Raw genomic sequence first — 44,623 nt, 5'->3', positions numbered from 1 at the left:
TCCCATTTGGTGTGATTTAGGCTCTCGAATTCGTCCATTGATGGAACTCCATCAGCGTGTGCTTTGGCGGCTCACGCTCCAGAGTTTCATTGATGGGCGAACCGGGGCCTACCCCCGCAAATGTCAAACTGCTGCTGCCTCCCCGGCAGAGCCGGGGGAACTCCCGGTTACGTTAGAAAGCATGCTATATAAAAGCATACTATGAATTCCCCACCGTCCTTGCAGGCCGCGGTTGGCTTCGAAATCCAGGTCACGGCCCGCGCATGGCGCCGGCGCATCGACGCCGCGCTCGCCGATCTTGGGCTGTCGGACGCGGCCGCGTGGACCCTGGTCAACCTGATGCGCGCAGGGGATGGCGTTCGGCTTGTCACGCTCAGCACCATCATGGGCATGGAGGGGCCGTCGATCGGCCGCCTGCTCGACCACCTGTCCGACCTCGGCCTCGTCGATCGGCGTGAGGACACAGCCGATCGGCGGGCCAAGACGCTGCACCTGACCGAGGCCGGCGTGGCGGTGTGCGCGCGGATGGAGACGATCCTCCAGCAGGTGCGCGCGCAGTTGCTGGACGGAATCAGCCCGCAGGACCTGGAAGCCTTCCTGCGGGTTCTCCGCGTCATCCAGGCCCGCGCCGACCGGACGACGGAGCGGGACCGATGATCCTGTTCAGCGCGCGGTCATGGGTGTTTGCCACCAGGACCTTCGTGGCCCTGCTTCTTACGCTCTACGTGGCGTTCAGCCTGAACCTGGAGAAGCCGTACTGGGCGGCGATGACGGTCTATATCGTCTCCCAGCCGCAGACCGGCGGCCTGCGGTCCAAGAGCATCTACCGCTTCATCAGCACCCTCATCGGCGCCGCGGTCAGCGTCGTGCTGGTGCCCACCCTGGTCGATGCGCCGGAACTGCTGGGCCTGATGCTGGCGCTCTGGGTAGGCCTCTGCCTCTACATCTCGCTGCTCGATCGCACGCCACGCTCGTATGTCTTCATGCTGGCCGGCTACACCGCCGCCTTCATCGGGTTTCCGGCGGTCACCGATCCCTCCGGCATCTTTGGGTCCGCCGTATCGCGGGTCGAGGAAATCGGCATCGCCATCGTCATCACCACCATGATTGGCAGCCTGGTGTTCCCGGTCTCGATCGCGCCGCTGCTGAACGGCTGCCTCGACCGCTGGAGCCGCGACACCCATCACTGGACCGAAGCCGCGCTTGGCGGCGACGCCGCGTCGCGGGGCCTGATGGCCGCCGACATCGCCGAAGCCGATCGGCTGGCGGGCAATCTGGTTTATGATCCGTCCGGGCTCAGCCGGGCAGGCCGACAGTTCGGTGACCTGCGCGCGCGCATGCTGCTGTTCTTGCCCACCCTGTCGTCCATCGGTGACCATGTCCGGGAGCTTGGCCGCCTGCCGGGCGGCGTGTCCCCTGCGATGCGGCGGCTGCTCGATAACATGCTGGCGTGGAACCGGACAGGCCATGGGTCAGGCGAGGACGCGCGGCGCCTGCATCGGGAGACGTTCGACCTCATGCCCGTCCTCACCAGCACGCCGGCATGGCGGGACGTTCTGACCAGCGTGTTGCTGCTGCGGCTGCGGGAGGCGATCGAGCTGATGCAGGACTGCCGCGCCCTGCGCCGGTATCTCGCCGGCGGGGCGAGCGGGCCCGTGCCGCATCTGCGCCACGCGGTGACGCGCGCGGGGCGGGCGCAGCATGTCGATCATGGCATGGCCGCGCTGTCCGCGCTGGCGGCAGTCCTCGCCGTCCTCGCGTGCTGCGCCGCGTGGATCGCCCTGGGCTGGCCGGCGGGCGCGATGGCGGTGCAGATGGCAGCGGTGGCGTGCAGCTTCTTCGCCGCCATGGATGACCCGGTGCCGATGATCCGCAACTTCACCTGGCAGGCGATCATCGGCCTGCTGATCGCGATCGCCTATGTCTATGCCATCCTGCCGGCCGCCAGCAGTTTCGAGATGCTCGCGCTGGCGCTGGCGCCGGTCTACCTGCTGGCCGGCCTGATGATGACCTCGCCGCGCTTCTACTTCTGGGGCCTCGGCACCGCGGTCAACACCGCCGTCATGATGGGCCTGCAAGGCCGCTATACGGCCGACATGGCCGCCACGCTGAACAACGGCATTGCGGTCGTGACCGGCATGTCGATAGCCGCGATGCTGACCGCGCTCCTGCGGTCGGTCGGCGCCGGATGGATCGCGCGGCGCATCATGCGCGCCAACCGCACCGACCTGGTCGCGCTCGCGCGGCTGCGCGATATCGGGGCGCGGATGGCCGCGGCGCAGCGCAACCGGCTCGCCGATGCCATGCTGGATCGCCTGGTGCTGCTCGCGCCACGGCTGGTGGCGGTGGGACAGAACCCGCGGCAGGCCGCCGAGCGCGCGCTGGTCGAGTTGCGGCTCGGCCTGAACCTGATCGACGTGCCGCGCTTCCGGCGCGGCTTGCCGGACTCCTGTGCCGGATCGATTACCCGGATGCTCGCGGATCTCGACCGCCATTTCGCCGACCTGGCCCGGCATGGCGACATGCCGGCGCCGGGACCGCTCCTGGCTGGGCTTGACGCCAGCATCGCGGCCGTCGGCGGCATGCCGGCCGGGCACCGCCAGGTGCGCCTGCTGCTCGCCCTTGTCGGAGTGCGCCGCAACCTGTTCCCGGGGGCCGCGCCGCCGGACTTTTTCGTATCCATGCCGGCCGCGCCTCTCCCAGCTGCGCCTGCCCTGGCCGCGCCTGCCCTGGCCGCGCCTGCCCTGGCCGCGCCTGCCCTGGCCGCGCCGGTTCCCGCCACGTCTGCCGCATGATCGGCGAGATCGACATCTACGGCGTCTTCTTCCCGCCGCTGCTGGTGTGGATGGCCGTGGCGTTCCTGATCACCGTGGCGCTGACCCGGCTCGCCGCCGGCCGCGGCTTGTTCCGCCTTGTCTGGCACCGGCCGCTGTTCGAGCTGGCCGCCTTCGTCATTGTCCTCGGGACGCTGGTCATCGTCTCGGTATTCTGGATGGAACCATGAAATCCGGCTTGCTGCTTCTGGGACGTGTGTCGCTCACCCTGGCGGTGCTGGCGGTTGCCGGCGTCCTGGGCGCCATGCTCTGGGATTACTATGCCAATGCACCCTGGACGCGGGATGGCCGGGTACGTGCCGATGTCGTCCTCATCGCCCCGGACGTCGCGGGACTGATCAGCGACGTGCTGGTGCACGATAACCAGCCGGTCCGCCGCGGCGACGTCCTGTTCGACATCGACAGCGCGCGCTACCGGATCGCGGTGGAGCAGGCCGCGGCCGTGGTGGCAAGCCGCCGGGCGGCGCAGAACCGCGCCAGCCTCGACCTCCGCCGCTATGACGCATTGAACGACATGTCGGTCTCGGCGCAGCGGAAGGAACAGGCGGCGGCCGATGCGGCCATCGCGGCGGCCGCCTTCCAGCAGGCGCTGGCCGATCTCCACCTGGCGCAGTTGAATCTCCAGCGCTCGGAAGTGCGGGCCGCGGTGGATGGCACGATCACCAATTTCAGCGTGCAGCCAGGCGCCTATGTCAGCGCCGGCCAGGGGGGCGCGGCGCTGGTGGTCAGCAGCAGCCTGCGCGTCGAAGGCTACTTCGAGGAGACCAAGCTGCCGCGCATCCGGCCGGGCGATCCGGTGACCGTGCACCTGATGGGGGAGTCCCGCCTGCTTCACGGCCATGTCGAAAGCATCGCCGCAGGTACCGAGGATCGCGAACGCGCCCGTGGCAGTGACCTCCTGGCGGACGTCAATCCTACTTTCACCTGGGTGCGGCTCGCCCAGCGCGTCCCGGTGCGGATCGCGCTCGATCCTGTGCCTGCCGGCTTGCAACTGGTGGCCGGACAGACGGCGACGGTCATGGTCGGGTCCGCTCGCCAGTATCTGTTCCGCACGATCTGGCGGCAGGCGCGCAATTGACTGTTGGTCCGGCGGCCCCGGTGCCGGGATTCGCGGCGTCGCGCCGGCCGACGCCCCTTCGCGGCCCGGATCCGCCCCGGGCCAATGGTGGCCGCTCAGAGCCTGAAAATAAATCGACTCCTGGCCGGAGTCGAAGCTGCTACAGCACATCGCAGGACGGCTGGGACTCCGCTTGCAGGAATACAGTGGCGGCATCGCTCCGTTCGGACTGCGGCCGGAGCGCCCGTCCAGGCCACGTGACGGTGCTGCCAGGTGCGTGCGTCCCTGTCATGGCCGGTGCTTGCTGCGGCCGACGATGGTTCACCACAGAGACACAGAGCCACAGAGATCAGAACCGCCGCGCTGCCGACGGCTTCGTTGCAATCTCTGTGTTCCTGTATCTCTGTGGTGGACCAAGCGGATTTTCCGCCAGCACCACATCGCCGATCGGGGGCCGACGCCGCAGCCAGTTGCTGCATTGACGCAACATTGTCACCCGGGCGATGGCACCCGTGCCTCCACGGGCTGTCGCTGCCGATCCGGCGCGGTCGTCTCAACCGACCTGCGGTTTGCTGTAACCTCCTGTAAAATATGGCATTAGTTCTTGGACTTGTCCAGAAAGCCGATTGATTTTCAGGCTCTCAGCGGAATCGTGACGCCGCGTACGGCGCCAGGTCGAACGCCGGCGGCCGTCCGGCCAAGAGATCCGCGACCACTGCCCCGGTGGTGGCCGCGGCCGCCAGCCCGATATGCCCATGTCCGAACGCATGCACGATATCCCGGCAGCCCGACGCGAACCCGAGGCACGGCAGCCCGTCGGGCGTCGAGGGCCGGTGGCCCATCCACGTCTTCACCGACTCCAGCGTCAGGTCCGCCGGCAGGCCCGGGAACACCGTGCGGGCGAAGCGCAGCAGCGTCTCGGCCCGCCGCCAGTCCGGCGCCGCATCCAGCCCGGCCAGTTCCACCTGTCCCGCCACCCGCAGGCCGGCGGGAGTCATGACGCACGCCATCTTCCCGTCGCTCGGCATCACCGGGTAGCGCGGGGCGATGCCGGGATCGGCGATCACCACGTGGTAGCCGCGCTCGGTCTCCAGCGTCACGCGGTCGCCGGCCGCGCGGGCCAGCGGCTTCGACCAGGCGCCAGCCGCGATCACCGCCTTGTCGCAGGCGATGTCGCCGTCCGCCGTGCGCACCGCAAGCAGCCGGCCGACTTCGATCCGGAACCCGGTGGCCGCCCGGCGCAGGATTGTCGCGCCCTGTCCGGCAGCGAGGCGCACCAGGGCGGCGGCATAGGCGCCGGGGTCGCGGCACTGGCCGTTCTCCTCCACCAGGATGCCGAAGCGGTAGTGCCGATCCAGCGCCGGCTCGCGCTGGCGCAGTTCGTCGGCGTCCAGTTCCAGCCACCGCGTGCCGTTGTCGCGGCGGACGCGCCAGGACAACGCCTCAGCCTCAAACGCCGCACGGTCGGGGAAGGCGAACAGCACGCCCTGGCGGGTGATCAGGTCGCCGACGCCGGCCGCCTCGGCCAGTGCCCGGTGCCGCGCCGGCGCGTCCGCCAGCAGCGGCTGCAGCGCCCGGCCGATGGCGGCCACCTTCTCCGGCGTGGCGCCGGCCTGCACGAACCGCCGCAGCCACGGCACCAGCCACGGCAGGTAGGACCAGCGGATGGTCAGCGGCCCCAGCGGGTCCGCCAGGTAGCCCGGCACCTTCTTCCACAGCCCGGGCGCCGCCATCGGCACCACCGAGCTTGGGTTCAGCAGCGTGCCGTTGCCGTAGCTGGCCGCCTGCTCGCCGCCTGGCTCCCCCGGATCGAGCAGCGTCACGGCATGGCCGTCGCGCAGCAGGGCGATCGCCGCGGCCAGGCCGACGATGCCGGCGCCGATGACGACGACGCGGCTCATGCGTCCTTCCGCAGGGTGTAGAACTGCGGCCAAGCGTCGGGAACGTCCTTCAAGGTGGCCGGGAACGCCGTCGGCTGCTCGTACATGCCCAGCGGCGCACAGGTCGGGTTCTCCCAGAACGCCGCCAGTGAATGGTTCCGCGTGATATCCGCCGTGGTCCAGACCGCATCGAGCGAGGCCAGGTCGGCATGGGGAGCGAACGTAACAACTTTCGCTCCGTCCGCCCGGGCGATGCGCGGCGCGGCGAGGACAGTGGCCGTCGCCGCCGCTGATTGCAGCACCGTGCGTCGCTTCATCCGGCCATCCCCGTGCCTGTTCGTGTCCGGCAAGGTTAGGCCGCCACGGGACATCAGGCCAGGGGCCGGATTTCCCGCCCCAGCGCCGCGGCGACCAGCGGCGCGGCGGCGTCCGACATGCGGTGCCCGTCATGGCCGACGCCCGGCACGTCGATCACCCGCCAGCCCAGCGTCACGCCCAGCGCCGCGGCCGCCGCCTGCCCATGGCGCAGGTAGCTGTGCGCCCGGGCATAGCGCGTCGGCCCCTGCCGCAGGGAGTTCGGCCCCTTGGGGAAGAACCGGCCGGTGGTCCTGGTGTCCTCGGTTCCCGCCATGATCGTCAGCGGGAACTGCAGCAGCGCCGCCAGGTCGTCCGCCACGACCCCGGTGGCGCCCAGGCCCCATGGCCAGCCGAGCGTCAGGTCGGGCATGGCATAGGTGCCGGCATTGGCGCCGACGGCTACCGCGACGTGCTCGCGATAGCCGAACGACAGCATCCGGTGCACGAACTGTCCGCCGGCGGAATGGCCGAACAGGCCATAGCGCGGCGCGGCGGTCAGGCCCTGGTCGCGCAAGGCGTCGAACAGGCGCGGAACGATGCCGAAGGTCCATTGCGACCGCGGATTGGGCGTGCCGTCCCTGGTGCGCAGGTTGCCGAAATGATACCACAGGTAGTCGGGAAAGTCGGTTTCCGGAAACTCGATGGCAATGGCCAGGAAACGGCCCTGGTCCACATGCGGTGCCCAGTAATCGCGATAGTCGCGTCCGTTGCGGCCGACGCCGTGATGCACGAACAGCACCGGCAGCCCCGGATGCCAGTCGCGCGGCCGGGCGGCGTGCAGGACCAGCGTCCGGTCCGGGAACATCGGGTCGTGCCAGGGCAGGGAGGCGGCGCCCGGCGCGGCGACCAGCGGCGACAGATCGATCGATGTTTTCATGCGATATCATAAGCCCGGATGGGGAACCTGCGTCGAGTGCGCGGAATCGGACTTGGTGAAATGGCGGCAATGACGTAGCAAGCGCGGCTACACCAGGTTCGGGACGCGAATATGATTAACGAATCAGGACGGATATTCGTCGCATTGCGCAAGGACGGCCCTGCTGCCGGCAACGGTCGGTTGCCGATGTACCATGCGGTCACGCCGCATTGCCGGATGGCGCTGTGCGCGACCGAACCCGGCGCCGCCTCGGGCTGGGCCGAGCCGCCATCGGAAGCGGTCACCTGCCGGATCTGCCTGGAAAAGCTGGCACGGCTGCGGAAGGCCGGGTTTGGCTACCAAGGGTTCGTCAGGGAATGACCGCGCCCTTGGGTGTGGACCACCGTCCTGTCCTCGCCATGGTTCGCGAAGGCAAAGCATGACGCGGAGGGGCCGTGCCTTGCACGCAATGCCGCGGTTATTCGCGGACGGGCCCCGAGGAGGCGGCCAAAGGGTGGCCCCCCGATCGTCATGCCGAGCCTCCGCCAATGATAGCGTTACCGCAATGGACGCCGGCGTTGGCGACCTTGCGGATGCGCCGAGCCATGACGAAGAGGCAACAGCCGGCCCTGTCTCCCGGCGCCCGGGACGAGGTGATTGCGCCCGCAACGGCCCGGCCGCTGGTCGACACCGGGCCGCAGGTCTGATATTTTCTCACAGATCGGCGAGAAATTCTTGCCTGTCGCCGCGCGGTGGTTCGGGTTATCCAGAAGACCAAGCAAGAAAGCGCCGCAGGAGGAAAAGCCATGCTCAAGGAAATCGTCGCCAGCACATCCAAAGGCCGCGTTGTGATCATGGATTCGATCACCAAGGTCACGCCGGACGACATCGGCGCGAACGTGGTGTCCGCCTCCCACGGCGGCGCCAGCTCGGGGGAATTCGCGCTGGAGGTGCCGCTGGCGAGCGTCTTCTTCAACGACGCCGGCGTAGGCAAGGATCGCGCCGGCATCGCGGCGCTGGACATGCTGCAGGCGCGCGGTATCGCAGCCGGAACAATTGGCCACGAGACCGGCCGCATCGGTGATTGCCAGGACATGTGGGACCAGGGCGTGATCAGCCACGCGAACGAAACCGCCGTCGCGCGCGGCCTGAAGCCGGGCCTGCGGGTAAAAGCGGCCCTGCTCGCCGCCATCGGCGCGGACGCATGATGGTTGCCAGCCGCAACCAGCAGATCCGGTCCCTGCAGACCGGCCGGCGCAGGTCGTCATCGCTTGCGGCACAACTGAACCCGGAACAAACGGCACCAGCATGAGCCAGGTCTGGATCGAGGCGGCCCTGAATGGTCCCTGGGGGCGGGAGCGTCAGGCTGGTATTCCGGTGACGGTCGAGGAAATCGTCGCCGACGGACTCGCGGCGGCCGATGCCGGCGCTGCCATCATCCACGTGCACGCCTACGATTCGGCCACCGGACGACAGAACGACCGGTGGGAAACCTATGCGCGGATCATTAAGGGCATTCGTGCCAAAGCGGATGTCATCGTCTATCCGACCATCCCCCTGGCCGGTTCGGATTATGCCGGCCAGAACGCGCAACGCCGTTTCGCCCACACGGCGGAACTGGCCAGCCGTGGCCTGCTGGAGTGGACGGTGTGTGACCCGGGCTCGTGCAATTTCCTGCGTTTCGAGGAAGTCGCTGATCCGTCGGCCGGCTTCGTCTACCAGAACCCGCTCGGCGACATCCGCGAGGGGCTGCGGCTGTCCAAGGAGTACGGCCTGCACCCGGGCTACGCGATCTACGAACCCGGCTTCACCCGGCTCGGCGCAGCGCTCGCGGCGGGTATTTCCGGCCTGCCGGCGGCAATTTATCGCTTCATGTTTTCCGATGAATTCGCCTGGGGCTTTCCACCCGAGGCCGGGCATCTCGATGCGCATCTGAACCTTCTGCGTGGCGTTGCGCCGGACGCGCCGTGGATGGTCGCCGGACTGGGTGTCGACATACGGCCGTTGATCGCGCCGGCGGTTGCGCGCGGTGGTCATGTCCGCGTTGGGCTGGAGGATGCGCCCTGGGGCACCGGGTGGTCGAACCGCCAGTGGGTGGAGGAAGCGGCCAGGCTGATCCGCGCCGCCGGTGGCGAACCCGCGACCGCCGCGCAGGTACGCGCGGGCCTGGCTGGACAGGCGTAAAATCCGGCTGTTCCCCGGCGATCCAGTGACGGCGCTTCCGGCGGGCGGGCGTCAGGCCGCGGCTCCCTGGCGGGCCGCGACGAAGAAATCGGCGGCCCCCACCTGGCCGCCTTTCAGAGCGATTTCCAACCCGTCACGATCCTGGCCCACGGCATGGGCGCGGCACAGCGGCGATCCCGGCGCCAGCGGCGCGATCGCGGTCAGCGCATCGATCCCCAGCATCTGCGCGGCCCGGCCCGATGTGTCGCCGCCCGAAATGACCGCGCGGGTGATGCCGGTGCGGGCCAGCAGGCGGTCCAGGATCCGGCCAAGGCCTTCGCCGATCCGCTCGTTGACCGCCTCGGCGGCGACGCCCGCGGCGGCAATCGCGGCCTTCAGCGACGCGACGGCCGGATCGTCGGGGCCGGCGGCGCTGTAAACCAGCGTATCGCGTCCCTGCGCCAGCTCGTCGAGCGCGGCCTGGGTGGCCCGGCCGATCTCCTGCGTCCAGGCGGCCGGATCGACGGCCCGCGCGGTATCAAGGGCGATCGTCGCGAACCCGTTCGCGCGGGCATGCGCGATCTGCGACGCCGTAACCGGCGAAACTGAACCCGATACGCAGGCGATCCGATCGGCCGGCTTCGCGCGGAACGCCGTCGCCGGCGGCGGGATTAAACCGGCGTGGCGCCACCAGGCGACAAGCGCGGCCTCGAACCCCTGTGACCCGATGCCGAACACGGGCGATCCGCCATGTTCCCACACCAGGCGACCGGCCTCGGCCAGCGTCTCCCGGTCCAGCACGTCCAGCGAAACGATCTGCGCGCCGGACGCAATTTCCCGCGCCAGGCGCGCATCCGCTTCGCCGCGCTTCATGGCAACGAAATCGACCAGGCCGATCTTCCGGTCGGTCTGCTTTGCCAGGTGACACGCCAGGTCGGCCTCGTCCATCGGGGTCACCGGATGGCGCGACATCACCGGATGGCGGTCCAGCCGATGCACGCCGTCCGGCGCCGCCGCGAACAGATTGCCGATCGCCTGGTAGCGACCCATGCCGGGATCGGCAACGATCATCGGGGTCCAACCGCCGAGGATCGTTGCGCCGATGTCGGCGGCGCGCCCGATGCTGCCGATGTGCGGCGCCGAATCGAAAGTCGAGCACACCTTGTAATGGATCACCGGCGCGCCGGTATCGGCCAGCAGCCGGAAAACCGCCGGCAGGTGCCGGTCCATCCATGCCGGGCCCCGGGCCCGCGCCACGCCAGCCACGCCGATGACGCGATACTGCCCGAACGCGCGCAGACGCTCCGGCGCCGGCGGGGACAGGAACAGAACCGTTTCGATCCCGGCGAACGCGGTCGCTTCCATCGATGCCGACGAGCCGGTGAAGTCGTCGCCGTAGAACGCGATCAGCGGTCCGTCCGGCAGCTTCCGGGGCTCGGTCATGCCGCCATCTCCAGCGCCCGCTTCAGGCTCGGGCGGGACTGCGCATAGTCCGGCAACGGAATGCCCGCCAGGGCCGCCTGCCACGCGTCCACCATGGCCTCGACGCCGGCCGCGGCGCCGAGCGGATGCGCCATGATGCCGCCGCCGGCGGTGACGATCAGGTCGACCGAGCCCAGGCCGTTATAAGTCGCCGGCGCCTGCCGCGCCGTCTGCGCCGAGGAGAACACCGGCATCACCGTGCAGGGCTTGCCAGCGAACATCGGCGTCAGGCAGGCGCGGGCGGAGGCGATGCAGCTTTCGTCGTCCTCGGCGAATTTGTTGCCGATGCCGTTGACGTGCATGTGGTCGACGCCGGCCAGGCGCCAAATCTTCTGCCAGGCGATGTACGACCAGCCCAGCATCGGGTGCCGCGTCAGGTAGCCCCAGCCGTTGCGATGCGCGTGGATCGGCAACTGCGCGAACCGCCGCAACGCGATCATGCCGGCCAGGCCGACGGAATTCAGGCTCGCCATCATGCAGGTCGCGCCATGTTGCAGCAACGTATCGTGCCGGTGGCGCATCTCGTCCAGGTCGCCGGTCAGGTTGAAGGCGTACATCGGCTTCTTGCCGGTGCGGTCGGCGTGGGCGTTGATCACCCGCATGACCTCGGCGACGCGTTCGTCGAACGGGCAGGCTGGGCCGTCGGCCTGCAGTTCGTCATCCTTGATGAAGTCGATGCCGGCGCGGCAGAGTTCCGCCACAAGGTCCGCCGTCTCGCGCGGGTTCAGGCCGACGCTCGGCTTGATGATGGTGCCGATCAGCGGCCGCCCTTCGACGCCGGAGAGACGTCGCGTGCCGGCGATGCCGAAGCCGGGGCCGAGGTAGGCGTCGGCGAACTCGGCCGGCAGGCGGATGTCCAGCAGGCGCAGCCCGGTGACCGGCTTCAGCTCGAACAGGTTTCCCGCCACCGTCGCGAGCAGGTTCGGCAACGACGGTCCCAGTATCTCGAACGGCCAGGACAGCGTGACCAGGGCGCGGCGGAATTTGGTTTCCGCGGTAACCTTCAGTCCGGCCGACGGCAGCGCCGGCGCCGGGGCGGACTCGTCGAGCACGTCCAGGCGGATCACCCGGGCCGCTGCGCGGGCCTTCAGTTCGGGCGTCTCGCCGGGGACCGGAACGAAGGTGCCGCTCGACTGCTCGCCGGCCATGAATTCGGCCACGCGGCGCGGATCGCCCGGCGTTTCCAGGAGATAATCGGCCTCGATGCGGTTCGTCGACATGACGGGTGCTCCAGGTGGATGGACTTCAGGCGGCGCGGCAGGTCAGGCCGCCGTCGACCGGCAGGCTGACCCCGGTGATATAGGCGGCCTCATCCGATGCAAGGAACAGGGCGGCCTTCGCCACGTCCCACGCGGTGCCCATGCGCCCCATCGGGCAGGCGGCATCGCGCGCGCGGATCATCTCCTCGGCATCCTTGTACTGGCCGGAGATTTGCTGGTGGATCAGCGGCGTGTTCATCAGGCCGGGCATGATGGCGTTCACGCGGATGCCCTCGGCCGCGTATTGCAGCGCGAGGCCCATGGTGAAGTTGTTCACCGCCGCCTTGGCCGCGTAGTACGCCGCATAGGGATAGCCGGTCCAGCGGATCGCCGCGATCGACGAGACGTTGACGATCGCGCCGGAACGCCGCGCCAGCATGTGCGGCAGCACGTGCTTGCAGGTCAGGAAGGCGCCGGTGACGTTCAGGTCGAACGACCGGTGCCACTCCGCTTCGCTCAGTTCGATCGGCCCGCCCATCGTTGCGTAGCCGACGTTGTTGTGCAGTACGTCGATGCGGCCGTGGCGGGCGATCACCGCGTCCACGACCGCCTTGACCTGGTCGGACTGCGTCACGTCGCACACGGCCGCCGAAGCGGAACCGCTTTCACCGGCGATGATGCCAACGGTTTCTTCTGCCGCGGCCGGGTTGTTGTCGACGCAAACGACATGCGCGCCTTCGCGGGCGAACAGGGTCGCGGTGGCTTTGCCATTGCCCCAGCCGGGGCCGACCGAGCCGGCGCCGAAGACGATTGCTATCTTGTCCTGCAAGCGGTTGGTCATGACGCCCGTTCAAATCCTCTGCTGGAGATCGGTGAGGTGCGGTGCCGCCACACGGCGCCTTGCCCGGCCGCTGGCAGCAATCGGGTTTTGTTCCGGAGACGACTCTTCCGCGTGGAACCCGGCCGAACCCGGCTTCGGCCGGAACCAAGCCTGCGGTTTCCCGGTCCGGTCCGAAGAGCCACGGCAGACCGCGGATCGGTTGGGGAGGCGGCCTGTCTTCATCGTCATGGCCCGGCTTGTCCGCAGGCGCTAACCTTACATGGACCGGGCCAAGTCCATTGCTTCTCCGTCATGGCCGGGCGTGTCCCGGCCATACACCCCCAACCGTTGAAGCGCAGATGGCCGGGACATGCCCGACCATGACGATGGGGCGACGACCCCGCCCTGTTCCCCCTGAAGTTGGCGCCAATGCGGCTCGTCCAGGCAATGACGATGAGGGCGCGTCGTTGCCATGTCTCAACCGGCCTGCGGTCTGCTGTAACTTCAATTGTTCGGCATCAGCGGTCCAAGCCTGGCCCTCGGCCGGGCGTGCGGTGCGGTCAATCCGGTTGAATACCGAATTCGTCGAAGCGCTCCCGTTGGGGCCGGGCAAGGGAAGCTGGTGCGGGATCATGCTATTTGGCCTCTGCCTGCCTGGACGTTGATCTGCGTTTCCTGCGCTTGATCGTTCATTATTTGCCGGCCCAGGGCTGTACACGCAGATGCCCGCTGTTGATACCCGAGTTTTCGGCTTGCTTGTGTCAGGAGAACTCACAGGTCATGGCGGGAAACCTTCCGCCGATGGCGGTCGGTTCTCGTGCGATAGGCGGCGAGCGAAATTACCCGCGCGGGACGAAAATGCCGATGATCATTGCGACGATGATCGCTATCGTTTTCCGTTGTTCCTGCAATTCGCTGAACGCCTTGTCCCGACTCCGAAACGTCCCTGTCCGGATGCGGAGACAGCAGGGCGACGGAGCGGCCATGCAACCGCGCCCAACACACGCCTCGGCGCCGCGGCTCCGTCCTGCGTGGCCGGCTGTCCGGAGCGGCGCCTGACGCGGGCACCCGATCCATGCCATGCTGCTGCGACAAAACCGGAGGAAGCACCATGGCGACGGCTCCTGACGCGACGTCCTTCAGCAATTTCGCGCCGATCGGCACGGAGTATGACCTACCGGCGCTGCGCGTGACTGGTGAACTGCCCAAGGGTCTCGCCGGCACCCTGTTCCGCAACGGCCCGAACCCGCAGTTCCCGCCCCTCGACCCGCTGCGGGACCATTGGTTCGCTGGCGACGGCATGGTGCACGCCTTCACCATCGCCGATGGCACGGCATCCTATCGCAACCGCTGGGTGCGCACCGACCGATGGCTGGCCGAGCACGCGGCCGGACGGGCACTCGTCGCCGGCTTCGGCGGCCCGGAACTGGCCGAGCATGGTATCGCCAATACCGGCGTCGCCAACACCAACGTCGTCTGGCACGCCGGCCGCCTGCTGGCGCTGGAAGAGGGGCATCTGCCGTTCGAACTCGATCCCGCCACGCTGACGACGCGCGGCGTGCGCGATTTCGGCACCCTCCACGACCCGTTCACCGCTCATCCGAAGACCGACCCGCTGACCGGCGACCTGATCTTTTTCGGCTGCTACGCCGGCGGCGCGTTTTCCCCCACCATGACCTGCGGCGTGCTCGGCGCCGACGGCCGCGTGAAGCGCCTGGAACGGTTCGAGGCGCCCTACTGTGCCATGGTGCACGATTTCGCGGTGACGGAACGGCACATCGTCTTTCCCGTCATGCCGCTGACCGGCAGCATGGCCCGCGCCATGGCCGGCGAGTCGCCCTTCGCCTGGGAACCGGACCTGGGCACGCATATCGGGGTGATGGAGCGCGCGCAGGGCGTCGCCTCGCTGCGCTGGTTCCGCGCCGAGAATTGCTTTGTCTTCCACGTCATGAACGCCTGGGACCAGGACGGGCGCATCATGCTCGACGTGATGCAGTATGCCGCCGCGCCCTTGTTCCCGCGCGCCGATGGCCGGGAAACGCCGCCCGCTGACACCAATGCCACCTTGATGCGCTGGACGCTCGATCCGGCGGCCGGCACCGACGCGTTTACCCGCGCGCCGCTCGATGACATGTGCGGCGAGTTCCCCCGGCTGGACGAGCGCCGGACCAGCCTGCCCAACCGCTACGGCCTGTTCGTCGGCGGCAGTCGCGACGGGGCCGGGCTGGACACCATCGTCTGGCACGACTTCACCGCCCGGCGCCGCAGTGCCTTCACCGTTCCGTCCGGTGATTCCGCCTCGGAAGCGGTTTTCGTCCCGCGCAGTCCCTCTGCGCCCGAGGGCGACGGCTGGCTGCTCTCTGTCGCCTGGCGGGCTCAGGACCAGCGTAGCGACCTGGTCATCCTGGACACACAGGCTGTTGCCGACGGGCCGGTCGCCACCGTCCACCTGCCGCATCGCGTGCCATTCGGCTTCCACGGCAACTGGGTGGACGCTGGCCGCTGATATTCCGCGCGGGCCGGAGCTGAGGAAATCCTGTCCCGATAGCCGTGGGCTGTCCGGGATGCGGGGCTTGAGGCCCGTCGGGGGATAACCGCGTCATTGGCTGCCGGGCACCGTCCTGTCCCCGTCATGGTCCGGGGAGGCGGGCCATCCACGCCTTTGCGGCAATCACGGCCGGATGTCGGGCTCGACGAGCCGGGCGAGGTTTTGCAGCGACTCCTGCCAGCCGAGATAGCACGCCTCCAGCGGCAGCACGTCCGGCAGGCCTTCCTGTACGATCGTCAGCTCGGTGCCGACCGTCACCGGCCGGAGCGTCACCGTTACCTGGATTTCCCCTGGCAAATTCGGATCATCGAAGCGGTCCGTGTAGCGCAGCCGTTGATCGGGAACCAGCTCGACGTATTCACCGGCAAAGGAATGGCCCTGGCTCGTGGTGAAGTTACGGAACGACAGCCGATGGCGGCCGCCGACCGTCGCATCCAGCTGATGCACGGTGCAGGCGAAGCCGTTGGGTGGGAGCCACTTCGCCAATGCGTCCGGCTCGAGGAACGCGCGATAGACCTTGTCCGGCCTGGCGGCCAGAACGCGGTGCAGGCGAACGGTATTGGGCATCGTCATTCCTCCCTGCTGGCTGCGGCTATTTGATCCACCGTCCAGACCGGTCGGCCTTCATGGGCCGGTCCTGTCGGCTCGTATGCCTCAACCACGCGGACGAACCCGGCGATCTCTTCAATCCTCTGAACGCTGGGGCCATTGAGGCCGTTTCCATAGCCCGGATTGTAATGTTCGCAATAAGCCGCGGCAAGACGATAGCTGTCGGCCGGTGAATTGCCGTGCCGGAGATAAAGGTCAAGCCCGCTTTCCACCAGGAACAGATTATGATTGCGAATCAAGCGGACGCTTGTCCAGTGCACGTGCTGATGTTCATTCTGAAACGCTTTAAGACGATCGTGGAGTCCTGTTGCGTCAGCGCGTGGAATCCCGGGATCGAGTATATCCACGTCGGCCAGAAGATCGTGTGCCACGCGAAACAGCTCCGCAGCTTCCCCGGTCGCTTCGGGTGCGTGCCGCAGCGCCTGGCCGGCAATGAACATACCAAATGACAGCACGCGGTGCGGTGCTTCGAACCACTTCTTGAGCACCGTAAGCCGGGTCAGGTTGGCCTGGCCGGACTCTTTGATGTCGGTGACGATCTTCTGCAATTTGCGCGACATATCAGCGCCGGGCGCTTTGGCGGGCCGCTGGTCGGGCCGATCTCTGGCAGGTTTCATGGCCTCCTCCTTTCGGACTGGCGACGCAACGACCCGTTGCCTCGCCGTGTCTCTGCATTCTGTGCCGCACGGGTCATGCGCCAGCGGAGGCGCGGCGGGTGGCGACGTCCTGGTGGGCCGATCACGGCTTCTCAACAGCGCAATGCTGCAAGGATAGTTGCATCCGGCGTATAGTTCGTTTCGGGTGCTCTCTTGGATTCGGCCACGCCGGGCGTTACTCGCGGTCTGCCGGTATGTAGGGGATCAAGCCTTTCTCATAGGCGACTTCCTGAACCTCGCGCGGCATGTCGCGTAGGTCGACCAGCAGGCCGTTGACCTCGGCCATCCACATCAACGGGCTCTGGATAGCGACGCTGCGCAACGTCCAGGCCGGGTCAAAGCGGTGCGCGTGCAGCGCATCCGCGATGACGCGCGCCTTGCCGCTTGCCGTGCTCTCGCCGACGCCAAAGCCGGCACGGACATTCGCCATGCTCATGTACGGCTCGCTTGCCCGGTCCGACAGGAAGTTGATCTGGCCCAGCAGATAGACGATGCCGCATGCCCAGGTGCGCAGTTGCCCCGAGGCCAGCGGGCTGGGGCGCTTGCGGCAGAGAGCGGCGGCCATGGCCCGCGCGAGATCGCGATATTCCTCGTTCAGGTGGTCGCGGCAGAACGCGTCCGTCAATGCGGTGACCGCATCATAGGTCGCCTGCATGGCCTTGGGGACGGAGGTTGAACGAGCAGGTTTCACCGGATGAGCCTCACGCCAAAACTGAGTTTGCAACCAGGATTCCGCCTCCGGCGCAGCCGCGACAGCGCGGTCACCGGGCGCAGCCGGAGGGACTGGACGACGTGGCAGGACGCGAACGGGCTGACCAGGCGGCGGCTGCCCCGGCTTTGCTGACCCTATCCCTGGCTTACCCAGCGCTTTCCGGTCAAGCCCCCAGGGTGGGGGCCGTATGCAGGGATGCTGCTCGTGATGTGCGCGGGCGCCCGGAAACGGCGTTCCTGCCGCGATCCAGACTGTTACGCCTTACATTGCTACGTCGCCACTCACCCACCGCCGAACGCCGCCCGCCGTGCCTCGGTCGCCAGCCGATCGGCGCGCTCGTTCATGTCGTTGCCGGCGTGGCCGCGCACCCAGCGCCAGTCCACCCGGTGCACCTCGGCCGCGGCCATGATCCGCTTCCACAGGTCGACGTTCGCCACCGGCTCGCCGGTGGAACTGCGCCAGCCCTTGCGTATCCAGCCGGGGATCCAGCGGGTGATGCCGTTCTGCAGGTACTGGCTGTCGGTGTGCAGCACCACGTGGCAGGGCCGCTTCAGCGCCTCCAGCGCCGTCGCCGCGGCGATCAGCTCCATGCGGTTGTTGGTGGTCTTCGCCTCGGCGCCCGACAGTTCCTTCACCACGTTGCGGAACACCAGGATCGCCGCCCAGCCGCCGGGCCCGGGGTTGGGCTTGCAGCCGCCGTCGGTCCAGATCTGCACCACCTTGTCCGGGTCGGGCGGCAGCGAGACGACCACGTCCTCAGAGGCCATAGGCGCCGCCGTCGGTGGCCGACAGGTGGAAGCGCAGCCGGCGCAGGTATTCCAGCGGGTCCTTGCGCGTCACCAGCGCGCCCGGCGGCGTGTTCAGCCAGTCGAACAGCCGGGTCAGCAGGAAGCGCATCGCCGCCCCCTGGCACAGCGCCGGCAGCGCCGCCTTTTCCGCCGCCGTCAGCCGCCGCACCGACTGGTAGCCCGCCAGCAGGGCGCGGCTTTTCGTCACGTTGAACGAGAAATCCGGCTCGAAGCACCAGGCGTTCAGGCACACCGCGACGTCGTAGGCCAGCAGGTCGGTGGCGGCGAAGTAGAAGTCGATCACGCCGGAGACGCGGTCCTCCAGGAAAAAGACATTGTCCGGGAACATGTCGGCATGGATGTGCCCCTCCGGCAGCCCGCTCGGCCAGGTCTCCAGGATCGTCGCCAGGGCGGCGTCGAGCTGCCATTCCAGCCCGGTTTGCACCTCGTCGGCGCGGGCGCGGCAGCGGCCCAGCAGCGCCGGCCAGCTGTGCGGCCCCAGTGCGTTGGGCCGCCGCGGCGCGTAGCCGGCGCCGGCCGTGTGCAGCGTCGCCAGCGTGGAGCCGACCGGGCCGCAATGCGCCTGCCGCACCCGCCGCGGCCAGACGCCGGGCAGGAAGGTGGTGATCGCCGCCCGCCGCCCGCACAGGCCGCGCAGCGCCGAGCCGTCGCGCCCGGCCACCGGCTGCGGGCACACCAGCCCGTGCTTCGCCAGATGCTCCATCAGGCCGAGGAACCAGGGCAGTTCCGCGGGGTTCACCCGCTTTTCGTACAGCGTCAGGATGAAGTCGCCGCCCGTGGTGCGCAGCGAGTAGTTGGAGTTCTCCACGCCCTCGGCGATGCCGCGGAACGCGACCAGGGTGCCGATGTCGTAGTCGGCCAGGAAGGCTTCCAGTGCCTCATCGGTGACTTCGGTATAGACCGCCATGGCACAGGGCGGCTCAGTGGGTCCAGTTCTCGATCCGGCCGTACTTGAAGTTGTCGGCGTAGGCCTTGGGCTTGATGTGGCGCGGCTGCGGCAGTTCGACGTCGTACTCCAGGCCGGCCCGCTGCGCGTAGTCGATGGCTTCTTCCCTGGTGTCGAAGGTCAGCCGCACCTGAGTCTGGGTGTCGCCGCCGCCGATCCAGCCCATCAGCGGGTCCGGGCGGCGGGCGTTGCTGGTGACGAATTCCAGGACCCACTCGCGCGTGTTGGCCCAGCCGGACTGCATGGCGTTCTTGGGCGGCTGGAAGATGCGGGCGCGCATGGGACGAATCTCCGGATAGGTATGGTCGGGGCGGCGGGACTCGAACCCACGACCTCCTGTACCCAAAACAGGCGCGCTACCAGGCTGCGCCACGCCCCGACCGATGAAGCCGCCGGACCCTATGGGCGACGGCGTTCCGATGCAAGCGGATTGGCAGGGAGTTTACGACGCGTTGCCGAAAATTCGCTGCTTGACCGTATCGCCGACGCGGATATCCAGCTTCGCCGTGGTCCCGGCCGGCAGTTCCAGCGTCGCCCGCACCGGCCCGCGGCTGTCGATCGGCGCCAGGCTGCGCGGCGTGGTGTCCTCGTAGATCGACCGAATCGTGCCGTTCTGGTTGATGAACACCATGTCCAGCGGCACCAGGGTGTTGCGCATCCACATCTCGCTCGGCCGCGGGAAGCCCCAGTCGAACAGCATGCCGCCGTCCGGCGGGATGCTGGTGCGGAACATCTCGCCGATCTTCTGCTGCTCGGGCGAGGTGGCCATCTCGACCATGAAGTGGTGCTGCTTGCCGTCGCGGGTGACGATGGTCAGGGGCTCCTTCGGCAGGTCAGGCTGCGGGCCTTTCGGCTCCTGGTCCTGGGCGCGGAGGGATAGCGGCAGCGCGGCCGCAGTCGCAGCCAGGGTGGCGGCCAGTGCCAGGAAGATACGCCGGTGCATCAGGTCAGGCTCTCCTCGATCAACTGCCGGATTTCTGGCCGCACCGGTCCGGGGCGCGGCGGGTCCAGCAACGTGGTCATCCAGTGTTCGGGCGGGTTGCGCCCGGCCGCGCGGTCGTAGCGCAGGGCGCGCAGTCTGGCCTCGGCCGCCGGCGGCAGGCGGTGCGGTACCGGCCGGCCGTTCAGCGTGCCCCAGATCAGCGCCCAGCACCGCCCGACGGTCCACGGGTTGTAGCCGCCGCCGCCCAGCACGACCAGACGCGGCGTGAGGACCATGGCCGCCCGCACCACGTCACGATGCGCGTTGTTCGACAGGGACAGCTTCGCCAGCGGGTCTTCCTCCAGCCCGTCGGCGCCGGCCTGCAGCATGATCGCCTGCGGCCGGCGGGCGGCGATCAGCGGCAGCACCGCCTGTTGCATCACCGCGGCGAATTCCGAGTCGTTGCAGCCGCGGGGCAGGGGGAAGTTGCGGGCCGCCCCACCGGCGCGGTCGTGCGCGGCGCCGGTGTACGGCCAGCGGCCGGCCTCGTGCAGGCTGATGGTGAACACGCGCGGATCGTCGTGGAACGCGTCCTGCACGCCGTCGCCGTGGTGCGCGTCGATGTCGAGATAGACGATGCTGTCCAGTCCCAGGTCCAGCCAGGTCAGCAGCCCCAGCACCGGGTCATTCAGGAAGCAGAATCCCGACGCCCGATCGGCCCGTCCGTGATGCGTGCCGCCACCCGGGCAGTGCACGATGCCGCCCTCGGCCGCCAGACGCGCCGCCAGCATCACCCCGCCGGCGGAAATTGCCGGGCGGCGCCAGACCTCGCGATAGACGGGGTTGCCCTCGGCGCCGATGCCGAAGCGGGCGCGGACGGCGTCGGTGACCACCTGGTCCTGCTCGGCCCGGCGCAGGGCGGCGAGGTAGGCGAGGTCGTGGAACCGGGCCAGTTCCGCCTCGGTCGCCATCGGCGCGTCGCGATAGACCGGCTCCGGCAGCCAGCCCAGGGCGCGGCAGAGGTCGGTGCAGACAGAGACGCGCGGCACCGCCAGCGGATGCTTCGGTCCGTAGCTGGAGTTCCGGTAGATCTCGCTGCCGACGTAGAGGGGGGAACACGCCACGACGTTCATGGCGCAGGCGGAGCTCGATATTTCTTGCCTTCTATGCAGTCGCAAACTTGAACGGCGAGGTCGTGCATCACGAGGAGGATCTTCTCCTCGTACAGCGAATAATCTTGTACGGAGTTTACATAAACGCCTTCGCCATGGGCGATCGCATTGCGACGGCCGACCAGAGCCTTGACCTCAATTTCGCTGAAGTCGATATATGTGCATGAAAGCCCAAGCTTCTTTGCATTTCCTGTAAATACGTCCGGCCATAGGTTTGATTTGGCATCTGGCCTCACAGGAAACCTGATCGGCTGGCTCAAATAAACCGGAAGCTCATCCCGAAAAAGCGCAAGAAGTTCGCGGGTGGGGGTGTTGAGCTTCCCTTTCAAAACACGCTCGTAAGATAGGGCGATCAAATCATCAACACAATCCCTGGCGGGGATATGCTGCCCTTCGATATAGTCGAGGTACACATCCCAGGCGTATTTGCAGAACCCTTCATAATGCGCATAGAGCAACAACCAGCACGAGCGGAGCAAGGCACGCTGGCGTGCCGTTGCGTGTCCAGCCTCAAGCGCAAGTAATTTCAGGGTCGTAAGCTCGGTCTCCCGCCATTGGAGATCTTTTTCCAACAGTGATCCGATGTCAGTCATACACGTTCAAGGCTCGTCCTTATAAGGCTGATCCGCCTCGCCAATTTTTCCTTCGAGCTTGCGCCCGGGCCGATAACTTCCTTGAATTCTTCAGTCTGAACGCAATCAATGACAGAGCGTCGAACCGCGTTTACGTCTTTCGTGAGTATCCCGGGTAACGCACGATAGGCCCCCATGCTGACGGCTTCGAAATAGGCGGGACTTAGCGCACCGATTGGCTGGTTATCGCGATAACGAACAAAGGCACCACGTCCCATGGCATTGGCAAGGAAGACGAAGAGCGTACGAAACTCATGCTCCTCGTGTTCATAATCGAAGCCAATGTTCTTTAGCAAGATTTGTTCCACATATCGATCGAGCCAGTCACGAACGCTGCCTCGGAAGAGAGATTCGGCATTCTTCAGCGCGAAGAATCGCAAAACGAGCTCCTCGTCTTCTTTTTGATCAAGATCTAACTGAGAGAGAGGCTCTATGCACGTCCTGAACGACCCATCATTGGCAAGCCTTTGCAGGAAACCATAAAACTCGGTTCCCTCCGCCCCCAACATCCTCGCAGAGCAATTCCGTATTTCTTGCGGCGAGAGTATGGAACCTCCCGTGTTCAGCCGCTTGAACATTTCATAGCGCAAGAAGGATCTGCTCTGCTTTCGAATCAGGATGCATCTCAGGGTTGAACGCTTGAGCCTCAACCTCAGGCTCAGCGGCAGGTCCTGAAAGCTCAGTCCATTCAATGCTGTAATGAGATCACAGCCATCGAGCACCAATGGCTCAAGCTCGAGCGTACGCGAATTGATGAATTGGACCAGGGAGCTGACACGCTGAAGCCCGTCGATTAGTTCCAAAACGCCGTCCTGATTCTCGATCAGGAAAATCTGCGGAATGGGCAGCTCCAACGCAACCGATTCCACCAGCCTGGACCGTTGCGTGACAGACCAACGAAACAACCGCTGATACTCGGGTTGGATTACCAACTCCTTGTTTTCATGCAAGTTCACGATCTCACCGATGGAGAGATCAAGCACATCCGTGCGGACCTCCCCAATCTTTTGCTCGATTTCCGCTTCAATGCTCATGACAGATCCTGGAGCCAATCATTGCCGCTACCGCGTCTGCGGCATCGCCTGCGGCACAATGGTCGTGACGATCGAGGCATCCAGCGCTTCGTAGTCATGGTAGCCGATGGTGGCATACAGCTCGGCGCGGGTCTGCATCTCGTCGACCATGTTCTGCGTGCCGCCGTCGCGTTTGATCGCGGCGTACAGCTTCGCCTGCGCCTTGTTGGCGACGCGCAGGCTGCTGACCGGCCAGATCACCATCTTGTAGCCCATCGCCTCGAACTCGGCGGCGGTGAAGAATGGGGTACGGCCGAACTCCGTCATGTTGGCCAGCAGCGGCACGCCGGGCAGGCGGGCGGCGACTTCCTTGAACATCTCCGCCGTGGTCAGCGCCTCAGGGAAGATGGCGTCGGCGCCCGCCTGCATGAACAGCTGCGCGCGGGCGACTGCGCCGTCGAGGCCCTCGCTGGCCGCGGCGTCGGTGCGGGCGATGATATAAAGGTGCCGCCGCGCCTTGCGCGCCGCCGCGATCTTCGCCGCCATGTCCTGCGGGTCCGCCAGCTTCTTGTCGTTCAGGTGGCCGCACTTCTTCGGCAGCAGCTGGTCCTCGATATGCACCGCCGCGGCGCCGGCGTCCTCGAAGCTGCGGATCATGTGCATGACGTTCAGCGCCTCGCCATAGCCGGTGTCGCCGTCGACCAGCAGCGGCAGCCCGGTGGCGCGGGCGATCTGGCGGACGAAGAAGCACACCTCGTCCACCGTGATCATGCCCAGGTCCGGCAGGCCCATCGACGCGGTCATGGCGGCGCCGGACAGGTACAGCCCCTCGAACCCTGCCGCCTTCGCCTGCAACCCGGCCTGGCCGTTATGCGCCCCGGGCAACTGCACGATCCCCGGGCGGGCGAGCAGGGCCCGGAAGCGCTCCCCGGCCGGGGCGGTGGGGAGATCGGCGGCGACGAGGTAGGTCATGAAGCACTCCTTTTCGCGGTTCCGATAGCGGATCAGGGCAGAGAAGAACAGGGCGCCGCTGCATGCCTGCCCGGTCAAGGGCGGTTCGCGCCCCGCCCGGCGAGGCACGATCCTGTGTCGCGCCGCGGCCGACCAATCGACCGCCGGCGATGCAGCGATTCGCGCCCTGCGGCGTTGACCTGTCGTCCACGCCGCACCGTGCAGGGAGGTCATCTTGCCGGCACCAGACCTGATCGTCCATTCCCCCGCCCCCTTGAACGCGGAGCCGCCGCTGGACCGCCTGCGGGCCAGCTTCGTCACCGGCCAGCCCGACTTCTACGTCCGCACCCACGGCGAGATCCCCACGCTGGACGCGGCCAGCCACCGTCTGCGCGTAGGGGGCCGCGTCGCCCAGCCGCTCGAGCTGTCGATGCAGGACCTGCGCACGCGCTTCCCCCGGCGCAGCGAGATGGCGGTGATGCAATGCGCCGGCAACCGCCGCGCCGAATTGAACCAGGTCCGCGCGGTGGACGGCGACCCCTGGGCGGGCGGCGCCATCGGCAACGCGCGCTGGACCGGCGTCGCCCTGGCGGACGTGCTGCGGGCCGCCGGCGCGCCCGATGATCCGTCCCTGCACGTGGCGTTCTCCTGCTGCGACGACGTCGAATTGCCGGGCGAGGGGCGTTTCCGCTTCGGCGTCTCGATCCCCATGGCCAAGGCGATGGCGCCGGAGGTGCTGCTGGCCTTCGCCATGAACGGCGCGGACCTGGCGCCGGAGCATGGCCATCCGCTGCGGGTGGTGGTGCCCGGCTATGCCGGCGCCCGCAGCGCGAAATGGCTCGCCGCGATCAGCGTGCAGGAGGCGCCGTCGGACAGCCCCATCCAGCAGCACGACTACAAGCTGCTGCCGCCGGACATCACCTCGGACAGCATCGACTGGAGCCGGGGCGTGACGATCAACGACATGCCGCTGAACGCGGCGATCTGCGATCCCGCGGCCGAGGCGCGCGTGCAGGCCGGGCCGGTGGCGCTGAAAGGCTACGCCGTCGCCGCGGGCCGGGGCATCGCGCGCGTGGATGTCTCAGCCGATGGCGGCCGCAACTGGCGGCAGGCGGAGCTGGAGCACGATCCGGCGGCGCCCTGGAGCTGGACGTTCTGGCAGGCGACGCTCGACCTGGCGGCGGGGGAGCATGAGCTCGTTGTCCGCGCCTGGGATTCCGCCGGCCAGACCCAGCCGGCGCGGCCGGATGACGTGTGGAACCGCAAAGGCTACCTCAGCGCCGCCTGGCATCGCGTCCGCGTGCGTGCGGACTGATTCAACGATTAAACTGGCCTGCATTGTCTTGAACGCCAGGCCCGGGGTTGTCACAGGCGGCACGCCGCTCGCCATTGCCGCACCGCGACCGCAGGTCGCAGTGAAATCTTCTCTGCGTGCTCTGCGCCCCCTCTGCGCGCTCTGCGTTTTAAAAAGCGGTGGCCGGGGTGCCACCGGCGTTTGGGGTTGGGCGACTCACTGGGAACGCAGATCTTTGTGGCACCACGCATTTTTTAAACGCAGAGCGCGCAGAGTGGGGCGCAGAGCACGCAGAGAAGCGATGCGGACAACCCGCGGCCACATTGGCTTTGCCTGGATCATTGTACCCTGTGCATCGAAGCCTGGACGTCCGCGTGACCGTCCTGACATCGCGCCGGCAAACCTTGCTCGTTCGGGTCGCCGTGAATGCCTGTTCCATCGGCCAAAGCCGTCGCAACATCCACGTCGCCCATGCCGTCGAAGATGGCCGGGCTGCAGACGCTTGATGCGTCTCAGCCTGCCTGCGGCTTGCCGTGGCAGGATGATCGGGCGGTTATTCCCTGGCGCGGCGGCCTACCCGCCTGTCGCCGCCGGCTCGGGCAGGCGCATCCAGGGCGGAACGCGCGGCGTCAGGATCGTCTCGCCGCAGCGCAGCGGCCTGGCCAGCGCATCCAGCCGCAGCAGCGCCATCCCGGCATGATCCCGGCCCGAGCGCATCACCCCAACCTCCCTCGTCTCTTGGAAGATCGCGCTGCCGGGGGCGGGCAGGGGGCCGTCGACCAGCACCGGCACCAGCCGCCGCTTGACCAGGCCGCGGTAGCGGGTCCGCGCGGTCAGCTCCTGGCCCATGTAGCAGCCCTTCGACCACGAGACGCCGCCAAGCTCGTCGAACCCCGCCTCCAGCAGCACACTGTGCTCAGCTTCCAGGTCCTTCGAGCCGTCCGGCAGGCCGGCGTCCAGCCGGTGGCGGTCCCAGCCTTCCGGAGTCGCATTGGCGTCCAGCGGTTCGGCCGCCAGGATGCGCCAGGCGAAATCGGGCAGGCGTGGATCGGGCGCGATGATGCCGGGCACCGCGGGCTGCCGGGGCCAGGCGACATGGACGTGCAGCGCCGGCTCTTCCCGCAGCGTCACCTTCATGCGCAGCCGGAAGCGGCCCAGTCGTTGCAGCAGCATCGGCATCTGCCCCCGCTCGCACTCCAGCAGCAGCCGATCGGCGTCGGCGAAGATGAAGAAGTCCGCCAGCCACTTGCCCTGCGGCGTCAGCAGCGCGGCCCAGACGGCCCGGCCGGGCGCGGCGGTCTCGACGTCGTTGGATACCAGGCCCTGCAGGAAAGCGACGCGATCGTCGCCCTCAAGGATAATGACGCCCCGGTCGGGCAGTAGGGTCAGCCAATTCATAAGTCATAGGTAGGCTACGGACACGCCCCCGCAAGTCAGGCGGCGGTCTCGATCCGCTGCCGGCGCAGCAGCGCGGTCCAGGCTGCCTGCCGCTCCCTGGCCTGCATCGCCAGGCTGCCCTGCGCCAGGAACGCCTGCCGCGCGCCCGACGCCAGCGAGGCCCGCGCCGCGGGATCGCGGACCATCCAGCTCAGCGCCGCGTACCAGGCGCGATGATCGTTGGCAACCAGCCGCCCCGCCGGGCCGTCGGCGATCGACCCCCGGAACACCGGCATGTCGGAGGCCAGCACACCCAGCCCCAGCGCGGCATAGTCCAGCGCCTTGATGGCCGACTTCGCCCGGTTGAACCCGTTGTCCAGCAACGGCGCCAGGCCTACGTGCCAGCCCGGCCGCACGGTGGTCAGCCAGTTGACGAAGCCCGGATAGGACAGCGTGGCGTGCGACGGCACGCCGACCCGGTTGATCCCGGGTGGCAGCGAGGCGCCGGTCATGCCGATGACGTCGATGGCCACCGCATGGCCGAACTCCTCGGCCAGCCGGGCCAGCGCCGGCAGGATCATGGCGAAGTCCCGCTCGTGCGTGGTCGTGCCCATGCACACCAGGCGAAGCGGTCCGGACAACGGCGGTGGGACGGGCGCCGCCGCCGCCCAGATCCGCTCATCCAGCCCGTTGGGAACCGCCGTCACGTCGCGCGCCATGGGCCGCGCCATGGACCGCACGGTTGCCGCCAGCGCCGGCGTCGAGACCCACACCGCGTCGGCCTGGCCGAGCAGGCGGCGCACCACCGGCACCTTCGACCGCAGCGCCTCGGCCTCCGGATGGCTGCGGGCGATGTGCAGCAGGTCGTCGTCCAGGTCGTACAGCAGCGTCGCGCCAATCCGGCGCGCATGCGCCGCCAGCGCATCGGCGGCACCAGTGTCCGGCAGCGCGTAGCGCTGTGTGACGATGATGTCGGCAGCGTAGTCCGGGACCGTCTTCGCATCCGCCAGCACCACGGTGAAATCGCCGCCGATGGCGGGGTGGCTGAGCGGCTGCAGCAGGCGGATGAAGGCGCAGGGCGTCGGCTGGCCGGTTTCGTACCGCTCCGGAACCACGGCGATCACCGGGCGCCGCGCCGCCGTGGCGATCCGCATCGGATAGACCGGCCGTGCCGGATCGGCCGGGCGCAGGTAGCCGGTGGCGTAGAAATCCGCCGGCGCCTCGCGCGGCGCCGGAGGCACCGTTGCCGGCGCCAGGGGAAGCGCCAGGGGAAGCGCCAGGGGAAGCGCCGCGCGGATTTCCTCGAACAGGCCGATCCAGCCGTCGGGCGACGTCCGGTGGTCCGCCAGCCAGGTGTACGGGCGCCCCTCCAGCCGTTCGGGAAACGCGCCCAGCCGGGTCGCGGCGATGGGCAGCCCGGACGCGATGGCGCGGCTCAGGGTGTAGCTGAACGTCTCCGGCCAGGAGGCGGGGAACCAGATGACATGCGGCGCGATGCTCTCGATCAGGCCGGGCAGCGCCGCCTCCTGGTAGTGGCCGGTGACCGTCAGGTGTTTCAGCGCCGGCTTCGGGAAATTCTCCTCGGTTTCGCCGATGAGGTGGATCTCCGTCGTCGCGGGATCCGCCTGCTCGGCCACCGCCGCGACCGTGCGGGCCCCCTTGTGGTCCGCCAGCACGCCCAGCACCGCGATGCGCAGCCTGCCGTCCCGCGGCGCGGCCGCCCGCACCGGCGCCGCGTCGACCGCCTCGTGCGGAACGACGACGGCTTGGTCCGCGAGGCCGTAGCGCTCGAGCCGCGCCAGGGCATCGTGGCTGGGGCAGAACACCCGCTCGGCTTCTCGGAACTGCCAGGCCCGTTCCGCCCGCCAGGTCAGGATGTCGCGCGCGCCATGCGACGGGCGGGCGGCAATGCAGGCGTTGCAGCCATCCATCCCCGGCTCGTTGCAGTACAACTGCGTCGGCAACGGCAGCAGGTTCACCTGCGGGCAGAGCGCGTAGTAGTCGTGCACCGTCAGGTCGAACGGCACGTTCAGGCGGTGCACCAGGCGCTGCACGTCCACGTCCATGCCCAGTAGGTTATGCACATGCACCCGCTGCACGCCGCACGCGCGCAGCACCGTGACCAGATCCTCCAGCCGATCGGCCGGCAGCGCGAGGGAGGGATGGCCGGGCAGCGCGGGAACCGACAGCCGGGCGCCGCGGGTGCTGGATTCCAGCAGCAGAACATGCGCCCGGCCGTCGAGGCGCGCGATGATGCCGTCGACGTGGCGCTGCACGCCGCCGCCCAGGCCGTGCGTGATCATCAGCAGCACCGGCAGGCCGGAGCTGGTCAGCAGCGACGCCGTCAGCGCGAAGCGGAACGGCCCGATGGCGTCCAGGCGGACGTGCCGGGCGACGTCCGCCGCGTAGCCGGGATAGCGCTCCAGCAGCAGCGCCATCGCACGTTCCGCCCGGGCCTGCGCGCGCGCCCCGAAGCTGACCGCGCCCTTGTGATAGACAAATGTATCGCAGGCAATGCGATGCTGCCAGCCGCGCGCGATCGCCCGCTGGCAGAAATCGTTCTCCTCGCCGCAGCCGAGGCCGAAGCAACCGGCGTCGAAGGCGCCGACGTCGTCCAGCGCCGCGCGCCGGATGTACATGCAGGAGCCGACGGTTGTCGGTGCCGGCACGGAGCGGCCGGCATTGACCGCCCGGCAGTGCGAGTCGATCTCGGCGACGGTCCGGCCGAACGCGATCGGTCCGCCTGTGTCGTTCGGGTAGCCGCAGATCGTCGCGTTGTTCGACAACGGCGAGACGCTGGCGATCCGCGGCTGCGCGTGGGCCTGCGCCGCCAGCCGCCCGAGCCAGCCCGGCGGGACTTCGGTGTCGCTGTTCAGCAGGACGACGTCATGCTCGCCGGCGGCCGCCATGCCGGCGTTCACCGACTGCACGAAGCCGAGGTTGCGCCGGTTCCGCAGCAGCCTGATCCGCCCGTCGGCGGCCAGTTGGTCGAGGAAGGCGGCCAGCGCCGGCTCCGGCGACCGGTCGTCGACGACGATGACCTCGGCGCATGGGAACTCCTTGCTTGCAAGAACCGATTTCAGGCAGCGCCGGGTTTCCGCCAGGCCGCGATGGACCGGGATGACGACGTCGGCGACGACATCCGGCGGCGCCGCCGGGGGCGGCAGCTGCGACGGCAGGTAATCCTGGATGACGAGCCGCTTTTCCGTCGGGTAGCCCTGCGCATGGCCGATGCGGATGTGGTACAGCAGCGGGTTGGGCGCGGCCTCGGGATGCTCCGCGGCATAGAAGACGGCGTCGAAGCGGGGATGCGGATCGCGCAGCTCGGCGGCGCCGGACGTCAGGTAATGCAGCAACGGATGCATGCCGCTCGCCTGTACGTCCGGATAATGCTCCTGATACCAGGCGCTGTCGAAGAAACGGTTGGGATCGCGCCGCTCCGCCAGGCCGAAGCGGACGAAATGCAGCAGCGGATCGATGTCGGCGCTGCCGACGTCCGGGTAGCGCGTGGCGTACCAGAGCGGATCGAAGAAGCCGATCATCGACCGCATCAGGGCGGCTTCCTGCTGCTCCTGCGTCATCGGGGCAGCATCCGTGCCGTCCGGCCGGGAGGTGCCGGGGCGTATGCCTGGCCCGGCCGGCTGTGCAGCGCGAACGAAGCCGGGCCGTTGCCAAAGCTGCGTTCGATCTCCGACCGGAACTGCCGCAGCTGGGCGTCATCGCGCCAGGGCGCGCGGTGGGGTTCCTCGGCGATCAACCGATGTGCGAGGTTCAGGTTGCGCTCGATCTGCGCGTCATCCCGATGGCTGGTCGAGGGCACCACGACGATGTCGCCGGTTACCAGATAGTAGAGCACCTGCTCGTTGCCGTCGATGCGGTCCCGCCGGCCGCCGCAGCCAATGCGGATCATGCGCAAGGTGTGCTCGACATGCTCGTGCCCGTAGCCGGTGAAGCGGGGATCGAAATAGCCGGCATAGGCCAGGGCCGCGCGGGCGTAGGCGGCGCATTGCGCGGTCACGTTATGGCTGCGCACCGGGTCCTCGGCCGTTCCGCTGCCGCCGGCGAAATGCTCCCGCATCCAGCCCGCCGCGTAGTTGACGTGGCCCCAGCGCTGCGCCGCCTGCATCCACTGCGCCTCCCACCCCAGGCGTCCCGGCCTGGCGTCGTCCTCCAGCAGGATCACCGTCTCGCAGGCGAGCTTTTCCGCCAGCAGGAACAGGGCGCGGTTCTTGTTCCAGGCGATGCCCATATTGGCGCCGGTCACCACCGGGACCCGCATCGCCCGCAGCATCTCCAGCGTGCCGTCGGTGGAGCCGTCGTCGGCCACGACGAAGGCCGCGTCCGGTTCCCGGGTCAGCGCCCGCACCCGGTCGATGGTGGCCGCAACGATGTCCTTGCGGTTGTAGGTGATGATTCCAATGCCGACCGGAAATGACATCGTTCTCTCGTGGCGGGTCCTGTCCGTTCTATACGGTTTCGACTCAGGGCCCAACAAGCAGCAATACGCCGGCGCCGAGTCCCAGCAGCAGGATCGGGTTGATCCGGGTGGTGGCGAACAGGGCGGTGCTGGCGATGGTCAGACCCCAGAGCAGCCAGCCGTGCTCGGTGCCGCGCATCAGCGACAGGCCACTGGCGAAGGTCAGGCCGACGCCAATCGGCGCGAAGGCCCGCTCCAGCAGCGCGCGCCAGGCGGTGTGGGCGGCGCGGTGCCAGGAGCGTGCCACCAGGTGCACGGCCAGGCAGGACGGGGCGAACATCGCCGCGAACGACACCGCCGCCCCGGCCAGCCCCGCCGCCTTCAGGCCAATCAGCACCACGATCAGCGAGCCGGGCCCGGGCGTGGCGCGGGAGATCGCGAACATGTCGAGGAACTGCTTCGCCGTCAGCCAGTGGTGCTGGTCGACCGCGGCTCGCTGCATGTCCGGGATCACGCCGGCGCCGCCGCCGAACGCCAGCAGCGACAGCGTGGCGAACAGGCCGATGAGTTGCAGCAGCACCAGGCTCATGATGGATCTGCCTTCTCGCGGGAACCGGCTATCGATTTGGCCTTGCGCAGCGGCGCCTGCCAACCCGGCGTGCGGCAACCCGCGGCTTCCGGGTACGCCAGGTGCCCGACCGGCCGGCCCATCGGCGGGGGCGGTTTTTCGTGGCGGCAGGCCCCACGCATTCTCGGCTTGCCACGGTCGGGGGGTGAACCCCGGCAAGCGGTCGTGGCGTCGCCCGGGAACCATCCGTGTCCGCTTATCCTTCCGCAGTTTTAACACGGAGAAAACGAAGGACGACCGAGGGCCACGAAGGGGTGTGAACGAGTCGGATTTTTCGAGCAGGCACGCGGCATGGATAGGTTTCGGCAGGGCGGGGCCGCCGGTGCGTTGCGATCGTCAGTCCGATGACGGGGTTGGTGAGGTCCCGAAAGGCCAGCAAGGTCCGGTTTCCGTGGCGCTTCGCGGTCCTTCGCTTTCTCCTCCCATGAAAATACGGTTTCGCCGGCGCCGGTCGTCTTTCTATCGTCATGGCCGGGCGTGTCCCGGCCATCCACCCCCCGCCGTTCGTGCGCAGATGGCCGGGACACGCCCGGCCATGACGGAGAGGCAACGGACCTCTCGCCCATTTTCCGCCATTGCGGTGCCGGCGCCGCCGGCTGCCTAACTCCGTGTTGAAATCGGTAGCGAATCCAGGCTCCGCCGCCGCCCGGACCCGTCAGCGATGACGTCGATCCCGGTGCCGCACGCCGGGCGTGCCACCCAGCGGCGGGTGACGGAGCGCCTTTCGGCCTGCCACGATCCGAAAGGGCTGGCGCAATGGGCTCCGGATGCCGGGGGGCGGTACTATCTTGTTGCGGCGGCTCCCATTGACTGGAAATTCACCGCCCTGGCAGGAACCAACCGGCGGTCTGGTCATGACGTGGACCGCCCGGTTTGTCGGTCGCCTTGGACTGCACGACGCCACGGCAGGCGGCCACCTCCGGCGCACCGCGACCGCAGGTCGCAACAAATTCTCCTCTGCGCGCTCTGCGCCCCGCTCGGCGGACTCTGCGTTGAATCGCGGTGGCCGGGGCGCCACCGGCGTTTGGGGTTGGTCGACTCATCGGGCACGCCGATCTTTGTTGCGGCGCCGCATTTTTAAACGCAGAGTTCGCCGAGCGGGGCGCAGAGCACGCAGAGAAGGGGCCGGGCGGCCTGTGGTCGCGAGTCCTGGCCTTGTCGCCGTGACCGGCGGATCAGCGGCAAGGTGCCCGGAAGCCGGTTCCTGCAACGCCGCCATGCCTCCGCTCTCGACAGGATGACCGGCCTGCCGGCGAAAGACAAACCCATCCGGCTCTGCCAGGCGTGCGCTTCTGTTATCGTTGCAAACCGGTTGCCCGGCCACCGGATGACGCCGCCGGCAAGCAAGCGGTCCGGCGAAAGCAACCGCGGCCACACGCGACGCCCGCGCTGCATCCGCACACCGTTCCGGCCTCGCTTCGTTTGTTCACGAAATGCGGCGCAGGCCACCTGTCACGCGATTTGCCGCTTTCTGGCCACACCTGTCCCCCAGCTTTGCCGAATTGGGAGACGACATACTCCGCGTCTGCACAGGGACGGGTTCATCATGAGATTTTTTCGAATCTATGGCCGGGTGCTCGGCCTGCTTGGCCGTGACATCCGGGTCGCGGGGTTTCTCGCCTTCGCCAACCTGATCGTCGCCGGGCTGCAGTTCCTCGATCCGGTCCTGTTCGGCCGGGTCGTCAACCTGCTGACCCACTCCGACACCATGGCGCCGGCCACGGTGTGGCACCAGGCGGTGGTGCTGCTCGGCATCTGGGTCGCGGTCGGCCTCGGCGGCATCGTCAGCAACATTTTCGTTGCGGTACGGACCGAGCGGCTGGCCCACAAGCACCGCATCAACTCCATGGGGAAATACTTCCAGCACGTCCTGGCGATGCCGCTGTCGTTCCACGGCGACACGCATTCCGGCCGGCTGATCAAGTCGATGCTGGCCGGCACCGACGGGCTGTTCGCCACCTGGCTGGTTTTCTTCCGCGACCAGCTGTCCACTATCATCGCTGCCGCCGTCCTGTTGCCGCTGACCCTGTTCCTGAACTGGCGCCTCGCCCTGGTGCTGATCGTGCTGGTGGGCGTCTTCCTGCTGCTCAACGCCATCGTCGTGCGCAAGACCGAGACGGCGCAGCGCCGGATCGAGGGCCTGAACACCTCGCTCGCCGGCACCGCGCAGGACGCCCTGACCAACGTCATGGTGGTGCAGTCCTTCACCCGCCTGTCCGCCGAGGGCCGGCTGTTCGGCGACATCGCCGATCAGGTGATCCGCCACCAGTTCCCGGTGCTGAACTGGTGGGCACTGGTCAACGTCATGACCCGCGCCTCCAGCACCCTCGCCGTCATCAGCATCGTCATGGTCGGCACCTGGCTGCACCTGCAGGGCATGGCCAGCGTGGGTGAGATCGTCAGCTTCATGGGCTTCGCCATGCTGCTGATCGGGCGGCTGGAAACCGCTTCGTCCTTCGTCTCGTCGCTGTTCTTCAAGCTGCCGGCCCTGGAGGAGTTCTTCCGCATCCTCGACGCCCGCAGCAGCGTGCCGGAGAAGGACAACGCCCGCACCCTGTGGGCGCCGCGCGGCGAGGTCCGCTTCGAGGACGTCTCCTTCGCCTATCCGAACGGCGGCACCACGGTGCTGAACAACGTCAGCTTCGACGCCCAGCCCGGCGCCACCATCGCCCTGGTCGGCCACACCGGCGCCGGCAAGACCACGGCGATGTCCCTGCTGCAGCGCCTGTGGGACCCGACCGAGGGCCGCATCACCGTCGATCACCAGGACCTGCGCGACGTTACGCTGGACAGCCTGCGCTCCAACATCGGCATGGTGTTCCAGGAGAGCCTGCTGTTCAACCGCACGATCCGCGACAACCTGCTGGTCGGCCGCCCCGACGCCACCGACGAGGATCTGGAGCGGGCCTGCCGCATGGCCGACGCGCACGAGTTCATCATCCGCCAGCCGCAGGGCTACGACACCATGATCGGCGAGCGCGGCACCACGCTGTCCGGCGGCCAGCGGCAGCGCCTGGCGATTGCCCGCGCCCTGCTGAAGGACCCGCCGATCCTGATTTTGGACGAGGCGACCAGCGCGCTGGACGCCGCCACCGAGGCGAAGGTCAGCCGCGCGCTGAAGGCGCTGATGGCCGGGCGCACGACCTTCATCATCGCCCACCGCCTGTCCACGGTGCGCGACGCCGATGAAATACTTGTGTTCGACCAGGGGCGGATCGTCGAGCAGGGCGACTTCAACAGCCTGCTGGCCCGGGGCGGGCGGTTCGCCGAATTGGTGCACACGCAATTAGCCTCGGCGGTGCCGCAACTGGTGGCGGCGGAGTGATAGGAGGTCGAGGACGTGTGACTGTGCGCCGCAGCATCAAACGGTCATAATATGTCGGGGCTCGTTGCCTCACAGTAAAAGATCGGATAGATACGTATGCTGCGGCTCGCCCTGTTCTTCCTGGTTGTTTCGATTGTGGCGGCGGTGTTCGGCTTCGGCGGCATCGCCGCCGCGTCTGCTGACATCGCCCGCATCCTGTTCTTCGTCACGATCGTGATCTTCGTCGTGCTGCTGGTGGTCGGCCTGATGGCGGGGAGTACTCTCTGGTAGCATTTTTGCTGCGGCGCACACCTGCAATTTGCTTTCCGGCAAGTGACCGGCGCATGATGTGCCCTTTATAAAGTGGCGGATGCGCGGTCCGGAACTTTGATTTCCGCTGATAGCAGCAGCAGAACACGGCAACCGGACCGGATGCCCGCCGGATTGGAGAAGGGGCAGTTTCATGTCGGTCGCAGCCATCCTCAAGCACAAGGGCTACCAGGTTTTCACCGTTGACCCGACGGAACCGGTTTCCGGCATCGTGCAGATCCTGTCGGAGCATCGCATCGGTGCCGTTCTGGTCGTGGACGCGGCCGAGCAGATGCTGGGCATCGTCAGCGAGCGGGACGTCGTCCGCTGCCTGGCCGCGAACGGCAACCGCACCCTGGACATGACCGCCGGGCAGCTGATGACCCGGGCGCTGCATGTCGCGCATCCGGAATCCACCGTGGCCGAGGTCATGCAAATGATGACCGCCGGGCGGTTCCGCCATCTGCCGGTGGTGGACCATGACGCGCTCGTCGGCCTGATCAGCATCGGCGACGTGGTCAAGGCCCGCATCATGGAGCAGGACATGGCGGTGGACAGCCTGAAGGCATACGTAGCGGGCTCGGCCTAGAGCGGCCGGACGGCGGCTGGGCCCAAGGCAGGCGGCGTCCGGCCGTAGCGGCCACCCGCGTGGTCACCGCCCCCGGCCGGGTTTCCGGGGAGAGGGTCCGGGGGTGGCGGTTCACCACGGATTCCGCGGATGCACCTACCGGGTCAACCGGCCAGCGATACCGGCGCGCCAACGACCATGAACGTGCCGTTTCGCCAACGGCCGGGCGGGGCAAGGTCTTCTCCCTATCGTCATGGCCGGGCGTGTCCCGGCCATCCACCCCCCGCCGTCGAAGCGCAGGTGGCCGGGAGACGCCCGGCCATGACGATAGGGCGACAACCATGCCCTGTTCCCCCTGAAGTTAGTGCTTATGCAGGCAAGCCGGGCCGTGACGATCAGGGAAAGGCCGCGACAGCGCCAGTTGTCGCGGCGGCATTCCCGCCCTATCTCATTGACAATTCTATGACCACCGCTGCGATCCCCCCTGGTGCGAAGGTTCGCGTCGTCGGCGACGTGCACGGCGATGCCGCCGCGTTCGCCTACGCCGTTGCAACCGAGCGCTTCATCGTCCAGCTCGGCGACCTGGTGGACCACGGGCCGGACAGCGCCCGGGCGATGCGGATGATGTTCGACCTGGTCGAGAGCGGCCGCGGCCTGTTCATCCTCGGCAACCACGACCTGAAGCTGGCGCGGGTGCTGGCGGGCGAGCACGTGCGCTCCGAGCCGATGGTCCAGGCGACGATCGCGCAGATGGACGACCGCCTGAAGGAACGGGCGACGCGCCTGATCGCCGCCGCCCCGGCCTGGGTTCTGTACAAGTCCGCCCTGTTCGTGCATGGCGGGTTCCACACCCTGATGCTGGAGCAGCAGCCGCCGGAACACGGGCTGCAGCGCCCGCACGGGGCGGTGGCGCGGGCCCTGTATGGTGAGCCGACGGGCCGTATGCAGCACGACGGCTACCCCGAGCGCAGCCTGCGCTGGGTCGACCGCATCCCCGCCGGTCTGACAGTCTATTGCGGCCACGACCGCCGCAGCGCCGACGGGCGGCCCTATGTCCGGCACGGCGCGCTGGGCGGCAAGGCGGTGTTCCTCGACACCGGCGCCGGCAAGGGCGGCCACCTGTCCTGGATCGACCTGCCCTGAGGCGGGAAAGGACAGCCGTCCTCTTGCGTCCGGCCCGTTTGGCCGATCCTAATGGACGCTGACTGATCGGGGGAATTGTCGATGAAGCCGCGGCTGGTGCTGGCTTGCCTGACGACGACGAACGTGGTGGCCCGCGCCCGCGCGGAATTCGACGCCATCATCTGCTCCGGCCCGGACGACATGACCGTGCCCGAGGCCACCGCCGCCGCCACCGCGCACCGTGCCGACGGCATCCTGTTCGCCAACACCCTGCCGCTGACCGAAGCCGCCATCGCCGGGCTGCCGGACAGCGTCCGCGTGCTTGCCACCAGCAGCGTCGGCTACGACCACGTCGACGTCGCCGCCGCGCGGGCGCGCGGCATCATGGTGACCAACACGCCCGGCGTGCTGGACGAGTGCACGGCGGACCACGCCATGATGCTGCTGCTCGCGGCGGCGCGGCGGGGGATTGAATACGACCGCATTATGCGCCAGGGCTGGCGCTACCGCATCGGCCAGGGCGACCTGCTGGGCGTGCGCGTCACCGGCAAGCGCGTCGGCATCCTGGGGATGGGCCGCATCGGCCGCGCCTTCGCCCGGCGGGCACGCGGTTTTGATATGCAGGTGCTCTACCACGGCCGCTCCCGCCTGCCGCCGGAACTGGAGCAGGGCGCGACGTATTTCGCCGACTTCCACGCCATGCTGCCGCACTGCGACTTCCTGTCGATCCACGCGCCGGGCGGCCCCGCCACCGACCGCATGGTCGATGCCCGCGCCCTGTCGCTGCTGCCCGAGGGCGCGGTGCTGGTGAACGTCGCCCGCGGCTCGCTGGTGGATGAGGACGCGCTGCTGGCGGCGCTGCGGAGTGGCCGGCTGTTCGCCGCGGGGCTGGACGTGTTCCGGGACGAGCCGGATTTCGACCTGCGCTTCGCCGCCCTGGACAACGTGGTGCTGTCGCCGCACATCGGCAGCGCCACGCGTGAGACGCGGGATGCCATGGGCTTCCGCGCCCTGGACAACATCGCCGCCGTGCTGGCCAACCGGCCAGCGATCGACCCGCTGTGGAGGGACTGACATGGCGAAACCCGTTCTGTTCGTGACCAGGCGCCTGCCGCCGTCGATCGAGGCCCAGGCGGCGCGGGACTTTTCCGCCCGGCTGACGCCGTCGGACGTCCCGATCGCCGACGTGCTGGCCGGGGCAGCCGGCGCCGACGCCATCCTGTGCTGTCCCGGCGACGCCATGGACGCGGCACTGATCGCCGCACTGCCGGACAGCGTGAAGGTCATCGGCACCTTCAGCGTCGGCTACGATCACGTCGACCTCGACGCCGCGCGGTCACGCGGCATCCGGGTGTGCAATACGCCGGACGTGCTGAGTGTCGCCACCGCCGAATGCGCCATGCTGCTGATCCTGGCGGCGGCGCGGCGGGCCGGCGAGGGCGAGCGGATGGTGCGGTCCGGCGCCTGGCAGGGCTGGGCGCCGACGCAACTGCTCGGCACGCAGGTGTCCGGGCGGCGGCTCGGCATCTTCGGCATGGGCCGCATCGGCCGCGAGCTCGCCCGCATGGCGCGCGGCTTCGAGATGGAAGTGCACTACCGCGACGTCGCCCGCCTGCCGCCGGAGCTGGAGCACGACGCGATCTTCCACGACAACGACGACAGCTTCCTGCCGATGTGCGAGGTGCTGTCGCTGAACGCGCCGGGCGGCGCCGGCACGCGCCACTGGTTGACCGGCGGCCGCATCGCGAAGCTGCCGCGGGGCGCGGTCGTGGTGAACGCCGCGCGCGGCTCCCTGGTCGATGACCAGGCGTTGGTCGCCGCGCTGCGCGAGGGGCACGTCGCCGCCGCCGGGCTGGACGTATACAATAACGAGCCGCACCTCGATCCCGCTTACCTGGGGCTGGAGAACGTCGTTCTGCTGCCGCACCTGGGCAGCGCGACACGGGAAACCCGCGACGCGATGGGGCGGATCGTGCTGGCCGGCATCGCCGCGGTGCTGGCCGGGCAGGCGCCGCGCAACCTTGTGGGCTGAGGGCGTGGCGCCGCGGCGGGGGGAGGCCAGCGGAGGCCGAGGCGTGGCGGACTGGGGGGCGGGACCTGGACATCAGGTCCGGCGGCGCGGTTGGTCCCTGTAGCATGGACTGGCGGGGCCGCGGGCGGGTGCGTCTCTGGCGGGGACAGCGTGGTTGATGGCGTATGTTTGCTCGCACAGAGAAGAACCGAGGGCCGTGGAGAGCCCCGGAGGATCAGGGGGACGCCGCGCGGTCCGGTGCTGACGCCGCCGTCATGGCGGATGTTGCGTCGTGCCGGGCAGCTTCATCGGCCTGGCCATGCAGCGCTCCTGGGACCGTCGTGCCTACGCATTCTTCCTTGATTTTCAACACGGAGAAGACGGAGGGTGCACGAAGCGCCACGGAGACGGGGCCTTGCCGGCTATTCGGGACCGGACGAACCGCTTCATTGGGCTGGCGATCAAAGCGTTTCGCAGCATCGGTGGCCCTGCCTGAAGCGGTTTATGCTTTGTACCTGACGCACGGCCTACGTCGTGTGATTGGCTCCTATGAAAATGCGGACCCGCAGGCGCGGTCGTCTCTCTATCGTCATGGCCGGGCGTGTCCCGGCCATCCACCCCCGCCGCCTGTGCGCAGATGGCCGGGGCACGCCCGGCCATGACGCTGGGGCAACGGACTCCTCGCCCATTTTCGGTCATCGCGGCGCCGGCGCGCCGGCTGGCTAACTCCGTGTTAAAATCGGGCGCCAACCCAGGCTCTGCCGCTGCCTTGACCTACCCGGGACGACACTGCCGCTCGTCGCAAGAACTCAAGGCGCCGGTGCGGCCGGAACGCCGGAGCGGCGCTCGGGTGGTACAGCCTGTCCCGTTCGGGCGCGTGCGTCCCGGAACGGTGGCGCACCGGTCGCGGATCGATGGTCATCGCCCGGGGCAGAGGTGGAGGCTGGTATCACGGGGCATGGCCGGGGGCATCGGCGGACCATGACGCGCCGGGCGGCAGATAGCCGGGCACCTGGTTGCCGCGTGCATAGATGCACCGCGAATACGCCAGGTCATAGCGCTGCTGCAGGCTGAGCTGCGCGGTCCGCGACACGCCGGCGCCACCCGCCGTGCCGCCCGCGGTCCCCAATCCGGTCCCCGGCAACGTGCCCATCGGCGCGCTTCCCGCCCCCATGGTGTTCGGCTGCTGCGCCCCGCCCTGCACCTGCCGCGAGGCGGCATCCCGGCATGCCGCCTCGTCGGTCCGGAACGTTTCGAACGGTTTGCCGGGGGGTGGCATCACCCCGACCGTCGGGCTCATGGGATGGGTCGCGCAGGCATCCAGCAGCAGCGGCGCCAGAACGGTGGCGGAAAGCATCAAGAAGCGCATGAAAGGCACTTCCACCTGTGGCAAGCGTTCCGAGCTTACCGGTTTACGCTTGCGCGTGGCAGCCCGTTTCACCGGCCGATGCGGTTCGCGCCGTTCCATCATCCGGCGTTGCCAGTGCCCCGGGGATCGCCGCCGGGGTTTCAGACCACCCAGGATTCGGCGCCCCGGCCGGTCAACTGCACGCCGCTCGCGGTGCCGCCGGCGGCATTCAGCGCCCGCACCACGGGAATCCGCCGCGCTGGCGGCACGAAGAACATCATGAACCCGCCGCCGCCGGCGCCCGAGACCTTGCCGCCGATGGCGCCATGCGCGAAGGCCAGATCGTACATTTCGGCAATCCGCCCGGTGCTGATGCCCGCGGCGGTGCGCTGCTTCGCCGCCCAGGATCGGTTCAGGATCGCCGCCATCCGCGCGATCTCGCCGCGCAGCAGCGCCTCCTTCATCGCGATCGCGTCGTGCTTGAGCTGGTGCAGGCTGTCGACGACCCCGGCATCCGCCCGGTGCTCCGCCGTCGCGGTCATGCCGCGCTGCTGCTCGGCGATGATCGCCTCCGACCGCCGCGACACGCCGGTGAAGCACACCACCAGCGAGGTCTGCAGCTCGTTCAGCACCGCCGGGGCGACCCGCAGCGGATTGACGATCACCCGATCGGCGGCATGGAACTCGATGAAATTGGTGCCGCCGAAGGTCGCCGCGTACTGGTCCTGCTTGCCGCCAGCCAGGCCCAGGTCGATGCGCTCGACCTCGAAGGCGAGGCGGGCGACGTCGTAGGGGCCGAGCGGCGCCGACAGCCACGCGGTGAACGCCTCCACCAGCGCCACCACCAGGGCGGATGACGATCCCAGCCCGGAGCCGGGCGGCGCATCGACGTACGACGTCACCCGGATCGCCGGCAGGACGCCGCCGCCAAACTGCGCCAGCATGCGCCGCGCCACGCCGGCATGCAGCCGCAGACGCGCCTCGGCCAGCGAGTCGAGGTTGGGGTGGAGACACTCCTCGAACTCCAGGTCCGGGGCCACGAAATGCGCCAGCCCGTCGGTCGAGGGCTCGATGAACGCATAGGCGTAGCGGTCGATCGTCGTGTTCAGCACGGCGCCGCCATGCTCGTCGCAATAGGGGCTGAGGTCGGTGCCGCCGCCGGCCAGGCCGAGGCGCAGCGGCACGCGGGAACGGACGGTTGCGGTATTGTGCCGCAAGTACCCCTCCTGTCATGAATTCATGGGTATTTATCCACTATTGGTTGTATAAATGAAAGAAGATTCCCTCCAGGGAATAAATATCCGGCGATGCCGGCGTCCGCCGCGGCGCGCATGTCCGACTCCTGGTCGCCGATCATCACCGCGCGGGCGGGATTTAGCTCCCAGGCGCGTATCAGGTCCAGCAGCATGCCGGGCCCGGGCTTCCTCCAGGGATGCGCCTGGCGATAGGCCGTGACGCTGCCTTCGGGATGGAACGGGCAGTAGCGCGCGTCGTCGATCGTGCCGCCGGCCAGGCGCGCCGTGTCGGCGATCCAGGCCAGCAGGCCGCGCACCGCGTCCTCATCATACAGGCCGCGGGCGACGCCGGACTGGTTGGTGACGATGAACACGTGCCAGCCGGCCTCGGTGGCATGGCGGATGGCGTCCAGCGCGCCATCGACCCATTCGAACCGGTCCGCCGAGCCGACATAGCCGTGGTCGATGTTCAGCACGCCGTCACGATCGAGAAACAACGCCCGGCGATGCAGCAGGGTCGGGATTTCCGTCTGCGCCCGCTGGTAGTCCTCGGGGATGCCGATGTCGCGGAAATAGCCGCTGCCCAGCGTGCCGCGCAGCCGGTTGCCACGCGCCAGTGCCGGCAGCACGTCGGCTTCCAGCGAGCATTGCGGGCTCAGGTGGTCCACCAGCGCCCGGCGGAACAGATAGACGCCACCGTTGATGATGCCCGGCGTCCCGGCGGGCGGGCGTTCCTGGAAAGCGCTGATGCGGTCCTGCTCCAGCGTCACCACGCCATAGCGCGAGGCGTCGTCCAGGCGGCGCAGCAGGATGCGGCCGACAGTATCCGCCGGATCGCGGGCGGCGTCGGCCAGCAGGGCGGCGAGGTTGCTGTCGAACAGCGAGTCGCCGTTGCACAGCAGGAATCGGTCATGCAGCCGATGGCGGGCGTGGAACACGGCGCCGCCGGTGCCGGCACGCACCGGCTCCTGCGACAGGGTGATGCGCACGTCGCCGGGCAGCCCGGCCTGGATGGCGGCGACGGCGTTCTCCACCGCGCCGGACAGGTGCCCGGTCAGCAGCAGGAACTCGGTCACGCCGTAGCGGACGAACTCGCGCAGCAGCCAGCCCAGGAACGGACGGTCGCCGCAGGGCAGCAGCGGCTTGGGCGTCGCGGCGGTCAGCGCGCCCAGGCGGGTGCCCAGGCCGCCGACGAGCACGGCGCACTGGGAAACGGTGGCAGTTGGCTGGCAGGTCATGCGACGCTTTCGGTTTCCGCCGCGGGCTCGCGGCCGGCCAGCACCTTGTCCACCCGCCGCCCGTCCATTTCCAGCACCTCGAAGCGCCAACCGCCGAACACGATGCGGTCGCCGACGCGCGGCACCCGCCGCAGCAGCGCCAGCAGCAGCCCGGCCAGGGTGTGGTAGCTGCCCTCGGCCGGCAGGTCGGGCAGGTCGAGCCGTGCCTTCAGTTCGTCCACCGGCGTCAGGCCGTCCAGGGTCAGCGTCGTCTCGCCCTCGGGCCCCGGCACGCCGTCCTTGTGATCCGTGGCCGAGCCGTCGCCGACGATCGCCTCCAGCACGTCGGCGGCGGTGACGACGCCTTCGAAGCTGCCGTATTCGTCCATCACCAGCGCGACGCCGAGCGGGTCCGACTTGAGCCGCTCCAGCGCATCCAGCGCGCTGACTGTGTCGGGGACGATCATCGGCTGGCGCAGGCTGGCGCCGACGGACAGCTCGGCGCCGGAGAGCAGGCGGTCGAGCAGGTCCTTGGCCTGCACCACCCCCACCACGTTGTCGATCGAGCGGTCGCACACGACGAAGCGGGAGTGCTGCGACGATTTCAGCGTCTCGACGATGATGTCCGCCGCGTCGGTGCGGTCGATCCAGGCGAGCTCGGTCCGCGGCGTCATGATCGCGCGCACCGGCTTGTCGGCCAGGCGGAGGACGCGCTCGATCATGTGGCGTTCCTCCAGTTCCAGCACGCCGGCCTGCGCGCCCTCGGCGACCAGGGCCTTCAGCTCCTCTTCCGTCACCGTCTGGCGCGGCGCCCGCTTCAGGCCGAACAGGCGCAGCACCAGGCTGGAGGACTTGCCCAGCAGCCAGACCACCGGGGCGGCGACCCGGGCGAGCCAGCCGATGGGCCGGGCGACACGCGCCGCCGTGGCTTCCGGCGCGCGCAGGGCAAGCTGCTTCGGCACCAGTTCGCCCAGCACCAGGGTCAGGTAGGTGGTGGTGAGCACCACGATCCCCAGTGCCAGGCTCTCCGCGAAGCGGGCGACGGGCGGGAACTGCTCCAGCCAGACCTGCAGATGCGCGGTGATGCGGGCACCGCCGAACACGCCGGTGAGTACGCTCACCAGGGTAATGCCGACCTGCACGGTGGGCAGGAAGCGCTGCGGATCGTCCGCGAGGGCGCGGGCGGCGGCGGCGCCCTTGACCCCCTTGCGCTCCAGCACCGCGAGCCGCGCCCGGCGGACGGACACCAGCGCCAGCTCGCTGAGCGCGAACAGGCCGTTGAGAATGATCAGCAGCAGGATAATGACGGCTTCGAGACCGAGGGTCATTGAGATTCCAGGCAGGCTTTCAGGCGGCGAAATCGGCGGCGCAGGCAACCACGGTCTGTCAACGCCTGTCCTTTGCCGGAGAAGATCAACGCGATTTGTCTCCCTGTAGCACAAGTCTCTGGTCTTCATGAGAGGGGTGTCGGCCTGCAAAGGCGGGAGGGAAGCGTGCCGACCATTGTTTCATTATTGAGCCTGCTCGGCCTGGTGCCGCTGCTGGTCCTGGCGTTCGGCGCGGTCGGCGCGGTGCCGTTCGTGGCGGACCGCATGCTGGTGGCGCTGGTCGATTACGCGGCGGTGATGCTGGCCTTCGCTGGCGGGTTGCAGTGGGGCGTGGGGCTGCTGTCGGGCGGCGGACGCTCGTCGCTGCGGCTGACCGCGGCGGTGCTGCCGGTGGCGACGGGCTGGATCGCGCTGGTGGTGGCGCAGTTCGTCTCGGCCTCCTCGGCGCTGGGGGTGCTGATCACCGGGTCCCTGGCCACCCTGCTGACGGAATACCAGGCGGCGCCGCGCGCGCCCGCGCTGCCGCCGGCGGTGTGGCTGCGCTGGGGCTTCTCCGGCGTGGTGGTGGCGATGCTGGCGCTGGTGCTGCTGCTACGCAGCGTTGACCATGCGTTAATATTTTAACAAGGAATTGTCTTTTTTTGTCGAAAGTAGTTTATTAGGGCGTGTCGTCAATTAAGCCAAACGACGGCGGCGGCGAGGTGGACCGCGGCGAGGAAGTTGCGGGCAGTCTTGTCATAGCGGGTTGCGATGGCACGGAACTGCTTGAGCCTGGCGAAGAAATTTTCGATCAGATGGCGCGCCTTGTAGAGGTCGCGGTCGTAGGTCCGCGGCGAGCGGCGATTGG

The 44,623-nt window shown here is 68.4% G+C and carries 43 protein-coding genes and 1 tRNA gene; 17 read left to right on the top strand and 27 right to left on the bottom strand.

Annotation, left to right across the window (positions count from 1 at the left end; translation table 11 throughout):
- Nucleotides 1-201: 201 nt before the first annotated feature.
- The 4 genes from CCS01_RS20520 to CCS01_RS20505 are packed head-to-tail and all read left to right on the top strand — an operon-like array spanning nt 202 to nt 3,912.
- On the top strand, nt 202-657 hold the full coding sequence (locus CCS01_RS20520) for a MarR family winged helix-turn-helix transcriptional regulator (RefSeq protein WP_104520631.1): 456 nt from the start codon (nt 202-204) through the stop codon (nt 655-657).
- Nucleotides 654-2,795 (top strand): FUSC family protein, encoded by a 2,142-nt coding sequence (locus CCS01_RS20515; protein ID WP_104520630.1) that lies wholly within the window; start codon nt 654-656, stop codon nt 2,793-2,795. Before CCS01_RS20520 ends, CCS01_RS20515 begins: the two co-directional genes overlap by 4 nt.
- A complete protein-coding gene (locus CCS01_RS20510; protein ID WP_104520629.1) occupies nt 2,792-3,004 on the top strand; it encodes a DUF1656 domain-containing protein in 213 nt (70 codons plus the stop codon). The genes CCS01_RS20515 and CCS01_RS20510 overlap by 4 nt, the downstream gene beginning before the upstream one ends.
- Entirely contained in the window at nt 3,001-3,912 is a 912-nt protein-coding gene (locus tag CCS01_RS20505) for an efflux RND transporter periplasmic adaptor subunit (RefSeq protein WP_104520628.1), read from the top strand. The genes CCS01_RS20510 and CCS01_RS20505 overlap by 4 nt, the downstream gene beginning before the upstream one ends.
- Before the next feature lie 620 nt (nt 3,913-4,532).
- Here the strand turns inward: CCS01_RS20505 and CCS01_RS20500 are convergent.
- From CCS01_RS20500 to CCS01_RS20490, 3 genes are read right to left on the bottom strand one after another with little or no spacing between them, the layout of a single operon-like run.
- Nucleotides 4,533-5,792 (bottom strand): NAD(P)/FAD-dependent oxidoreductase, encoded by a 1,260-nt coding sequence (locus CCS01_RS20500; protein ID WP_104520627.1) that lies wholly within the window; start codon nt 5,790-5,792, stop codon nt 4,533-4,535.
- A complete protein-coding gene (locus CCS01_RS20495) occupies nt 5,789-6,088 on the bottom strand; it encodes a hypothetical protein (protein ID WP_104520626.1) in 300 nt (99 codons plus the stop codon). The genes CCS01_RS20500 and CCS01_RS20495 overlap by 4 nt, the downstream gene beginning before the upstream one ends.
- A gap of 53 nt (nt 6,089-6,141) precedes the next feature.
- On the bottom strand, nt 6,142-7,005 hold the full coding sequence (locus CCS01_RS20490; RefSeq protein WP_104520625.1) for an alpha/beta hydrolase: 864 nt from the start codon (nt 7,003-7,005) through the stop codon (nt 6,142-6,144).
- A 111-nt stretch (nt 7,006-7,116) separates the two neighbouring features.
- Here CCS01_RS20490 and CCS01_RS33030 point away from each other — a divergent pair, with 111 nt between their 5' ends.
- From CCS01_RS33030 to CCS01_RS20480, 3 genes are all read left to right on the top strand, one after another.
- Complete coding sequence (locus tag CCS01_RS33030) at nt 7,117-7,365, top strand: hypothetical protein (protein WP_146101868.1); 249 nt, start codon at nt 7,117-7,119, stop codon at nt 7,363-7,365.
- 425 nt (nt 7,366-7,790) lie between these two features.
- The gene (locus CCS01_RS20485) at nt 7,791-8,192 is read left to right on the top strand and encodes a hypothetical protein (protein ID WP_104520624.1); all 402 of its coding nucleotides are present in this window, start codon (nt 7,791-7,793) and stop codon (nt 8,190-8,192) included.
- A gap of 100 nt (nt 8,193-8,292) precedes the next feature.
- The gene (locus CCS01_RS20480) at nt 8,293-9,168 is read left to right on the top strand and encodes a BKACE family enzyme (RefSeq protein WP_104520623.1); all 876 of its coding nucleotides are present in this window, start codon (nt 8,293-8,295) and stop codon (nt 9,166-9,168) included.
- 51 nt (nt 9,169-9,219) lie between these two features.
- Here the strand turns inward: CCS01_RS20480 and CCS01_RS20475 are convergent, their stop codons facing one another.
- The 3 genes from CCS01_RS20475 to CCS01_RS20465 are packed head-to-tail and all read right to left on the bottom strand — an operon-like array spanning nt 9,220 to nt 12,669.
- Nucleotides 9,220-10,590, bottom strand: a complete 1,371-nt coding sequence (locus CCS01_RS20475; protein WP_104520622.1) for a four-carbon acid sugar kinase family protein — start codon at nt 10,588-10,590, stop codon at nt 9,220-9,222.
- Nucleotides 10,587-11,849: a ribulose-bisphosphate carboxylase large subunit family protein gene (locus CCS01_RS20470; protein WP_104520621.1), complete on the bottom strand. Its 1,263-nt coding sequence runs from the start codon at nt 11,847-11,849 to the stop codon at nt 10,587-10,589. The genes CCS01_RS20475 and CCS01_RS20470 overlap by 4 nt, the downstream gene beginning before the upstream one ends.
- Before the next feature lie 25 nt (nt 11,850-11,874).
- On the bottom strand, nt 11,875-12,669 hold the full coding sequence (locus CCS01_RS20465) for an SDR family NAD(P)-dependent oxidoreductase (protein ID WP_104520620.1): 795 nt from the start codon (nt 12,667-12,669) through the stop codon (nt 11,875-11,877).
- A 1,090-nt stretch (nt 12,670-13,759) separates the two neighbouring features.
- On the opposite strand from CCS01_RS20465, the gene CCS01_RS20460 reads away from it, so the two are divergent.
- On the top strand, nt 13,760-15,154 hold the full coding sequence (locus tag CCS01_RS20460; RefSeq protein ID WP_104520619.1) for a carotenoid oxygenase family protein: 1,395 nt from the start codon (nt 13,760-13,762) through the stop codon (nt 15,152-15,154).
- A gap of 165 nt (nt 15,155-15,319) precedes the next feature.
- Here CCS01_RS20460 and CCS01_RS20455 read toward each other — a convergent pair whose 3' ends face one another.
- From CCS01_RS20455 to prpB, 12 genes are all read right to left on the bottom strand, one after another.
- Nucleotides 15,320-15,763, bottom strand: coding sequence for an SRPBCC family protein (locus CCS01_RS20455; protein WP_104520618.1), 444 nt, complete (start codon nt 15,761-15,763; stop codon nt 15,320-15,322).
- Between the two features lie 2 nt (nt 15,764-15,765).
- Nucleotides 15,766-16,422 carry a hypothetical protein gene (locus tag CCS01_RS20450; RefSeq protein ID WP_146101867.1) on the bottom strand — a complete coding sequence of 219 codons (657 nt, stop codon included), beginning with the start codon at nt 16,420-16,422 and terminating at the stop codon, nt 15,766-15,768.
- Nucleotides 16,423-16,636: 214 nt separating this feature from the next.
- Nucleotides 16,637-17,152 (bottom strand): DUF6398 domain-containing protein, encoded by a 516-nt coding sequence (locus CCS01_RS20445; protein WP_104520616.1) that lies wholly within the window; start codon nt 17,150-17,152, stop codon nt 16,637-16,639.
- A gap of 302 nt (nt 17,153-17,454) precedes the next feature.
- Nucleotides 17,455-17,940 carry a ribonuclease HI gene (rnhA, locus tag CCS01_RS20440; RefSeq protein ID WP_104520615.1) on the bottom strand — a complete coding sequence of 162 codons (486 nt, stop codon included), beginning with the start codon at nt 17,938-17,940 and terminating at the stop codon, nt 17,455-17,457.
- Complete coding sequence (locus CCS01_RS20435) at nt 17,930-18,889, bottom strand: homoserine kinase (RefSeq protein WP_104520614.1); 960 nt, start codon at nt 18,887-18,889, stop codon at nt 17,930-17,932. The genes rnhA and CCS01_RS20435 overlap by 11 nt, the downstream gene beginning before the upstream one ends.
- Nucleotides 18,890-18,902: 13 nt before the next feature.
- A complete protein-coding gene (locus tag CCS01_RS20430; RefSeq protein WP_104520613.1) occupies nt 18,903-19,208 on the bottom strand; it encodes an ETC complex I subunit in 306 nt (101 codons plus the stop codon).
- Nucleotides 19,209-19,230: 22 nt separating this feature from the next.
- A tRNA-Pro gene (locus CCS01_RS20425) sits at nt 19,231-19,307 on the bottom strand.
- Between the two features lie 63 nt (nt 19,308-19,370).
- Nucleotides 19,371-19,871, bottom strand: a complete 501-nt coding sequence (locus CCS01_RS20420; protein ID WP_104520612.1) for a DUF192 domain-containing protein — start codon at nt 19,869-19,871, stop codon at nt 19,371-19,373.
- Entirely contained in the window at nt 19,871-20,983 is a 1,113-nt protein-coding gene (locus CCS01_RS20415; protein WP_104520611.1) for an acetoin utilization protein AcuC, read from the bottom strand. The genes CCS01_RS20420 and CCS01_RS20415 overlap by 1 nt, the downstream gene beginning before the upstream one ends.
- On the bottom strand, nt 20,980-21,615 hold the full coding sequence (locus CCS01_RS20410) for an MAE_28990/MAE_18760 family HEPN-like nuclease (protein WP_104520610.1): 636 nt from the start codon (nt 21,613-21,615) through the stop codon (nt 20,980-20,982). The genes CCS01_RS20415 and CCS01_RS20410 overlap by 4 nt, the downstream gene beginning before the upstream one ends.
- Nucleotides 21,612-22,688: a DUF262 domain-containing protein gene (locus CCS01_RS20405; RefSeq protein WP_104520609.1), complete on the bottom strand. Its 1,077-nt coding sequence runs from the start codon at nt 22,686-22,688 to the stop codon at nt 21,612-21,614. The genes CCS01_RS20410 and CCS01_RS20405 overlap by 4 nt, the downstream gene beginning before the upstream one ends.
- A gap of 27 nt (nt 22,689-22,715) precedes the next feature.
- Nucleotides 22,716-23,639 carry a methylisocitrate lyase gene (gene prpB / locus CCS01_RS20400; protein ID WP_104520633.1) on the bottom strand — a complete coding sequence of 308 codons (924 nt, stop codon included), beginning with the start codon at nt 23,637-23,639 and terminating at the stop codon, nt 22,716-22,718.
- Nucleotides 23,640-23,853: 214 nt separating this feature from the next.
- On the opposite strand from prpB, the gene CCS01_RS20395 reads away from it, so the two are divergent.
- Nucleotides 23,854-24,933 carry a molybdopterin-dependent oxidoreductase gene (locus tag CCS01_RS20395; protein WP_204848372.1) on the top strand — a complete coding sequence of 360 codons (1,080 nt, stop codon included), beginning with the start codon at nt 23,854-23,856 and terminating at the stop codon, nt 24,931-24,933.
- A gap of 552 nt (nt 24,934-25,485) precedes the next feature.
- Here CCS01_RS20395 and ygfZ read toward each other — a convergent pair.
- From ygfZ to CCS01_RS20375, 4 genes are read right to left on the bottom strand one after another with little or no spacing between them, the layout of a single operon-like run.
- Complete coding sequence (gene ygfZ, locus CCS01_RS20390) at nt 25,486-26,310, bottom strand: CAF17-like 4Fe-4S cluster assembly/insertion protein YgfZ (RefSeq protein WP_104520608.1); 825 nt, start codon at nt 26,308-26,310, stop codon at nt 25,486-25,488.
- 35 nt (nt 26,311-26,345) lie between these two features.
- Nucleotides 26,346-29,870: a glycosyltransferase gene (locus CCS01_RS20385; RefSeq protein ID WP_104520607.1), complete on the bottom strand. Its 3,525-nt coding sequence runs from the start codon at nt 29,868-29,870 to the stop codon at nt 26,346-26,348.
- Nucleotides 29,867-30,727, bottom strand: coding sequence for a glycosyltransferase family 2 protein (locus CCS01_RS20380; RefSeq protein WP_104520606.1), 861 nt, complete (start codon nt 30,725-30,727; stop codon nt 29,867-29,869). The genes CCS01_RS20385 and CCS01_RS20380 overlap by 4 nt, the downstream gene beginning before the upstream one ends.
- A 43-nt stretch (nt 30,728-30,770) precedes the next feature.
- A complete protein-coding gene (locus CCS01_RS20375) occupies nt 30,771-31,295 on the bottom strand; it encodes a chromate transporter (protein WP_158258513.1) in 525 nt (174 codons plus the stop codon).
- 1,585 nt (nt 31,296-32,880) lie between these two features.
- Here CCS01_RS20375 and CCS01_RS20370 point away from each other — a divergent pair.
- From CCS01_RS20370 to CCS01_RS33865, 7 genes are all read left to right on the top strand, one after another.
- The gene (locus CCS01_RS20370; RefSeq protein ID WP_104520604.1) at nt 32,881-34,659 is read left to right on the top strand and encodes a glucan ABC transporter ATP-binding protein/ permease; all 1,779 of its coding nucleotides are present in this window, start codon (nt 32,881-32,883) and stop codon (nt 34,657-34,659) included.
- 96 nt (nt 34,660-34,755) lie between these two features.
- The gene (locus tag CCS01_RS20365; RefSeq protein ID WP_104520603.1) at nt 34,756-34,929 is read left to right on the top strand and encodes a DUF1328 domain-containing protein; all 174 of its coding nucleotides are present in this window, start codon (nt 34,756-34,758) and stop codon (nt 34,927-34,929) included.
- A 172-nt stretch (nt 34,930-35,101) separates the two neighbouring features.
- On the top strand, nt 35,102-35,536 hold the full coding sequence (locus CCS01_RS20360) for a CBS domain-containing protein (RefSeq protein WP_104520602.1): 435 nt from the start codon (nt 35,102-35,104) through the stop codon (nt 35,534-35,536).
- A gap of 441 nt (nt 35,537-35,977) precedes the next feature.
- Entirely contained in the window at nt 35,978-36,658 is a 681-nt protein-coding gene (locus CCS01_RS20355) for a metallophosphoesterase (protein WP_104520601.1), read from the top strand.
- A gap of 81 nt (nt 36,659-36,739) precedes the next feature.
- A complete protein-coding gene (locus CCS01_RS20350) occupies nt 36,740-37,711 on the top strand; it encodes a 2-hydroxyacid dehydrogenase (protein WP_104520600.1) in 972 nt (323 codons plus the stop codon).
- Nucleotide 37,712: 1 nt separating this feature from the next.
- The gene (locus CCS01_RS20345; protein ID WP_104520599.1) at nt 37,713-38,669 is read left to right on the top strand and encodes a 2-hydroxyacid dehydrogenase; all 957 of its coding nucleotides are present in this window, start codon (nt 37,713-37,715) and stop codon (nt 38,667-38,669) included.
- Between the two features lie 271 nt (nt 38,670-38,940).
- Entirely contained in the window at nt 38,941-39,144 is a 204-nt protein-coding gene (locus CCS01_RS33865; RefSeq protein ID WP_158258512.1) for a hypothetical protein, read from the top strand.
- A 453-nt stretch (nt 39,145-39,597) separates the two neighbouring features.
- On the opposite strand, the gene CCS01_RS20340 is transcribed toward CCS01_RS33865, so the two are convergent.
- The 4 genes from CCS01_RS20340 to CCS01_RS20325 all read right to left on the bottom strand — a co-directional run bounded on the left by CCS01_RS20340 (nt 39,598) and on the right by CCS01_RS20325 (nt 43,776).
- Nucleotides 39,598-40,017: a glycine zipper family protein gene (locus tag CCS01_RS20340; protein WP_146101866.1), complete on the bottom strand. Its 420-nt coding sequence runs from the start codon at nt 40,015-40,017 to the stop codon at nt 39,598-39,600.
- Between the two features lie 140 nt (nt 40,018-40,157).
- On the bottom strand, nt 40,158-41,213 hold the full coding sequence (locus CCS01_RS20335) for a GHMP family kinase ATP-binding protein (protein ID WP_104520597.1): 1,056 nt from the start codon (nt 41,211-41,213) through the stop codon (nt 40,158-40,160).
- A gap of 20 nt (nt 41,214-41,233) precedes the next feature.
- Nucleotides 41,234-42,469, bottom strand: a complete 1,236-nt coding sequence (locus CCS01_RS20330) for an HAD-IIIA family hydrolase (RefSeq protein WP_104520596.1) — start codon at nt 42,467-42,469, stop codon at nt 41,234-41,236.
- Complete coding sequence (locus CCS01_RS20325) at nt 42,466-43,776, bottom strand: hemolysin family protein (RefSeq protein WP_104520595.1); 1,311 nt, start codon at nt 43,774-43,776, stop codon at nt 42,466-42,468. Before CCS01_RS20325 ends, CCS01_RS20330 begins: the two co-directional genes overlap by 4 nt.
- Nucleotides 43,777-43,941: 165 nt before the next feature.
- Between CCS01_RS20325 and CCS01_RS20320 the strand changes: the two genes are divergently transcribed.
- Entirely contained in the window at nt 43,942-44,400 is a 459-nt protein-coding gene (locus CCS01_RS20320) for a DUF3429 family protein (protein WP_158258511.1), read from the top strand.
- Between the two features lie 47 nt (nt 44,401-44,447).
- On the opposite strand, the gene CCS01_RS20315 is transcribed toward CCS01_RS20320, so the two are convergent.
- Nucleotides 44,448-44,623: transposase (locus tag CCS01_RS20315; RefSeq protein ID WP_146101497.1), on the bottom strand; the 176-nt coding region annotated here is incomplete at its 5' end.

It is taken from the genome of Rhodopila globiformis, from assembly GCF_002937115.1.
Taxonomy (GTDB): Bacteria; Pseudomonadota; Alphaproteobacteria; order Acetobacterales; family Acetobacteraceae; genus Rhodopila; species Rhodopila globiformis.
This window is presented reverse-complemented; position numbering and strand designations above follow the sequence as displayed.

Excerpts from the sequence above, each read along its gene's own strand:
- CCS01_RS20375 (WP_158258513.1), bottom strand. The coding sequence starts at position 31,295 with ATGAGCCTGGTGCTGCTGCAACTCATCGGCCTGTTCGCCACGCTGTCG.
- CCS01_RS20385 (WP_104520607.1), bottom strand. The coding sequence starts at position 29,870 with ATGACGCAGGAGCAGCAGGAAGCCGCCCTGATGCGGTCGATGATCGGC.
- CCS01_RS20330 (WP_104520596.1), bottom strand. The coding sequence starts at position 42,469 with ATGACCTGCCAGCCAACTGCCACCGTTTCCCAGTGCGCCGTGCTCGTC.
- CCS01_RS20360 (WP_104520602.1), top strand. The coding sequence starts at position 35,102 with ATGTCGGTCGCAGCCATCCTCAAGCACAAGGGCTACCAGGTTTTCACC.
- CCS01_RS20410 (WP_104520610.1), bottom strand. The coding sequence starts at position 21,615 with ATGACTGACATCGGATCACTGTTGGAAAAAGATCTCCAATGGCGGGAG.
- CCS01_RS20435 (WP_104520614.1), bottom strand. The coding sequence starts at position 18,889 with ATGGCGGTCTATACCGAAGTCACCGATGAGGCACTGGAAGCCTTCCTG.
- CCS01_RS20515 (WP_104520630.1), top strand. The coding sequence starts at position 654 with ATGATCCTGTTCAGCGCGCGGTCATGGGTGTTTGCCACCAGGACCTTC.
- CCS01_RS20490 (WP_104520625.1), bottom strand. The coding sequence starts at position 7,005 with ATGAAAACATCGATCGATCTGTCGCCGCTGGTCGCCGCGCCGGGCGCC.
- CCS01_RS20355 (WP_104520601.1), top strand. The coding sequence starts at position 35,978 with ATGACCACCGCTGCGATCCCCCCTGGTGCGAAGGTTCGCGTCGTCGGC.
- CCS01_RS20510 (WP_104520629.1), top strand. The coding sequence starts at position 2,792 with ATGATCGGCGAGATCGACATCTACGGCGTCTTCTTCCCGCCGCTGCTG.
- CCS01_RS20350 (WP_104520600.1), top strand. The coding sequence starts at position 36,740 with ATGAAGCCGCGGCTGGTGCTGGCTTGCCTGACGACGACGAACGTGGTG.
- CCS01_RS20485 (WP_104520624.1), top strand. The coding sequence starts at position 7,791 with ATGCTCAAGGAAATCGTCGCCAGCACATCCAAAGGCCGCGTTGTGATC.
- CCS01_RS20420 (WP_104520612.1), bottom strand. The coding sequence starts at position 19,871 with ATGCACCGGCGTATCTTCCTGGCACTGGCCGCCACCCTGGCTGCGACT.
- CCS01_RS20340 (WP_146101866.1), bottom strand. The coding sequence starts at position 40,017 with ATGCGCTTCTTGATGCTTTCCGCCACCGTTCTGGCGCCGCTGCTGCTG.
- CCS01_RS20520 (WP_104520631.1), top strand. The coding sequence starts at position 202 with ATGAATTCCCCACCGTCCTTGCAGGCCGCGGTTGGCTTCGAAATCCAG.
- CCS01_RS20460 (WP_104520619.1), top strand. The coding sequence starts at position 13,760 with ATGGCGACGGCTCCTGACGCGACGTCCTTCAGCAATTTCGCGCCGATC.
- CCS01_RS20365 (WP_104520603.1), top strand. The coding sequence starts at position 34,756 with ATGCTGCGGCTCGCCCTGTTCTTCCTGGTTGTTTCGATTGTGGCGGCG.
- CCS01_RS33030 (WP_146101868.1), top strand. The coding sequence starts at position 7,117 with ATGATTAACGAATCAGGACGGATATTCGTCGCATTGCGCAAGGACGGC.
- CCS01_RS20380 (WP_104520606.1), bottom strand. The coding sequence starts at position 30,727 with ATGTCATTTCCGGTCGGCATTGGAATCATCACCTACAACCGCAAGGAC.
- CCS01_RS20505 (WP_104520628.1), top strand. The coding sequence starts at position 3,001 with ATGAAATCCGGCTTGCTGCTTCTGGGACGTGTGTCGCTCACCCTGGCG.
- ygfZ (WP_104520608.1), bottom strand. The coding sequence starts at position 26,310 with ATGAATTGGCTGACCCTACTGCCCGACCGGGGCGTCATTATCCTTGAG.
- CCS01_RS20345 (WP_104520599.1), top strand. The coding sequence starts at position 37,713 with ATGGCGAAACCCGTTCTGTTCGTGACCAGGCGCCTGCCGCCGTCGATC.
- CCS01_RS20480 (WP_104520623.1), top strand. The coding sequence starts at position 8,293 with ATGAGCCAGGTCTGGATCGAGGCGGCCCTGAATGGTCCCTGGGGGCGG.
- prpB (WP_104520633.1), bottom strand. The coding sequence starts at position 23,639 with ATGACCTACCTCGTCGCCGCCGATCTCCCCACCGCCCCGGCCGGGGAG.
- CCS01_RS20475 (WP_104520622.1), bottom strand. The coding sequence starts at position 10,590 with ATGACCGAGCCCCGGAAGCTGCCGGACGGACCGCTGATCGCGTTCTAC.
- CCS01_RS20500 (WP_104520627.1), bottom strand. The coding sequence starts at position 5,792 with ATGAGCCGCGTCGTCGTCATCGGCGCCGGCATCGTCGGCCTGGCCGCG.
- CCS01_RS20450 (WP_146101867.1), bottom strand. The coding sequence starts at position 16,422 with ATGAAACCTGCCAGAGATCGGCCCGACCAGCGGCCCGCCAAAGCGCCC.
- CCS01_RS20405 (WP_104520609.1), bottom strand. The coding sequence starts at position 22,688 with ATGAGCATTGAAGCGGAAATCGAGCAAAAGATTGGGGAGGTCCGCACG.
- CCS01_RS20325 (WP_104520595.1), bottom strand. The coding sequence starts at position 43,776 with ATGACCCTCGGTCTCGAAGCCGTCATTATCCTGCTGCTGATCATTCTC.
- CCS01_RS20430 (WP_104520613.1), bottom strand. The coding sequence starts at position 19,208 with ATGCGCGCCCGCATCTTCCAGCCGCCCAAGAACGCCATGCAGTCCGGC.
- rnhA (WP_104520615.1), bottom strand. The coding sequence starts at position 17,940 with ATGGCCTCTGAGGACGTGGTCGTCTCGCTGCCGCCCGACCCGGACAAG.
- CCS01_RS20495 (WP_104520626.1), bottom strand. The coding sequence starts at position 6,088 with ATGAAGCGACGCACGGTGCTGCAATCAGCGGCGGCGACGGCCACTGTC.
- CCS01_RS20465 (WP_104520620.1), bottom strand. The coding sequence starts at position 12,669 with ATGACCAACCGCTTGCAGGACAAGATAGCAATCGTCTTCGGCGCCGGC.
- CCS01_RS20415 (WP_104520611.1), bottom strand. The coding sequence starts at position 20,983 with ATGAACGTCGTGGCGTGTTCCCCCCTCTACGTCGGCAGCGAGATCTAC.
- CCS01_RS20370 (WP_104520604.1), top strand. The coding sequence starts at position 32,881 with ATGAGATTTTTTCGAATCTATGGCCGGGTGCTCGGCCTGCTTGGCCGT.
- CCS01_RS20470 (WP_104520621.1), bottom strand. The coding sequence starts at position 11,849 with ATGTCGACGAACCGCATCGAGGCCGATTATCTCCTGGAAACGCCGGGC.
- CCS01_RS20455 (WP_104520618.1), bottom strand. The coding sequence starts at position 15,763 with ATGCCCAATACCGTTCGCCTGCACCGCGTTCTGGCCGCCAGGCCGGAC.